Source organism: Streptococcus entericus DSM 14446, assembly GCF_000380025.1.
Classification (GTDB): domain Bacteria; phylum Bacillota; class Bacilli; order Lactobacillales; family Streptococcaceae; genus Streptococcus; species Streptococcus entericus.
In genome coordinates this window covers 1-54,804 of record NZ_KB904159.1, presented here as the reverse complement: position 1 = coordinate 54,804, position 54,804 = coordinate 1, and the positions used below count along the sequence as shown (strand labels likewise).

The following is a 54,804-nucleotide window of genomic DNA, read 5'->3' as shown; positions in this document are numbered from 1 at the left end:
ATTTTCGTCTGGCTCATTTGGTGTGATAACCTGAGCTTTTAACTCATTGCCTTCTTTGGTCACTTCAATAGTAACTGCTACTTTAGTTTCGTCATAAACAATACCTGGAAGGTTTCCTTTAACTTCAGCAAGTTCAAACTCAAANNTGCCTTCTTTGTCAAAGGTAAGCTCTTCAAAGCTTACTGAACCATCAGCAGCATTTTGAGCAGAGTAAACCTTATTGGTCNCTTTATCTGTTAANGTAAATGAAAACTGATTGGCAACTAAGTCTTTACCTTCCAGAGACTTATGAGCTTTCAAGACGATACTTGCAGGTGCTGTTGGTGTGTAGGTGTTTGTGAAAGTTTTATCGCCATCTTCGTAGGAAACCTGAGCTTCCAACTGTCCTTTGCCATTGTCTTTAACTGTTACAGTAACTTTTACAGGGGTTTCATCATAGGTAATTGTTGAATCAGTACCCTTCACTTCTGTGATGGTGTAATTATAAATCCCAGCCTTATCAAATGAGAGTTCTGGAAACTTAATATCCCCAGCGCCATCATTCGTCACTGTCTTGATGACCTCACCATCTTCCTTGGCAAGTTTAAACGAGAATTCATCAGCCAACAAATCTCTATTTTTTAGTGTTTTTTTGGCTTCAATAGTAACTTTTACTGGTTGGGCAGTATAAGTATTTTTAACAGTGTAACCCGTTGCTACATCCCCAGTAATAGTAGACGTGTAGCCTTGCGGAACAACCTCTTCTTTGATGGTATAGACGATTTCTTTACCGTCTTTCATCTTAGGAAGGTCGGTAAAGCTTCCTTTCCAATCAGACGTAGCATCTAACTCGAGAGTCTTGCCTGAAACTTCCTCACCATCAGCTAAGAGTTGAATGACGATTGCTTCAGGGCGCATTGCTTCCTGGTCTCCTTCCCAAATCTTTGTGACTGGGATAGAGATGGTTTCTTGTTTGTTCTTAATTGTGCGAATAGCTCCTGCTTGACCAATCGTTACTTCAAATGGTGCACTATTGATAACATATCCTACAGGTGCGGTAATTTCTTCAACTCTAAATTTCCCTTGTTTAACAAGTGCTTCTGAATAAACTTTAGATTGAGCAAGCCCTTCCTTGCCTTCTTCGTCGCTAGTAGTTACTTCTTCAGCTGTACCATCTGGCGCTGTAATCCTAAAGACAGCACCAGGTAATCGTCTGTTTGTTTCAGAATCTACTTTATAAATAGTTAAGCGATACCCTGTTTGAATTTGAACTTTATAACCTTGAGCAATTTTAGAGTTTCTCTCAGCTAGGATAACTGTACCCACACGATCTGTCGCTGTTGTTAATGGTGTGCCATCTGCTGTTACTTCAACGCTGTTAGCCACATTCGACCCATCGGCTGGTGAGGTCGTATCGTAGATAACACGAAATGCTGCAGGCTTACCATCAACTTGAATATCAGAAGCATTATTAATGGTGATAACATAACTGGTATAAGATGAATTGTACTCTAGAAAATAGTCTTGCCCTTGTACTAGCTTACGCTGTTTTTTCGCATCTAACTGAAGACTATTAGCAAGATAAGTCCCCGCATAAACCTCTAAGGTCTCAGGAATAAACTGCATTGGTGAATGTTCCGTAGATATGGTATCTGTAATACGAATTGTATCATAGGCTTGTTGACGAGTATTCACCCTAACTGACCAAGGGTGAACATAGTCACCGCTAATTCCCAATGTTTCAGAAGTCCATTTTTTAGCCGCAATAACTCCTCCAATCTTAGCAAAATTTTCTTTGCCGATTACACCAGAATAATCCGTTCCCTCTTTAGCTTTGACCCTAATCTTGTGAGTAATTGGCTGTGCTGTTTCTGATGTTTGGTAGGCAATTGTTGTTTCGTTAACAATTTCGTTAGCAACAAAATCAGTAAAGAATAAACCTTTTACTCCTTGGACTTGTGCACCTCCTTTTTTCTTGAGATACTCTTGCAAATTTTTCAGAGTAATTGTGACTGTCCCTCCACGATTCTCACCATTAGAGGTGACTACTGCCGTTCCAATCGCCACTTTTGTAGTAGGATCAACAACATCTTCTGAAGGGACACTTTTAATCGTCATCGGTGCAGGAATCGTCAAGGTAAACTTATCTCCATCAGATAGGTTACCGTCATATTTGCTCAAGTCAAAGTTAACTTCAAAAGCATAAGTAACCCCTTGAACAATATCATAAGTTCCATTAACCTTAGTGATTTCACGTCCATTTAATTTGTCATATAATGTAATAGACGTTACGACGTTTGTCAATTCTTTAGCATCTACTGTCTGGCTAGTAACAAACAGTCCGCTAAACAAGAACATCACAGAGGCAAATGCTAGCATTATCCTTTGCAAAAAGTGATTATGTCTCATAATCTATTTCCTTTCTATCGTCCAAACTTTTGATAAATTCCATAAAACTCGACAGATACTAACTATACGTGCTGTTTTGTTGATTATTATCAAATAATTTGTACAGGTAATGTTATTCTACCCTACTCTCTTGCCTAAAATCAAGTATTATGTACTTTAATCTTATTCTTACTAAAATAACTTTTAGGCTAAATGTCTAACTGTTTAACTTTTCAGTAACACATTTTGTTCCGTCCAAGCAAGATAGACTAGAATCCCTATAGATAACAGGGAGATAAGTAGCCCAGGTATTAAACCAGGTGTATTAAAAGTTAGCTCAATGTCATGCTCACCTGAAGAAATTGGGAACGAGAGCAAGCTATTCCATGCCTGAGTCGTCTCAACAATTTCTCCATCAACTTTAACCTTCCAACCCGGACTATATGGAATACTTGTCATCATGACATCACTAGTATCAGTAACATTGACAGTACCAGTAATACGAGTATTATTAAATGATTCAACAACCATCCCTTGTTCGAGCCTTTTTTTAATAATATCCGCAATAGCCTGATCATCTGCACGTACTAATGAAAAATTAGTAAAATCAAGTTCATCTTCAGTTGATGTTTGAAACTCTAGCACAACCTCTTGATCTTGAGATTGGTGAGCAATGTTCCAGAGCTGTACTTGGTCAAAAGTTTGTGTGTAATTATAAAATTGGCCATTTAACTTAATTGATATTTTTCCCATAGATGACCGCATGGATATTGGTGCTTGAAAGTAATAGGTGTAGTTTGTTTGTGGAACAAACTTAAAGCGTATCGTCCCTGCTTGATCTTTATCAAGTCTACGATAAATTCGCTTACCATTTTCTTCCACTTCTTTTAGGTTATCCAGTTCTATTTGATTAAAAGCTAGATGCTGAAAAATGTCTTTCTTCTCATCACTCATTGAGTTTAAAACAATATTTTGATTAGACACAGGATTGTTTATCCCAAACTTAATATTACGCGTCAGTTGATTAGTGGCAAAGGCGATTGGAAGAACATTTTTATTCTCGTAGATGACGAAGGTTTTATCTTCATGAATAGGTTGGTAGTGACTTAATAAATCTTTTCGAGTTGAATGTTTACTAAAATAATGAGAGCGTGGATTACCAGCAACCTCCTCGCTTGTATAGTCTTTACGGGTGACATAGTAGCGAACACTATAAAAAGCATCCGTTAAAACAGTACCGTTGGCATAGAATGTTGAGGCATTTCCAGCAACCTCACCAAACGAACTAAAAAGATCGATTGTTGATTTTTCTAAACTGGAGCTGAAGTTGCTCAACCCACGATAAGAACCGATTAAAGGGTCGACTTTAGAGTAAAGAAAATCTGTTCCAACCCGATAAAACTTAGCATCTCCATCTTTTTGACTCAAACTATCAATGGTATTCCCTAGGTGGTTTAGCTTGTTGGCTAAGTCACCAAACTTATACGCATCGGTGTAACCTAATGTTGTCTGGGAGAGATAGGCATTATACCCCAATTCTAATAGAGTTAGAGCAACAACCAGCAGTTTTCCTAATCCCTTAAAATCTCCCCTGTAAAATACAAGAATGAATACCCAAGATAGAAACGTTAGCATTATCTGACCTAATAGATAGCCTTTAACTAAAAAGAGAACGATAATATTAGTAATAATAAATATTCCAAGAATAGTTAACCATGATAAACGACTTTGAGCGTGTGACTTTTTTCTGAAATATCTTATAGATAACCAAACACTAAAGCAAGTAACAGCAATATGAAGCCAATTTTTATATTTTATAGCTAATTCTGTCAGCACCTCTGGTTGTGTCACCTTCAAATAAGTATACTGATTATAAACCACATAAGTAACGACCAGTAATGCTATAAATATCCCTTTAACAAATGTTGAACGACTAATTTTTTTTGAGGATTGAAGTGTTTGAAAAGCTAATAAAACTAAGAAAAAAGAAACAATCCAAGAAAAACGATAGAAGAAGCCAGCAGGATTTTGTCCCATATGCCAAATCTTACTTGTAAGTTCATGCACACAGGATAGTAAAAAGAAAGCCGATATGATTGCTGCAGCCCATTTACGGTAAGGGTGAGTTCTACAATGCGTAAAGTATAACAGAAAGCCGATTAATGCAAGCGAACCAACAAACAAGTTAGGAAGACTGGGGCCTGCAGACCAAGACTGGTTATCAAATCCGCCAATAAATAGCTTTGATAGGATATCTAAAGGATTAATTTGGAAAGCAAATGTGAAATTCAATGGTGCATCATAGGCACCTTTACTTTGTAACAAATTAAGAACAACTGGGTAAAGAAGAACTGCAACACTTCCTATTGCCAGTAGAGAATACCCCAGCAGATGAAGAAGCGGAGCGACATAAAGTCTCAAAACCTCTCTCCAATTTTTCGCACCAGCTAGGCGCGGAGCTGTATAATAAAGTGAATATAAGCCGACAAATAAACAAATCATATATCCCATATAAAATTGCGATAGTACGGCTAAAGCAAGAACCAGGACATATTTATAGGTCGATTTTTTATCCAAAAATTCTTCCAGATAAGTAATAATAAGAGGCAGCCAAATCATGGCATCGTAAAAAATCGGATTCATTTGATAGGATACGATCATTCCCGAGAGTGCATATGCTGTTGCAAAAGTTGGAACAAACAAAGCTTGGCTTTCGCTACCTCTGTATCGCTTGATGAGAAGATGAGAGAAAGTCAGACCCATAAAACCGTATCTTAAAAGAATAGTTAGAAAAACTGCCCATCCAAATTGTTTCAAGGGAAATAAAACATACAGCAAATTAAATGGGCTCATCAGGTAATATCCCAACACTCCAATCATCTCACCACCGATAGACTTGCCAAATGAGTAGGTTAGGCTAGCAAAATCACCAGATAAGAGGGTCTCTTTGAGGTAAGCATAAAACCCGATATACTGCTGTCCAAAATCTACAGCCATATGACTTTTTGCGCCGAATGGAAACTGTTGATTAACCATCCACACACCCAACATGACGAAACAGGGAAGAACAAAACTGGTTAGATAGAGAGTTGGTTTCGGATGTTTCTTAAGCCATTCAATTAGACGATTTATTTGAGTTTTTAGCATATACTTTTTCCCCTTCTAAAGCGACATCAATATTCGTTTTTTCGATGATATAGTGCGGTCTTCTCTTTACTTCATAATAAATTTTTCCGATATATTCACCTAAAATACCGATTGAAATCAATTGGACACCTGAAAATAGAATGACGGCTGCAATTGTCGTAAAATAACCGCTAACAGCTGTTTCTGGACTTGAAAGATAGTGTAACAATTCAAATAGTAGATAAAGTAGAGCAAAGCCCGTACTTACTGCACCTAGTTGTAAGCAATAGCGAAGAGGTTTATCATTAAATGAAATTATACCTTGTGCAGCATAATTGAGTGATTTGACAAAACCAAATTTACTTTTTCCTGCCTCACGTATATGATTTTTATATGGAATAACTTTTTCTTTATAGCCCATCCATTCATAAAGACCTTTATTAAAACGGTTATATTCAGGAAGCGAAATAAAAGTTTCAACAGCCCTACGACTGAGTAACTTCAACTCTGATTTTCCATCTGTCAATTGCACATCCATTAAGTGATTTGACAAATGGTAGAAGGCACGCGCAAAGATTGTAGTAAAAGGATTCTCCCCTGCTCTATCTCGTTGGCCACTAACCACATCATATCCTTCCTTATAAGCTGCAACAAATAAAGGAATAAGATACGGAGGATGTTGCAAGTCACCATCCATAACCATGATTGCATCTCCAGTTGCATGCCGAAAACCTGCTAGAATACCACTCTCACGCCCAAAATTTCGACTGAAACTTAGATAATGAACATTTGGATTATCTCTTGCAAAATCCTCCAAAATTGCTAGAGTATTATCTTTACTCCCATCATCAACATAAAGCAGTTCATAAGCTGAAAGTTCTTTAGTTAGCATACTTTCTAACTGTGTCACCATTGCCTGATGCGTTTTATAAATTATGCTCTCTTCGTTGAACAAGGTAATCAAAACAGTCAATTTCATTAGTTAATCTCCTCTCTGAGCGCCATTCCAGCTATTGTTTATTGCACCGCTTACATAAAAATTATATCCTAGGTGAAGTTGAATGTCAAAATAAAGCCTAAATTAGCATGGTAAAACTGTTATTCTCCATATACAATTTATTGTCAAATAAGACTGAAACAGCCTGTGATAAATTTTCCAACTAACGAAAAAAGCAACGGTATCAAAACCGTTGTCTTCAGATTGCGTTCGTTCTTAGACTCTTATCATATTCTAAACCGACCACCAGAAAACAAAGAGCCGTATGTTTACACTCAATTATCGAGTATAATGTCGTAGTGTTCTATAAAGTTGTGTGCCTGTTTGAACTCTTTCATTTTCAAATCGATAAGCCCTTTTTAAGCTCAGAAAAAAGCCAAAGCTAGTTCATCATTGCGTGCCAAACAACGCAAAAGACAACGAGCTTTGACTTTCATCGTGTTGTTAGGATTATTTTAGCAGAAAAAATGTTGGTGTATCAACTTTAATAGCCTTGCTTTGCAGGAATGACGACTCCTCACTTCTTAATAATCAAGTCAATCGCTTGCTGGAGTCGCCTTTCTTGTTCTTCTGGATTATCTGATGGGTGTTCGATACAGGTCATCAACTTCTGGGAAATCGCCAAGCCCATAATCCGATTGATGCTTGATCGCACCGCACTGAGTTGCGTCACAATATCGATACATTCTTGCTCTTCAGCCACCATGTGTTGAATGCCACGCAGCTGACCCTCGGCTCGTTTGAGACGATTGAGAATATTGGTTTTTGGATCCATCTGCTCACCTCCTTATATACATCATACCATGGGAGGGTATATTTTGCAATCCATCAGATTTTTTCCTTGACAGTCTGCTCAACCTTTGATAAAATCAATATATACCCATAGGGGTATTCAAAAAAGAAAGGAGAGAGCTCTTGTTAAACCACCTAAAATCCTTGTTTTTCAAACAAAGAAACAGTATTAGCATATCAGAACTCGAACAACTTTTAGACAGTCATGCCCCCTTACAACTGATCGACGTAAGAACGACCAAAGAATACCGCCAGGGGCATATCAAGCAAGCCATCAATATCCCCCTGACCCAACTCGCATCCGCTACATTCAGGGCTGAACAACCGATTTACCTGATCTGCCAGTCTGGCAGACGGTCGAAAATGGCCCAACAGGAGCTGAACAAGCAAGGCATTACCGCCACCAATATCACCGGTGGCATGTCCAAGTGGACTAGAAAAACAACAGGAGGACACTAACATGAAAATCATTATTATAGGAGGTGTGGCCGGAGGCATGTCTGCCGCCACTCGCCTGCGTCGCCTCATGGAGGACGCTGACATTATCGTCTTTGATAAGGGCCCCTACGTTTCCTTTGCCAACTGCGGACTCCCCTTTCACCTTTCCGGCGAAATAGCAGAGCGGCAGAGTTTGCTCGTCCAAACACCTGAAGCCCTCAAGGCACGCTTTAACCTCGATGTGCGTCCTGAAACAGAAGTGCTAGACATTGATCCGACTAACAAGCTCGTCACTGTTCGCCATCAGGGCAATACCTACACCGAAAACTTTGATAAACTCATCTTATCACCAGGAGCCAATCCTTTTATCCCTGACATTCCCGGTCTTGATGAGGCTGAACAAGTCTTTACGCTGCGAAATATCCCTGATCTAGATCACATCATGTCCCAGCTCAGCCATATTTCCAAAGGAAAAGCCACCGTGATCGGGGCAGGTTTCATCGGTCTAGAAATGGCTGAAAGTCTCACTAACAGGGGGCTAGAGGTCACCCTTATCGAAAAAGCACCTCATGTCTTGCCGCCTTTTGATGAAGAGATGGCAGCCTTTATCAAAGATGAGTTAGAAAACAAGGGTGTAACAGTTATCACAGGACAGACCGCTTCTGCCTTCCTCGATAAGGGCAAGCGTCTCCTGCTCGAAGACGGTCGTGAGTTAATGTCAGACCTCACGATTTTATCGGTTGGCGTTAGTCCTGCATCAGATCTCGCCAAGAGAGCCGGACTCAGTTTGGGGCTTCGGGACGGTATTCTGGTTAACGACGATTACCAAACCAGCCATCCTGATATTTATGCTGTAGGGGATGCTATCATCGTTCAGCAACAAATCACTGGTCAAGATAGCCTGATCGCTCTCGCTAGTCCTGCCAACCGTCAAGGTCGCCAGGTGGCAGATGTCATAGCAGGTCTACCGAGAAAAAACAAGGGTTCTATCGGAACTGCCATTGTCCGCGTTTTTGGGCTAACTGTAGCCTCAACAGGGCTCAAGGAAACGATTGCTCGTCAGCAGTTTGATGACGTTACTGTCGTTCACACAACCGGCAAAGACCACGCTTCCTATTTCCCAGGAGCAACTGACATCACCTTGAAGCTGATTTTTGGACTGAAAACAGGGCGGATTTATGGGGCTCAAGCACTTGGGCAAAAAGGTGTAGATAAACGCATAGATGTCCTAGCCACAGCCATTAAGGCTGGTTTGACCATTTTTGATCTGCCTGAATTGGAACTCACCTACGCTCCCCCATTTGGTTCAGCCAAAGACCCCATCAATATGATTGGCTATGCTGCTATCAATCTGGCAGAAGGGCTCAGTCAGTCTGTACAGTGGCATGAGCTAGAGCAGGAGTTGGCTGCTGGAAAGGTCTTGCTGGATGTCCGCAACCCTAATGAGTTACTCGCTGGGCGATTCCAGAAAGCCATTCATATCCCACTCGATCAGTTGCGGGAGCGACTGGATGAACTAGATAGGACAAGCGAGTACATCGTCAGTTGCCACTCTGGTTTGAGGTCCTATCTGGCAGAGCGACTGCTCAAGCAAAATGGCTTCACTGTTGCTAACCTCGATGGTGCTTATTCACTCTACAAAACCGTTCGCCCTCAGGCGATTATTACCCCTTAGAAAGGCCGACACTATGACAAGTATTTCCATGACAAATTTTCTTACGGCCTCACCGACGTCACTGATTGATGTCAGAGAAAGCCACGAGTACGCAAACGGGCATGTTCCCGGTGCTATCAATCTACCGCTAAGCCAATTGGGTCAAACCTACACGGAGCTTGACAAAACACAGACTCACTATATCATTTGCCAATCAGGGGGACGCTCGGCCCAGGCCGTTCAATTCCTCTTGCAACAAGGCTATCAAGCCATCAACGTTGAGGGCGGAACGGCTGCCTATCCCCTAGGCCTCGACTGATAAAGAAATATCTCCAAGTGTCTTGAGAGCACTTGGAGATGTTTTTTGTTCTAAATATACTGGCAAACCTCCCCATCTTTATAGGCGTTGTCAATTATACCACCACCCAAGCACTCATCGCCATCGTAGAAAACAACAGCTTGACCTGGGGTAATGGCTCGTTGTGGCTCATCAAAGATAACCTCAGCCTGATCTCCCCTCACCTTTACAGTCACTTTACTGTCAGGTTGACGGTAACGGAACTTAGCTGTGCACTCCAAAGTGAATTCTTCTGGCATTTCCTTTGTAAAGTGAACTTGACTAGCTTGTAAACTTGTTGACATTAAACTGTCATGGTAGAAGCCTTGTCCGACATAGAGGATATTCTGTGACAAGTCTTTTCCAACAACAAACCAAGGTTGGTTGTCACCACCATGTTGACCTCCAATACCTAGTCCACCACGTTGACCAATGGTATAATACATCAGTCCTGCATGTTCGCCCATATCACGGCCATCAACTGTCATCATCCGCCCTGGTTGCGCTGGTAGATAATTGCTGAGAAATGACTTGAAGTTTTTCTCGCCGATAAAGCAGATGCCTGTCGAATCTTTCTTTTTAGCGGTCGCAAGGCCTGCCCGCTCTGCGATTGCCCTTACCTCGGACTTCTGCAAATGACCTAGTGGAAACATGGTTTTTTGCAGCTGTTCTTGAGATAGTTGGCTAAGGAAGTAGGTCTGATCCTTGCCATTGTCCGCCCCACGGAGCATACGAACGGTGCCGTCTGCATCACGAGTGACCTGAGCGTAGTGACCAGTCGCCACATAGTCCGCCCCCAAGCTCATGGCATAGTCCAAAAAGGACTTGAACTTGATTTCCTTGTTGCACATGACATCTGGATTGGGCGTGCGACCCGCACGGTACTCGGCTAGGAAATACTCAAAAACGCGGTCCCAGTACTCTTTTTCAAAGTTGACTGAGTAGTAAGGGATGTCCAGCTGGTCAGCCACAGCTGCGACGTCCTTGTAGTCTTCGGTTGCTGTGCAAAAGCCATTTTCATCGGTATCGTCCCAGTTTTTCATGAAAATACCGACGACGTCATAGCCCTGTTCTTTTAACAGCAGGGCGGTCACAGAGGAGTCAACACCCCCGCTCATGCCGACAACGACACGAATTTTTGAATTATCACTCATTGATAATCCTCCCATCAAATAAGATACAAAGCCCGTAAAGAAAACGAGTTGAAAATGCAGGGATTGACGCTGAGGTTGAAAACCTCTAGGAAATCACTGCATTTTCACGACGTTTTTAGGGCGTGTTCAATTATTGTCAACCTCAATAGGCTGTCAACGGTCGATTTGAAGGTCGATGTTGAGCCTCTATTATAGCAGGAAAGCAGACTTTCCACAAGAAAAGAGGGCGATAGCCCTCCAAGAACGATGCTTGAACTGATTCACAATAAACGACAAGCAAGAAATAACTAACAACCAACTATTCAGCCGAAAAGCGATTGATTTGCCTAATTTACTGATAGATTTTTTTGCTAACGACCAGGCTGTATGGCCGCTCGTATTGGGCATCCAGGTAGGCCTGATAGGTGCCTGGGGCAATAAATCCCTTGGGGCTGAGGATATCGGTGCCAGCTTGACCAACGATGCTGTCAGCCAGTAAGACGCAATTGGTACTGAGAACGAAATAAGATTTGAACTTGGAGCCTTTGAATTTAAACAGCTCACCATCGGCCTGGGTCTTAATTTTAGAGGCATAGCTAGTCTCTGTTCCTGACTGGTCAGCCTGGGTTGGATCCCAAGGCAAGAGCAGGTCTTTGATAGCTGCTAATTTTTCCTGAACAGCGGCCTCCTGGTCTGGTGTCAGACTGATGCCGTAACCAAAGAGGGTCTTTTGATCTTCCCGCTGACAGAGCTCAATGTAGCTCTCCCGGTCACAGGAATAAAGCACCCCATCGCCCACCATTCCAAAAAACTTCTCCGAGGTCGGGTCGTAATTGCCGTAGGAAATCACCCGCCCCTGGTAGCAGATGTCCACGTGACCGATGGCAGAAAAAAGCGAGGTTTGGGCGGTATGGACAAAAATCTCTAGCTTGGCTTCTGCCCCCTCCTTGGTCTGGTTATAGGCCTGGGCCAAGCTTTCTTGGTCATGCTCTTGGAGATAGGCATTTACTTTCTGTAGCGTTTTGGCAGGAATCAACGCTGTCAAAACAATGGGCAAGGATACCCTCATCCGTCGTTTGAGGGAATTGACCCGATCCTGGCTGGAGAAAAAGAAACCATCACGCAGGCGGGTCAATCCCAGAGCCATCAGGTACCAGCCCAAGAGAAAGAGCTCAAAGTTGGCCGCGTCATGAAAAGGAGAAATGCTGTATAAACCAAATCCACCAATCCAAAGACCGTCTAACAGGTAGTGAAACCTTGGCCGAATGCCGTTTTGGCGATAGAGAAACCAGGTCACAAGGTGGACAAAGGCGATGAAGAGTAGGTAGATGGCAATAGCTGCCGTCAACAGATAGACGGCTGTATTTTCTATCCAGATGGCATTGGCCAACAAGCTAGACAGCAACAATTTAGCCAGGGTAATGAGCAGGTTTTCACGCAGGTCCTTGCGCCGAAACCAGCGACTGATCAGCTGCCACAGGGCAGTGATAAAAAGATAGGCAAAAAAGAGCTGATAGCCCAACCGCGGGATCTGATGCCCATAGAGGATGAACAAGAGGCCCAGGGTCATGAAGACCAGACCAGATAAGAGGGCCTGCTTGCCAGTATGACCCAAATCAGATAATTTTTTCACGATAAAACTCCTTACTGTAAAATGACATCAAGCGAGTGGTTGCCCCACTCATTTAGACAGGGCAAAAGCGCCAAGGGGCACTTGGCGTTATGTCCTTATTGGGTAACCTGGCGCAAGAAAGCCTTGATCTTGTCAAAGGTTTTAATGGCGTACTCGCTACCAGATTCTTCAAAGCCGTGGCCCAGAGAGCCAGCTTCTTCAACGCTGTAATAGCTGAGCTCATTGGTTACACCAAGTGCCGTCAGTTGTTTTTCAAAGGCAAAGGCTTGCGCATCAAAGGTTGCCGTATTGCCATCCGAGATGAAGGTCGGCGGGAAATCAGCCGTCACATAATCGGTCACGTTTGAGATGGCCAGTTGTGGGGATTTTTTGACATCATTGGTCTCCAGATAAAGCCGACCCATCTGGTAGAAAGCCCAGTCAATAAGAGCAGAGCGGGTTTCTTGGAACTGACCGTTATTAAAGTGACCTCCTTCAAAGATAATCGCCTTGATGGTATCTGGAGCCAAGCTAGCTGTCACGCCCAAATCCTTGGCATAGGCTGGATTGGTCTGGATATTAGCCATGAGACCAACCAAGTTACCACCGGCAGAACCACCCAAGAGAATAACCTCATCCATGTTCAGAAAGTAGTTAATAAACTTAATTAAGTATATCGCAGATGAACTCACTTGTCAAGCATAGGAGTTCGGTGAGTGATAGGCACCCCTTTTTGCTTAGGCCAATAACACTTGCAGGAGGATTTTGGGGTCATCCAGGCAATCGTTTTTCAGCCATTAGGTGAGGAGCTTGGCCATGCCTGCACTGACCAGGCGGTTGCGGTAGTAGCTCACACGGTCCCAGTACTTTTTTTCAAAATTGACCGAGTAGTAAGGAATGCCCAGCTGGTCCGCTACCGCAGCCACATCCTTGTAGTCTTCGGTTGCCGTGCAAAAGCCATTTTCATCGGTATCGTCCCAGTTTTTCATAAAAATACCGACGACGTCATAGCCCTGTTCTTTTAACAGCAGGGCGGTCACGGAAGAGTCAACTCCTCCACTCATGCCGACAACGACACGAATTTTTGAATTATCACTCATTGATAATCCTCCCATCAAATAAGATACAAAGCCCGTAAAGAAAACGAGTTGAAAATGCAGGGATTGACGCTGAGGTTGAAAACCTCTAGGAAATCACTGATTTTCACGACGTTTTTAGGGCGTGTTCAATTACTGTCAACCTCAATAGGCTGTCAACGGTCGATTTGAAGGTCGATGTTGAGCCTTTATTATATCATGAAATGCCTATTTTCTCAGAGAAAAAGCCCTGTTAACAGGACTTTAAAAAAATTTTATTGTCAATTAACTGACAACTTTTGTTGATAGTGTTGTCAATCTATTTGTCAGAGGTGTAAAGCTGAGGGTAATGATCGCACTCAGGATTCTTCGGATGGCAAATGGCTCGACCAAAGTAAATCATGGCCTGATGTGCTGGTAACCAGAGTTCTTGAGGCAGGATGTCCGTAACCCTTTTTTCAATTTCTAAGGGAGTTGCGGTTGCCTTGACAATCTTGTGATGTTTACAGATTCTTGACACATGGGTGTCAACAGCAAAGGCAGGAATACCAAAACCAACTGACAACACAACATTGGCTGTTTTTCGTCCAATTCCAGGTAGACTTTCCAGTTCCTCACGAGTATGGGGAACTTGACCATCAAATCGTTCTAAGAGTTGAACAGAGAGTTCATACATGAACTTGGCCTTGTTTCGATAAAGCCCAAGTCTGGCAATATAAGGGGCAATCTCATCAGGACTGGCGAGAGCAACTTCTTCTGGAGTTGGAAAGCGCTCAAACAAAGCAGGTGTTGCTTTATTAACCGCTGCATCAGTTGTCTGGGCAGACAGCATGACCGCGATGAGTAGCTCGTAATGGTTACGAAAATCCAGACTAGGTTTGGCATCTGGAAAGAGAGCGATAATTTCCTCAATGACATGCCGAGCATTTTTCTTGGATAAGAGGGGCATATTAAATGACCTTTCCATATAAATTATGTTCCTATCATATCAAAAATTACTGAGAAAGTCTTCCGACCTGCCCAAATGTGGTATAATTGAAGCAGTTACAATTCAAGGAGTGCCTTATGAAAACCCTACGTTTCCAGTCAGTTTTTGACATCATCGGACCGGTCATGATTGGACCGTCATCGAGCCACACAGCAGGTGCTGTTCGTATTGGAAAGATTGTTCATTCTATCTTCGGTGACATCCCTGAGGAGGTCACCTTTCATCTCTATAACTCCTTTGCCAAAACCTATAAAGGACACGGGACTGACTTAGCTCTGGTCGCTGGTATTTTAGGCATGGAGACAGATGATCCAGATATCAAAAATTCTCTCGAAATCGCCCACCAAAAAGGTGTTCGTATCTACTGGGACATCATCAAAGACAGCAATGCCTCTCACCCCAATACGGCAAAAATCACGGTGAAAAAGGGTGACAAGTCAATGAGCATCACAGGCATTTCCATCGGTGGTGGCAATATCGAGGTGACCGAATTGAACGGTTTTTCAGTGTCGCTCAAGATGAATACCCCAACCATTATTATCGTTCATCAGGATATTCCTGGAATGATTGCTCAGGTGGCTGAGATATTGTCCCAGCATGACATCAATATCGCTCAGATGACCGTGACCCGTGAGGCAGCAGGAGAGAAGGCCATCATGATTATTGAGGTTGACTCCAGAAACTGTCAAGAAGCTGTCAAGCAGATTGTCAACATACCTCACCTGCATAACGTCAATTTCTTTGATTAAGTTGACAACCTTGTCAAGAAAGGATTCCTATGTTTTACACCATTAAAGAATTAGTTGAACAGGCAGAGCATGATTTTAATGGCTCTGTGGCTCAGCTCATGCTAGCAACTGAGACTGAGCTGACAGGACGGACAGCTGATGAAAGCCGAGCGATTATGACCAGAAACCTAGAAGTCCTCAAGTCTTCGGTGGTCAACGGCTTGACCGAAAGCAAGTCCCTAAGCGGTCTGACAGGCGGAGATGCCGTTCGTATGGACAAGTACATCCAAGCAGGAAAGACCCTGTCTGATAGCACGATTTTATATGCGGTCAGAAATGCTATGGCGGTCAATGAACTCAATGCCAAGATGGGCTTGATTTGTGCAACACCGACAGCTGGGTCAGCAGGTTGCTTGCCTGCAGTGCTCAACGTTGCCATTGACAAATTGCAGCTGACCACTGACCAGCAGTTGGATTTTCTTTTCACCGCAGGGGCTTTTGGTCTGGTCATTGCCAATAACTCTTCCATCTCTGGGGCTGAGGGGGGCTGTCAGGCTGAGGTGGGGTCAGCTTCTGCCATGTCAGCAGCTGCCCTGGTTATGGCTGCCGGCGGCACTGCCTTTCAAGCCAGTCAAGCCGTTGCCTTTGTCATCAAAAACATGCTGGGACTAATCTGCGATCCTGTGGCTGGTCTCGTTGAGGTTCCTTGCGTCAAACGAAATGCCCTCGGGGCTTCCTTTGCCCTCATCGCAGCAGATATGGCGTTGGCTGGTATCTGCTCACAAATTCCTGTGGATGAGGTGGTCGATGCCATGTATCAGGTTGGTAAGGCTATGCCGACTGCCTTCAAAGAAACTGCTGAGGGAGGACTTGCCGCCACACCGACAGGAATATTTTACAGCAAGGAGATTTTTGGGGAATGACAAAGACCATTTATCTGGTTCGGCACGCTGAACCCAACTACAATAACCATGATGATGTCACACGAGAGCTGACCGCAAAAGGTTTACAGGATTGTCAACTGCTGGTTGACTTCTTTAAGCAAAAACCGATAGATAAGATTGTTTCCAGCCCTTACAAGCGGGCTGTGGAGACCATTCAACCCGTGGCTGATCAGCTGAGTCTGCCCATTGAGCTAATGGCTGATTTTCGTGAGCGTAAGATTGACGACGTCTGGATTGAGGACTTCAAAACCTTTACGGCTAACCAGTGGCAGGACTTTGTTTACAAGTATAGCGACAGCGGCGAATCCCTAGCTGAGGTTCAGCACCGAACCATTGCTGCCTTGACGGTTTTGTTGGAAAATAGCCAAGCAGAACAGCTGATTGTCTCGTCGCACGGCACAGCCATCTCAACCATGCTCAATTACTATAACCCTAATTTTGGTCTAGCTGATTTTGAACAGCTTAAGACCTTGATGCCCTTTGTGGTTGAGCTAGTCTTTGACAACTTGACACCTCTGTCAATCACCCTTTACAACCTCTTTACAGGAGAAAACTATGACTACACTGCTCTTTGATTTGGATGGAACCTTAGTTGACTCTAGTCAGGGGATTTTAGCAGCCTTTCGCTACAGCTTTGAGCAGTTAGGTCTGGCTTACCCAGATAGGGAAGAGCTGATGACCTTTATTGGGCCTCCCTTGCAAACGACGTTTGCAACCTACTTTTCATCTCCAGATGACATCGACAAAGCCATTGCAGCCTTTCGAGCTTACTATGATCAAAAGGGTGTTTACGAGACTACCGTTTACACTGGTGTCAAGGAGAGTTTAGCTCATTTAAAACAAGCTGGACATCACCTGTTTGTCACGACCAGCAAGAACCAACCGATGGCAACGCTGATGCTCTCTCACTTAGAGCTCAATCAGTACTTTACTGGCATTTATGGTGCAACTGCAAGCCATCATCATAAATCAGATGTGATTAGAAGTTGTTTACAAGACTATCAACTTCACCCAGAAGACTGCTATATCATTGGTGACACCAGGTACGATATGATTGGTGGACGTGAAACTGGTGTTCACCCCATTGGAGTTACTTGGGGATTTGGTAGCAGACAGGAACTATTAGACAACGGTGCAGAGGCAATGATGGATAAGCCTGATGACCTGCTCAGCTATTTTCATGCATCATAAAAAGGAGCTTTCATAGCTCCTTTTCTTTATCATTTATTGCACACCCCAAGCAGCAAGGCCTTGATTGTTATAGGCGTTAAGGGCAGAGTTGATTTGGTCATCAACGGTTGCCGTTGAGCCCCAGCCAGGCATGGTCTGGAAGAGACCAGATGCACCTGAAGCATTTGCAACGTTTGGATTGCCATTGGACTCACGCGCAATGATGTATTCCCATGTTGCTTGCGGAACACCTGTTGCTGCCGCCATACGAGCTGCTGCCTCCGTTCCCACAGCACCTGCTGTATTTCCATTTGACAGAACTGTTGGATAACTACCTGCTGTATAAGTTGACACGACAGGGGTAAATTGAACAGCCGATTCTGAAACGACTTCAACTGATTCAACGACTGGTTCCTCAGCTATCACCTCAGGTTCAGTAGGCTTTATCTTGATAGAAACCTTAGGCTCAGCTAATTTTAACTGAGGAGGCAAAGTTGTTAAGAACAAGTCTTTTTCTGACTGGCTAGAGGTTACTTTTTGAGTATCCGCCAAGGCAATAGTAGATGGTAATTCTTGACCAAATAATTTTGTTAGCAACAGTCCAAACACCAAAATTGAAAAAGCACTTAGAACTGATAGCAATCTTGTTTTCAGATTTTTATGGTTTAATTGAGACATATACCTTATATCCTTTTTTATTTTAGGTAACAAGACTATTCTACGGTCTATATATTACAAAATGATTAAAAAACAGTGTCTAAATATATCAATAAAGTGAAAAACAGGTAAAATATATTATTTTACCTGTTCTTTTTATCTGTTATTAAACACAAGATGTAGGTGTTCTATTTGTTTTCTTTACAATATCTTGTGTTAAAAACTTTCTTTTGGTCGTTTAATACCAGCCATTAGCCTGCCAAAAGCTAAGGGCAGCCGTCCATGACCCATAACGATTTTTAACATAAGTGTCAGCCACACGCTCTTGATTTTCTGGCGACAGATCCCCATTCAAATAAGACAAGGTCAATTGATAGCGACCATAATACTGGCCGTTCTGAGCAGTGTAACTGCCACCTGACTCTTTAAAGGCGATGGTTTCTTTGGCAGCAGCATCTGCTGCACTAAGTTGAGACACATAAGAGGTTGACGCCTGATCTTGCGCTGTTTCTGAAACAGCTGTGACAGATGAGTTTTCTTGTTTCTCAGCAGCACCTAATTCCAATGACTGACCAACGTAGATGACATCTGCATTGTCTAATTGGTTCAACTTGACCAAATCTGATACCGTTGTCTTATATGTTTGAGCTAGCTGAGACAGGGTATCACCTGCCTTTACGGTGTAAGTCTCTGCCGAAACATGACATCCATAGGTCATCATTGCAAAAGCAAATGCCGCAAACATGCCCTTAATCAGTTGTTTTTTCGTTATTATTAATACTGTCATCATGTAACTCCTTTCTGATGAATACCCCCATCTTAACGAAAGTTTTTTACAACAGGATTGAGTTGCAATGACAAATATAACAAAAAGATCATATTTTCTTGCTCGATGAGTTGATGTTAAGAATTTTTAAGGTAAAAAAGAGCGACAGCAAATAAGATCATCACAAGAATAGCAAGGGTGTCTCGGTGTTGCCAAGATAATTGCCGGTACTTTGTCCGACCATCACCCCCCTGATAGCCTCTGGCTTCCATCGCAAGAGCTAAACTCTCAGCCCGCTTAAAACTTGAAGCAAATAAAGGAATCAAAATTGGAATGACTGATTTGACTTTTTGAATCAGGTTTCCTTCTCCAAAATCCACCCCCCTTGCCCTCTGGGCATTCATGATACGTACAGTATCATCCATCAAGGTTGGAACAAAGCGCAAGCTTAACGACAGCATGAGCCCAATCTCGTGAGCAGGTACTTTCAGTGGTTTCAAGGGTTTTAGCAAGCTCTCAACCGCATCTGACAAGCTCAAGGGAGTTGTCGTAAGAGTCAATAAGGTTGAAAATAGGATAATCAGCAAAAACCGAGAAAAAATCAACAGCGACATCTCCAAGCCCTTATCTGTGATAGTTAAAAACCAAATATTAGCGATCGGCTGACCAGCAGAGGTAAAAAAGAGCTGAAACATAGTTGTAAAGGCAATAAGCCCAAGCATCGGCAGAATGCCTTGGATAAAGTAAGATAGGCTTATCCGAGACAGGAAAACCAAACCAAGGACAAGTGCTAGAGCTAAAACATTTGTGACAAGATTATTTGCCCAAAAAATGATGAGAATAAACATCATCATCGCCAGCAACTTACTTCGAGGGTCAAGACGATGAAGAACAGACTGCCCTGGAACATAGCGCCCTAAAATCAGTTTGTCCATGACCGCATCACCTCCTTAAACTCATCAATGGTGATTGGTAAACGGTCCATCGCTACACCACGCTCCCTTAGGCGCTGAGCAAAGGCCGTTATTTTTGGTAGGCCAAGTTGTTTTTCAGTTAACAGGTCAACCTTTTGAAAAATCTCTTGGGGAGAACCTGACAGGACTAATCGACCTGCCTCTAGAACATAAACCTGCTCCGCGTAGTTAGCGACATCATCCATCAAATGAGTGACTAGAACGATTGTCATTCCTGATGCGTGTAACTGACTAAATAAAGCCATCAAGTCCCTACGTCCCTTAGGATCAAGACCAGCAGTTGGTTCATCTAGAACGAGAACCGTTGGTTCCATTGCTAAAATCCCAGCAATCGCCACTCGACGCATCTGCCCACCAGATAACTCAAAGGGATTTTTTTCAAATAGATCATCCGAAATCCCAACCAGAGCCAACTTTTCCCGAGCAATGCTCTCAGCTTCCTCAGTAGTCTTACCAAAATTTTTCGGACCAAAGGCAACATCTTTTAAAACCGTTTCTTCAAATAATTGACTCTCTGGAAATTGAAAGACCAACCCAACCTGTTGGCGTAACTGCTTGATTGATTTTGGTTTACTCTTGGCTGAAATGGTTACCCCATTAACCTGAACGTCTCCTTTGGTTGGTATATTAAGCCCATTCAGAAGCTGCATCATCGTTGACTTACCGCTACCCGTATGCCCAATAACCGCCGTATAGGACCCATCCAGAATCCCCAAGTCAATATTAAAAAGAGCGCGCCCTTCAAAAGGCGTCCCTTCTTGATAGGTGTAATTTACTCCCCTAAGTGTAATCCCCATAGGTAGTCTTCTAACTCCTTTTCTGATAAATAGCCGAGCTGTTCATCGAGCGCTAACGCCTCAGCCAGCTGACTAGAGAATGGTTTGTCAAGACCTAAGTCAAGCAATTCATCACCTTTGGCAAATAGTTCGCGTGGTGTCGTATCCAGAACCAACTGTCCTTTTTTCATCACCAACACCCGATCACTCAGCGCTACTTCGTCCAAGTCATGGGTAATTGATAGGACCGTTAGATTTGACCGTGTTCGCAACTGCTTCATCAGGGTGATTAAGTCCAGCCGACCTTTTGGGTCTAGCATACTGGTTGCTTCATCCAAGATAATAATTTCAGGTTGCAAAGCAAGTGCTCCAGCGATGGCAACACGTTGCTTTTGTCCTCCTGACAAACGCGCAGGCTCCTTGGTTCGATAAGCAGACATTCCAACCAAGTCAAGAGCCTCCGTCACACGTTTTTCCATTTCCTCATGCGATAAGCCTTGATTTTCCAGACCAAATGCCACGTCATCTTCTACCGTTGACCCAACAAATTGATTGTCAGGATTCTGAAAAACAAAGGCGATTTTTCGACGAATCGCCCATATCGTTTCCTCGGACAAGACCTGACCAGCAACTCTAATTTCTCCCGAATGAGCTTCTAATAACCCATCAATCAATCGAACAGCAGTCGATTTGCCACTGCCGTTATGTCCGATAATGGATACCCACTCACCTTGTTTCACGTGAAACGAGAGGTTAGTTAGCGCATAATCCTCTCGTTGGGCATCATACTTAAAATAAACTTGTTTAAGATCTATCATTTCTGAAAAGTATCCTTGAACAGGAAACTCGCTCCCTTAAAATAATCGTAACCAGAGTAAATCGTAAAGAACAAGGCAACATATAACGTTAACTGACCAATCATCGTCCAATGCCATAGCAGGAAAATGACTGATAGCATTTGAGTAACAGTCTTAATTTTACCAGGCATGGCTGCCGCAAGCACTTCGCCTCCAGTTTCAACCAAGAGTAAGCGCAAACCTGTCACCGCTAGTTCTCGACAAACAATTATAGCAGACACCCAAGCTGGAGCTAAGTCTGCTCCAACTAGCATGATAAAAGCACTCATGACCAGCATTTTATCTGCTAAAGGGTCAGCAAATTTACCAAAATTCGTAACAACTTGCCATTTTCTAGCCAGATAACCATCTAAATAATCGGTCAAGCTTGCCAAAGCAAAAATCACCGCAGCAACACGATGCCAAACCAAACCATTAACCGAACTAAAGATGAGAAAGAGAGGAATCATCACGATTCTCATCACCGTTAGAAGGTTAGGTATATTTTCTTTTTTTAACATGAACCAACCCTACTGAATATTAAAGGTCACAATGCTGTAAGCAGTCGAGGTGAGAGCAGTCTTATCAAGTTCTTGACCGTTAACTTTGATGGTTACCCCTTCAGTAATGCCCATCTCAAGAACAGCTTGAGTTGCACCTTCTGTCAAGGTTGCGGTATAGGTTGGTTGCTCACTGGATAGGGTAACACCTCCTGCAATATCAGAGTTACTCAAAGCGACCCAGCTACGCTCTGCTCCTGATAATGATAACTCAACCTTAATCGGTTTTTGAGCAGTTGTCACCGCAACTGTAATTGCTTCACCGCCACCTGTGACTGCCAATTGAGTTGCTGGAGCAGGAGGAGTTGACTCACTAGGAGTTGTTGATACTTCTGAACTTGATGGTGTTGTTGATACTGATGCTACCGTCTCATTGGCCGTATTCGTTTTAGCAGTCAGAAAGTCTGCTAAATAGTTTTTATACAGCATAAAGCCAGCAAAAATCAAGGTTGCAAGACCCAACAAGGTCAATATTGGACCGAGAAATCTGTTCCCCTTGCCTGAGCTTGATTTTTGAGAATGGCTGTTACGCCCGCTACGGCGAAGCGTTGTTGAGGTCACAGGGGATGGAACATAGTCTGGGTCCTCTGATTTGACCAACTCATCAAAACTAGAGACCTTAAATGGTTCCTCAACCTGTTCAACCTGACTTGCCACCTCCGCTACAGGTTCTTCCGTTGTTTCAAACCCTAGACTTGCAAAGTCTAAATCAACAGCCTCAGCGTAGGTTCTCAAGTACTGCTCTAATTTATCTGCATCAATCAATGAAAATTGATCCAACTCAATAGCCAGTAAATTGTGGGTCGCAATTCCTGTTGAGCGCTCAATGGTTTGGAGAGCTAATCCTTTTTTAGTTCTTGCTTCGCGAAGCAAATCTCCAGTCGTTTTATTCATTTGTCGTCTTCCTTTGTTGTGATTAATTCTATTATAGCAAATTTTTCTAACTTATCCAGCCCCTAGAGAGGAAAAATCGTCACTTCTGCACTATCTGCCGAATGAAAGAAAGTCTCACCGATTAACAAGACGCTCTCAAGAGTCAATTGGTCTAACATATCAGGCACGTCAAGATAGAAAAGCTCCTGTGTAGAATGTTCTAAAAATGAACTTGCCAATTCATCTGGGCGATCCAGTGACATCAGAAATTCACCATAAAGTTCTTTTTTTAGACTGAATAACCGTTCTTCAGAGACATCCTTACTTGATCTCCCTTTTTTGAGTGCCTGTTTGATTTTGGCTGACATAGCAATCGGCTCGTTAGTATCGAGTAAAACCATGACAAATTGGAATCGCTCATCAACTTCTATCACCACATCAAACGAATCATCAATTTTTCCATCATCATACCATTGCTGATAAGTCTTTGATGTCCAACCGATTAGCATATTTAGATATAATTTCAAAGCGGTCTTATAAAAGAGGCTACTGTCCTGAATAGGTTCGTGGCGAAAACCAATGCCCAATTTCGGCATATTGACATCTAATTGCAGTGACTGTTTTTTGACAACAGGTTGATAAGAAATAGCAGAGCGCGACACCGTAATCGGTGTCTGTTGTATCATCTGGCTTGTCAAGTCTGTCAATTTTTTGTAAACGACATTTTCATCCACATCCCCAATAATAACCAGAGTCATCCCTTCTGGTCGATAAAAGGTCTCAAAGGCATTTGACAAATCTGTCAACGTTATTTTGTCTATGCTGTCAACTCTTCCAGCCAAATCAACCGCTAAAGGTGTCTCAGGAAAAAGACCTGCTAACAAACTGCTGTAAAGCCTGTAATCAGGATCATCCTGATACATGTCAATCTCTTGACTAATGATTGCTTGTTCTTTTTTGATAGAATTTTCTGTAAACCTTGGTTGACTTACCAAATCAATCAGTAGCTCCAAATTTTCATTCAGCTGATCAACGCTTGAGAAAAAATAATTAGTGGTTGTAAAGCTTGTAAAAGCATTTGAATCAGAACCAAGTCCTGTAAACTTCTGAGAAAAATCCTGCTTCCCATGATTCTCAAAGACCTGATGCTCTAAAAAATGAGCTAGTCCAGCGCTTGTGGCTATCTTTTGATCATTTACTGTAAACTCAGTGTCAATCCCACCAAATCTAACAGATAACATCCCTATGTTTTCTTTAAAACCCGACTTAGGAATAACGATTAGGCGTAGCCCAGAAGGTAGAATCCCTTGATAAATGATCTCATTTAAGTGTGGAAAGGCTATCTGCTCTAATGCCATTATTGCTCCCCCTCCATAAAATAAACTGCTTGCAATTTTATCTTATTCGCCAAGCGAACAATATCTTGCTTACTCACTGCCTGAACCTCTTGCTGAAATTCTGACAAAGTCTTCGCTTTCTCTCCAAAAACAGACCGATTATAGGCTAACTCAATCAGAGATTTGGCATAATCTTCGGACAAAGTTGCACTATTGACCAGCATTTTCTTGGTTTTCTTCACTAAATCACTGGTAAAACGCCCTGATTTCAAGGCATGGAGTTGTTTGGTCACGAGCTGCATCACACGCTGACGCTGGTCTCGATCAATTCCTGCCTGAATCTTCAAAACAGACTGAAAAGGGTCTAAATGACTCGAAATTGTGTAGGCCAGCCCTGCTTTTTCCCGTAACTCTGTGAATAAAAGAGAGTGCGGAAATAGTCCCAATAAACCATTGGCGACGAGGAGCGAAGCGTAATCTTCTCCGCCATAGACCGAGGGCACATGGTAAGCCAGGTCCAACACAGACTGATTGGCCTGCTTCGTTTCTAATTTTTCTCGTGTAATATTGGTTAGATTTTGTTGGTACTGGTAGTTCAAAGAGACCTGACGAGGAGAAAAAGGCAACTGATGAAGCCCTTGTAAGATTTTATACTCATCAATCTTACCCACTAAAAAAATATCAATACGGTCTTCCCTCAACATGCGCTGAAATTCCTGAAAAGCAGTGTAGGAATTCTCCTTGGCAACCTGTTCAGGTGTTGAATAGCTGGATTGTTTGAGGCTATCATGCGTAAAATAAAGCCGGTCTAGTTCCAAATCGCTATAATAAAAAATATCTTCCTTATCTGCTTCAAGGTAGTTAATCAGATTAGCCTTTTCCATGTCAAAGACACTTGTTTGATACTGCTCGACCGTCCGTAAAGGATTGAACAAAATACTGCGTAAGAGAGCCATCAGTTCATTGACCGTGTCCTCACCACCCAGAGCAAATTCACTGCCCACAGCACTGAGGTCGAGGTCCACCAGATGAACCAAGCCTTTCGTGGTCACTTTAGTGGATAAGCCTGCCCCATAGAGCTCAGCTAATTTTTGACGAAGTAATCGTGGGTTGGGGTAATCAGCAGTCGCTGTTGCTAGCATCTGTGCTACCAGAGCTCGTCTGGCCTTATTCACCTTACTCACATCTGCTGAAAATCGGCAAGTCAGATGGTTGGTCTTAAATTTTTCTGTCTGAATAACGTGTAGATAAACACCGTCAACAATCTGCATAGCTTCCTTTTCCTTAGATGATAGTCCCTTCATTATAACATTTTATTTAAGACATGACCAAAAAAGACGTCGATTAAGACAATTATGCTATAATAGTCTGGTAACATCTGGAGGATACGACTATGGACTACAAACTTTTCACGGATTTCATTACCCTACAAGCTCTACTGAAAGACACAGGTATCATTAAAAGTGGCGGTGCTATCAAGGCATTTTTAGCCGAAAACACCGTTCTGGTTAACGGTGAGGATGAGAAACGACGCGGCAAAAAACTCCGTATCGGTGATAAAATTGATCTTACTGATCTTGAACAGACTATTGTAATTGTCGCACCAACTGCTTTTGAAATAGCAGAGCACGAACTCGATATAGCAGAGAAAAAACGAGTCGCAGAATTGGTTAAAAAAATGAATCAGGCAACTAAAAAGCAACAAGCTCGGCCGAAAAAGTCAGCTCAAAGCAAAAAACGTTACCCTGAAAAAAATAAAGATACTGCTGTTAATCGTACGCAAACTTACCGCAAGGTTGACAACCCTGTCAAGCCAGCAGTGCGATTCCCTGGAGTAGACTAATGTGGCTTGAACGCATTGAGCTAACCAATTACCGCAATTACAAAGAACTATCGACTGATTTCTCTGCTAAACTTAACATCTTTATCGGGCAAAACGCTCAGGGTAAAACAAATGTGATAGAAGCTATCTATTTCTTAGCCTTGACCCGAAGCCATCGAACACGCTTTGATAAAGAACTGATTAACTTCGACGAAAAATCATTTACGATTAGCGGCCTAGTCCACCGCACCAGTGGTAAACTTCCACTTGACATTACCTTGACAGATAAAGGCAGAGTCTGTAAACTAAACCACCTCAAACAAAACAAGCTATCTGATTATATCGGCAAGATGACGGTTGTCCTCTTTGCGCCTGAAGATTTACAACTGATTAAAGGGTCGCCAAATTTAAGGCGTAAGTTTATGGATATTGACCTCGGTCAGATCAAGCCACTCTACTTGTCAGACCTGTCAAACTATAATCATGTCCTTAAACAGCGCAACAGCTACCTCAAGTCAACAGATAAGGTTGACACTGTCTTTTTATCTGTTCTTGATGACCAATTAGCGGATTATGGTAGCCGTGTCATTCAACATAGACTTGACTTCGTTGACCAACTAACTATCGAAGCAGACAAAAACCACTACGCGATTTCAAATCAGCTGGAACATATCAGTTTGGCTTATCAGTCAAGTATCAAATTTACAGACTTGTCAACTTTAAAAGATAATTTTGTCAAGCAACTCGAAAGCAATCATCAACGCGATATTTTCAAACGTAATACCTCTATCGGTCCTCATCGCGATGACCTTACCTTTGCTATCAATGGCATCTCTGCTGACTTTTGTAGTCAAGGACAGCATCGCAGTTTGATTCTATCACTCAAAATGGCAGAAATTGAACTCTTCAAGCAACAGACAGGCGATTACCCGATTTTACTCCTTGACGATGTCATGAGTGAACTGGATAATAAGCGCCAAATGAAACTACTAGAAGGTATCAAAGAGAATGTTCAAACTTTCATCACTACAACCAGCCTTGACCACCTAAAAGGCTTGCCTGAAGATTTGAAAATTTTCCATGTGGAAAACGGCACAATAAAAACGGACTGAACATCGTCCGTTTTTTAATATGACATTGACAAATCTGTCAATCTAGTAAGACTTAACAACACCTAACAAGATGGCACCGACCAAGAAACAAGCAATACCGATGTAGACCCAACGCATTTCCTTAGCAGTCTTTTTCTCACCGAGAAAGATAATACCACCGATAATCCCAATAATAGCCCCTAATTGTGAAAAGCTAAAGGCAATTGCCAAACCAGCTGTGGAAGCCGCAAAAAGCATGAAGATATTGCCCAAGCTCCATTGAAGACCAACCAAGGCATTTTTAAGCACAACAGGTTCAAAAGATAGCTTAAATCTCATAAAGGCAGCAGCTCCTAGTACCATACCGATTGACATTGGAAAAATAGCAGCCAGCGGTTCAAAGTGCATGATATTATTGAACAAAACAGTATAAGCGACATAACCGAAGGTCGAATAAGCCAAGGCGATAAAGCCTTTTTTCATGTCGTAATTGACAGAAGTGTCAACTGACTTGTCAGGGTCAGTTTTACTAGAAAAATAGAACCCAACAACCAAACTAACCAGGGCTATGCTACCGAGAATAAACTGAATTGGCTTTGCCCATTCTCCAAAAACAAAGGCACCAATCAAGCTACCGATAACCAGTTGGCTCCCACCTGACAAGGGGTTAGCCACAGACACTCCCATATACTGCATGGCGGAGAACTGACCGTTCTGACCCATAGCCCAGAGCAAACCACCTAAAATCCCAAAAATCCAGTAGTCAAGAGTCAAGGTAGGCTTGACAATTAGGTAAGTCACTGTGGCAAATAGCAGAGCTCCCAAAGTCACTCCAAAGGTTTGTTGATTAGCATTACCGCCAATCTTGTTGCTCGCTAAACCAAGACTCCCCCAAGCAAACATAGGGACCAAAGCATATAAAATTCCTTGCATAATACTCCTTTACAATGATGTTTACAGTTTTGTCAACTTTATTGACAAAACTGTAAACGATAAAATTAAGATAAAAAAGTAGGACAAGACAAGTCTTTTCCCACTCCTTCGTTTATTTTACAAAAATGTTCGGTTTTTGTCAAGCCTCTTAACGGCTAATCGAATAGTTTGGCGCTTCATTAGTGATGTGAACATCGTGTGGATGGCTCTCAATCAAACCTGCTCCACTCATTTCGACAAATTGAGCCTTATCATGCAAGTCTTGGATAGTTGCAGCACCAGTATAGCCCATACCAGCCTTGATTCCTCCAACCATCTGGAATACGATATCTGCGGCAGCTCCCTTATAGGCCACCCGTCCCTCAATCCCTTCTGGAACAAGTTTATTGGCTTCATTGACAGAACCTTGGAAATAACGGTCACCTGAACCCTTTTTCATAGCGCCAAGGCTTCCCATACCACGGTAAGTCTTAAACTTACGTCCTTGGAAAATCTCTGTTTCTCCTGGGGCTTCATCAGTTCCCGCCAGCATTGAACCAAGCATGACCGCATGACCACCAGCTGCTAAGGCTTTAACGATATCTCCAGAATACTTAATGCCTCCGTCAGCAATGATGGTTTTGCCGTACTCACGCGCCACATCAGCCGCATCGTAAATGGCTGTAATCTGAGGCACACCAACACCTGCGACAACACGAGTGGTACAAATCGAACCCGGACCAATACCAACCTTAACCACATCAACCCCTGCATCATAAAGGGCACGAGCGCCTTCAGCTGTCGCAATATTACCTGCAATCAAGGTCTTATCAGGGAAGGTCGCACGAATTTCAGCAATCTTGCGCAAGACACCTGCTGAATGTCCGTGTGCTGTATCAATGACAATCGCATCCGCTCCTGCCTCAAAAAGTGCAGTCGCTCGCTCAAAGGTATCAGATGTCACACCAACAGCTCCTGCAACCAAGAGACGACCGAACTGATCTTTAGCAGCATTTGGAAACTCGATAACCTTCTCGATATCTTTGATGGTGATGAGACCAGATAAACGACCGTCTCCATCCACTAGGGGGAGCTTTTCGATACGGTGTTCTTGGAGAATCTGCTCGGCTGTTTTCAAGTCAGTTCCAACAGGTGCAGTCACCAAATTCTTGCTGGTCATATGATCTGAAATCGGCTGATTATAGTCAGAAATAAAACGCAAATCTCGATTGGTCAAAATGCCAACCAATTTACGGTTCTCCATGGTTTCAACCACAGGCACACCGCTGATGCGATAACGGCCCATTAACTCATTAGCCTCAGCAATCGTATGGTTTGGTGTCAAGAAAAACGGATCGATAATCACACCATTTTCAGAGCGTTTTACCTTGCGCACTTCCTCAGCTTGAGCCTCGATGGACATGTTTTTATGGACAACACCTAAACCACCCGCACGCGCCATCGCAATGGCCATTGCACTTTCGGTTACAGTATCCATCGCTGCGGTGATAATTGGGATATTCAAGGTCAAATTAGGCGCCAACTGGACACTCATATCTACTTCGTTAGGAAGCACATGACTCTCCGCTGGAATCAGGAGCACATCATCAAAAGTAAACCCTTTTTTTAAAAATTTTGTCTGCCAATTTGACATTAACATAACCTCTTTCTGTGTTTATTGTTACTATCATATCACGCTAAAATCATTTGTCAACCGCTAAGGCAAAGTTTTGATAAATGTTTCGGAATATGCTAACATAAGAGATGAAAAGGAGGGTTTACCATGAAAAAACAGTTGCTTTCTTTAGTAGTTATCCTCATATTAGCCATTCTAAGGCCTTATCTGCTAAAGGTACCTGTCTTAGGTCCTCTCTATGGTTTTCTTGAGTTTTTAGCCATTGCCCTGATTATCGGCTATATCCTCTACCACATCGGGCTGCACATTTACCTTTGGTTTAAGGTGAGAAAGAAGGACTAGAATGACAAAAAAAGATTGGAGAACCTTGCTAACTAAGGTTCTCCCGCTAGCCCTTAGTAGAGCTGTTATCAAGTATTTCAGCTGGTCAGGCTTTGCTGTTTTTGTCCTAACCTACATGACCCCTTTGGCTGATTGTCAACAAGATGAAGCCTTAATCGTTAAGTATTTTTTAGGGCAATAGCAGAGCTTACCCCTCTAATTTAAGCCTGGTTAGGTTAGTAACAGTAAGGTCTCACTGCTTTGCTCTGCTATTGTCCAAAATAAAAAGGAGTTAGGTAAACCTAGCTCCTTTTTTTATCTCAACTTTTCTCACTAAATTCAGCATCTTCGATGTCTCTGTCAAGCTGTTTGGACAATTGAGCAACAAATTCAGGATTAAGCTCCAAGTCATCTTTAACAGCTCCTGCCAAGTGTTCAACAAATGTTTGAGAAAGGTTTTTCCCCATCGGTTTAAATGAGGTATAAGTCAAGCCACCTGATAAGATACCGCCAACAATAGGAATAGCTTTCATAATACCGTTTTGGACAGTAGTTCTCGTCACCCTGACACCAATCACACTCCCAACTTTTTTAATAAGAGGATACCAAGTTGTTCGTGTAATCGCCTGACGAGCGACGTTTTTAACCATTTGCTGACCAACATTTTTAGCTACTTTTGGAATAAGCACATTAACCCCTGCCACACCAAACATGGCACCAAGGTAAACAACAAGTCGTAATTTAGCCTCTTCTGATAGGTTGTTTTGTCCTTCTTCAAACAGATCATCTTGACCATAAAGATAGGCCAGTTGCTGAGCAAGATTGAGGGCAAAACCAAAAAACTGAGTCACATCAGCACCTGCCAAAGGAACTGCTGCAAAAGGATTTGCAGGTAGACCTGCAATAAATGACGCCAAACTGGTTTGGGTAGTCATCTCAGAAATGATTTTATCGGCCTTTTTTTGAAGACTTTCTACCGTATAAACAACCTGAGGTCCTTCTACTAAAATTTGATCCAGATAAGGGCTATCCTTAAATTGTTTTTTAAGAAATTCCTCTCTATCAACACGGACTAAAGGCAACTGGCTGGCTGCCGAAATAGTTTGCAAAGCGATGTCATAGAGTTGATCTTGATTGAGGATTTGAGCCATTTTAATCTCCTAAATTTAATTATCACTTTTATTATNCCCCCCCCCCCCGAATCTTGCTGTCAAGCGGTTTTGAGCAATTTTTTTAAAAATTAAGGCTGGAATTTCTCCAGCCTTAGTCGTCTAAAAATAATTAATTCCCATAGCAGCTTTTACCTCTAATAAGGTTTGAGCCGCTGCTTGACGGGCTTTTTCACTGCCCACTTCCAGCATGCGGTAAACCTCGCCCATATCCTTGGCAAACTCCAAGCGGCGTTCGCGAATGGGCGCCAGCTCACGCTCCATGATGTCAAGGAGGTAGCGTTTGGTCTTGACATCGCCAAGTCCGCCACGCTGGTAGTGCTCTTTCATGGCTGCAATCTCTGCCTTATCCTCCTCACGGCCAAAGACGTCAAGGTAATGGAAGACCATGTTGCCCTCGATCTTGCCTGGGTCTTCGATACGGATATGGTTGGGATCGGTGTACATGGACATGACTTTTTTCTTGACCGTATCAGCATCGTCTGCCAGATAGATACCATTATTGAGGGATTTGGACATTTTAGCATTGCCGTCAAGGCCTGGCAGGCGACCTGCTGCTTCATTGTCAGGATACATGCCTTCTGGCTCGACCAGCACTTCGCAGTTGTAGGTGTGGTTAAAACTACGGACAATCTCACGAGTTTGCTCAATCATCGGCTTTTGGTCGGTACCGACAGGAACAAGATTAGCCTTAAAAGCAGTAATATCTGCGGCTTGGGCAATGGGGTAGACAAAGAAGCCCGTCGGAATGCTCTCTCCAAACCCTTTTTGAGCAATCTCCGTCTTAACAGTTGGATTGCGCTCCAAACGACCAAGAGAGACGAGGTTCATGTAGTACATAGTCAGCTCGGCCAGCTCTGGAATCTGGCTCTGGATAAAAATGGTTGACTTCTCTGGATCAAGACCGGCTGCCAAGTAATCCAGGGCAACGTTCCCAATAGATTCCACGATGGTCTGTGGATCCTTAGCATGGTCTGTCAGCGCCTGCTGGTCGGCTAGAAAGACAAAGAGGTCGTGCTTGCCTTCATTCTGCAACAAGACACGGTTTTTCAGCGAGCCAACATAGTGCCCGATATGCAATTTTCCAGTAGGACGGTCTCCCGTCAAAATAATGGGTTTGGTCATGATGTTCTCCTTTACAGTTAGTTGACAGGGTTGTCAACCTGATTAAAATAGGCTTCTTTGGTCAGTCGGTAATGAATCATGGTGACAATGCGGTTCGGGTCTTTTTTATCTCGTTTGGCATAGGGTTCCTCGTGACTAAACTCCATCCCGATTTTTGCCATAACTCGACCTGAAGCAGGGTTTGCCTGATCATGACGAGCAATCAGGCAGTTCATGCCAAGATCTTCAAAAAACAGTTTAAGAAAGGCTTGAGCCGCCTCTGTCATGTACCCCTGATTCCAAAAGGCTTTGTTCAGTGTGTACCCAAACTCTGCTCGTCCGACAGCTTCAACTAAGTTGTGCATGTCTAAGGTTCCGATAAACTGCCCTGTCTCCTTGAGTTCAATTCCCCAGCGACCAAGTGGGCTGGCTAAATAGATTGACGCAATAATATGTTTGGTTTCATCTAAGGATTGGTTCGGCATGAAAGACCAGCGGACATTGTCAGAATCACAAGCGTAAGCAAACATCTCTTCGGCATCTGCTAGGGTCACTGGACGAAGTAAGAGACGTTCTGTTTCTAAAACCTGATGTTCAGCTAACAATTGATAGATGTTTTTCATCCTAAACTCCCTTCTAACAAAAAATCCCCACGCTAAAAAACTAGCGTGAGGGCGTCTGGGTTGACACGGTACCACCTCTACTTGACAGCATATTGACAACTCTGTCATCTCTATTGACACGATAAGGAGTGCACCCGATGCTTATGGATTTGTATTCTCTGTATGGTTTTCACCCATCAGCCCATTTCACAAGCTCTGCCATTGGCTCACAGCACCGCCAACTCTCTAGAGACAGTCTTCTTATTACTCTATCTGATAGGCTTATTTTAGCTAATTTTATGGTGCTTGTCAAGATAATAAAATCATTCGCACCCTTGACGGTTAACCTCTTATCAGTCATAATAGAATTATCAACGTTTCACGTGAAACTACAGTTAAGGAGAAAAACATGGTAAAAAAAATGAAAGACTATGCCCTAGTAACCATTGGTTGCTTCATTGCTGCTGTTGGTATAAATGGGTTTATGGCTGCAAATAACATCGTTTCTGGTGGTATTGGAGGACTCTCTTTGAGTTTACAAGCCATGTTTGGTTGGGAAGCTGGAACGGTTGCGCTCGCTATCAATATTCCGTTACTTGTGCTCTGCTATTTCTTTTTAGGAAAATCAACCTTTATCTCGACACTCTATGGTTCTTTTATTTTTCCAATTTTTATCAATCTGACTGCTAAAATGCCTAGCTTGACACAAAATCAGCTTTTAGGAGCTGTTTTCGGTGCTATTATCCTTGGAGTTGGTATGGGATTAGTCTTTATGGGCAATTCCTCAACAGGGGGGACCAGTATTCCCATCTGGATATTGCACAAATACACACCCTTATCTCTGGGTGTAGCTATGACAATTGTCGATGGTATTGTTGTTTTAACCGGTCTCATCGCTTTTAAAAATATTGACACTGTCCTCTATTCTATTATTGCCCTACTGATTATAGGTTATGTCGTCAATCTAATGATAGCAGGCTTCCAGTCATCGAAAAATATCATGATTATTTCAGAAAAATCAGCCATAATCAAGGAAAAAGTGGCAGAAGCTGCCAACCGTGGCGTAACTGAAATTCCTATTTTTGGTGGGTATACAGGTCGTGAAAAACGTATGCTGATGATTACTGTTTTAACAGTTGAAGTGCCGACCATTGAACACCTTGCCCAAAAAATTGACCCTGCAGCTTTTATCATTATCATGCCTGCTACTCAGGTCATGGGACGTGGCTTCAGTCTACACAAATCTTTTGAAATTAGTGAGGAAGATGTCCTACCACCAGTTTAAGTAGATGCAATATTGACAGGATGAGAGCGGTAAAAATTATTTATCATCAATTAAACAAGATATAATAATTTGAAGTAATTTTCATCAATTTTGCCGATTTTAGAGTCGCCAATGCCCACTGCTAACTACTTTCAAGGGATATGATCCTTGAAGGTAGTATGTCTTGCGTCCACAACAAGCCGCGCCTAATTTGCTAATTTCATCAGCTGTTATAGCTTGCTCAACTGTTCAAAATTTGCTGACCAATAACCGCTTGGATTTCTCTTTTTGCCATTTAGGAGGTACTTCTAGAATGTCTAACATTTTTGATTTTTTTCTGAAGTTAGCTTTAGCCTTAGCAATTTTTTTGCAAGTTAGAACTGTCAAAAGTCGCATGAAAAGAAACTTTGGCTACCTGGCTCTCTTTATATTTATCCTATTTGCCATCATTACCTTTATTCACTCCCTTCATGCGCCACTTTTTCCGTCTGCTGGTTAAACGAAGCAACCCAAGATTTAGGGTTGTTTTCTTGTCAATAAAGGGATAAAGTCATCTGTTTTAATGGGAACAGCTATGTCATGCCAGTTGACAAGAAGACTTTTGGATAAGAAATGAGCATATCACATTTACACCAAATTGACAGCTGTGTCAACTTTTATTGTTTAAAATTTATCGTTTAGCTCTGCTATTTCCCTTGAAAAAACAGCGACTTTATCGTAAAATAAAGGGGATTATAGAAAAAATGAGGTAATACGTTTGTTAACAGTTTCTGATGTGTCGCTTCGCTTTAGCGACCGAAAACTTTTTGACGATGTCAACATTAAATTCACTGAGGGCAACACCTATGGCCTGATTGGTGCTAATGGTGCCGGTAAGTCAACTTTCTTGAAAATCCTGGCTGGCGATATTGAGCCGACAACTGGTCACGTGTCACTAGGTCCAAACGAGCGTCTATCTGTCCTGCGTCAAAATCACTTTGACTATGAGGACGAGCGTGTCATTGACGTGGTTATCATGGGTAATGATGAGCTTTACAGCATCATGAAAGAAAAAGATGCCATCTACATGAAAGAAGATTTTTCTGAGGAAGATGGTGTCCGTGCGGCTGAGCTAGAGGGTGCTTTTGCCGAGCTTGGGGGTTGGGAAGCAGAGAGCGAAGCATCTCAATTGCTCCAAAACCTCAATATCTCTGAGGACCTCCACTACCAAAATATGAGCGAACTGGCTAACGGAGATAAGGTCAAGGTCCTCCTTGCCAAAGCCCTCTTTGGTAAGCCTGATGTGCTCCTCTTAGACGAGCCGACCAACGGTCTGGACATCCAGTCCATCACTTGGTTGGAGAACTTCTTGATTGATTTTGACAATACCGTTATCGTGGTGTCTCACGACCGTCATTTCCTAAACAAGGTCTGCACCCACATGGCTGACTTGGACTTCGGTAAAATCAAGATTTTCGTTGGTAACTACGACTTCTGGAAAGAATCTTCTGAATTGGCTGCTCGCCTGCAAGCTGACCGCAATGCTAAGGCAGAAGAAAAAATCAAGCAACTCCAAGAATTTGTTGCTCGTTTCTCAGCGAACGCTTCTAAATCTAAACAAGCCACCTCTCGTAAGAAGATGTTGGATAAGATTGAGCTGGAAGAAATTGTCCCGTCCAGCCGTAAATACCCCTTTGTCAACTTCAAGTCTGAACGCGAGATTGGTAACGACCTCTTGACCGTTGAGAACCTGAAAGTAACCATCGACGGTGAGGTTATCTTGGACAATATCAGTTTTATCCTACGTCCGGGCGATAAGACTGCTCTTATCGGGCAAAATGATATTCAAACAACTGCTCTCATCCGTGCCTTGATGGGAGAAATTGATTACGAGGGAACAATCAAGTGGGGCGTGACTACCTCTCGCAGCTACCTGCCAAAAGACAACACCAAAGACTTCGCTGGCAGCGAGTCTATCCTTGACTGGCTCCGCCAATTTGCCAGCAAGGAAGAGGATGATAACACCTTCTTACGTGGTTTCTTAGGCCGAATGCTCTTCTCAGGTGATGAGCCTCTCAAGCCTGTCAACGTCTTGTCAGGGGGCGAAAAAGTACGTGTTATGCTATCCAAACTCATGCTCCTCAAGTCTAATGTTCTCATCCTTGATGACCCAACCAACCACTTGGATTTGGAATCTATTTCGGCTCTCAACGACGGTCTCAAAGCATTCAAAGAATCCATTATCTTTGCCAGCCATGACCATGAGTTTATCCAGACACTCGCTAACCACATCTTGGTCATTTCTAAAAATGGGGTAATCGACCGTATTGACGAGACTTATGATGAATTCCTTGAAAATGCTGAAGTGCAAACCAAGGTTAAGGCTCTTTGGGCACAATAATCTATGGAGAGTTGGGTAACCAGCTCTCTTTCTTAAAAATAATCCATGAAACAAAAATATTTCTTTTTTCTTGCTAGCTTTTTTATCCCCTTGACAATACTGTCAATTAGTTTGTCAATCCAAAATATCTGGTGGGGGAGCGATACCACTATCCTAGCCAGTGACGGTTTTCACCAGTATGCTATTTTTGCAACAACACTGAGAAATATCCTCCACGGTCAAGATAGTCTTTTCTACAGCTTTACAAGTGGTTTAGGGCTTAATTTTTATGCGTTAATGAGCTACTATTTAGGCAGTTTCTTGTCTCCTTTGGTTTACTTTTTTGATGTCAAGTCGATGCCTGATGCGCTCTACTTATTCACACTTGTCAAGGTAGGTTTGATAGGTTTGTCAACTTTTACAAGTCTGTCAACTATTTATAAAAAAGCCAATCATTGGTTACTTATCAGTCTATCAACATCATTTGCCTTGATGAGTTTTATTATGAGTCAAATTGAAATCAACATGTGGCTGGATGTCTTTATCCTAGTTCCTTTGATTATACTTGGTTTGCATCGGTTGATTCATCAGCAAAGTTACTGGTTGTATGTCACTGCTTTAACCACACTCTTTATCCAAAATTACTACTTTGGGTATATGACAGCTATTTTTATCAGTTTATGGTTTTTGGTTCAGTTGACAGATGCTGTCAAGCACCGCCTGCGCTCAATCATTGACTTTATCATTTGTTCTGGTTTATCTGGTTTAATCAGTGCCGTCATGCTCCTTCCAACCTATCTGGATTTGAGAACACATGGTGAAACCTTGACAAAGTTGTCAAACATCTTGACAGAAAAATCTTGGTATCTGGATTTATTTGCTAAAAATTTTGTCGGTAGCTATGATACCACTAAATTCGGATCTATTCCGATGATTTATGTTGGCTTGTTGCCCCTGATTCTCGCTCTGCTATTTTTCACAATAAAATCTATCAAATGGCCCGTTAAACTCGCCTATGCACTGCTTTTGATGACAATTATAGCTAGCTTTTATTTGGAGCCATTGGACTTGTTCTGGCAGGGGATGCATGCGCCAAATATGTTTCTTCATCGCTACTCATGGGTCTTTTCCATTAGCATTATTTATCTAGCTGGGAAAACTTTAGAGCATCTTGAAAAGGTCAAATGGACACACCTTATCACCGTGTTTGCTTTCCTACTGGTTGGTTTTTCAGCAACAGTCTACTTCCGCTCCCACTACCCTTTTTTACACATTGAGCAATTTGGGATAACAGCCTTGTTCCTGTTGGCTTATCTCATTATATTTGTCAGTTTTCACGCTAAACAAATTCCATATAAACTTTACATTGTCTTGACACTTTTCTTTACAGTTTTTGAAATAAGTGTCAACAGTTACTATCAGTTAAACGCTTTAAGCCAAGAATGGCATTTTCCATCACGTGATAGCTATGAGAGACAGTTGTCAGATATTGACAACCTTGTCAAGTCTGTAAAGGATAAGCATGTGACTTTCTTTCGCATGGAAAGGTTGCTACCACAAACAGGTAATGATAGCATGAAGTTTGGTTATAACGGGATCTCTCAATTTTCATCTGTTCGTAACCGTCAATCTAGCCAATTATTGGATAAATTTGGTTTCCGATCTGACGGCACAAATCTCAATCTGCGTTACCAGAACAATACCTTAATTGCTGACAGTCTGTTCAACATCACTTTCAATCTGCATCATAAACCTCTTAATAAATATGGCTTTGAGTTTGAAAACCAAATTGGTGAGATGTTTCTTTATGAAAATCGTAATGCTAGCCAATTAGCTATTCTGACTAAGGAACCATTCACCGATCTTGACATCTCTGTCAATACACTTGACAACCAAACCAAGCTACTCAATCAGTTATCAGGTCTTAATCACACTTATTTTTATAAATTGTCAAGCTTTACAGATAACCTAACAGATGTTGACAAGCAACTTGTCACAACTGTCAAAAAAGACGATGGTTCATCTAGTGCTAATTTTAGCATTGAGGTCACCTCAAATAGTCAAGTTTATCTGAGTTTGCCTCATATCACTTCGTCAAATCCAGATAATAAAGAAACAAAAATTCTTATCAATGGGCAGTTGATGAGTTTTACCCGTGACAATGCTTTTTCATTATTTGATTTAGGGTATTATGCCTCTGCTCAAAACCTTGATATTGAGCTGATTTTTCCTGAGACAACTGACGTCAGCTTCCATAAACCCAATATCTATGCTCTGGATACCTTGGCCTATCAGCAAGCGATTGATCAGGTCAATAGCCGAGCAGTGAATGTGACATCTGCCGGCAATCAAGTCTCGATTACCTATGATAGCCCGGCTGACGCCTCGCTTTTGGTCACCCTACCCTATGATAAGGGATGGACAGCTAAACAAGATGGGCAACCACTTCCTGTCAAATCTGCTAACGGTGGTTTAATCCTACTAGATGCCAAAAAAGGGCATGGAGAAATTGTATTGACCTTTGTCCCAAATGGGCTAAAAGCAGCAACTATACTCTCCAGCATCGGAATAATTTCTTTTGTTTTATTTTATTCTCATCGAAAACGGCAACTCATCAAGCAATCAAATGTCCAAAATTGCCACCATCAAATGTGATGAAACTTGCTATTTATTTTAGAAATGATATAATAGAAATAGAAAAGAGCTGAGCGGGAACTCAGCTCAACGTAGAACCGTTTAAGACGGTGGCTCGTAAATGCTAAAGAATAGCCGTTACTCTTCCAAAGTATTGACGGCTATTTCTTTTTGTCTAAAAAATAGTAACTTTTTTGATTTACTATTTCTACGTTGATATCTATAAAATGATTTTACAATTTACATGAACGTTAATAAGTCTCATTGAAAATGATTTTACTAACTTCCTAACTTTTTGTGTAAAAAATATAAGCATCTCATATTTGAAAAATGAAAAAAAACGTTGATTTTTCAACGTTTCTATGTACTTTATACTCCGCCAACAGGGCTTGAACCTGTGACATCATGATTAACAGTCATGCGCTCTACCAACTGAGCTATGGCGGATAGAACACTCCGTACGGGATTCGAACCCGTGTTACCGCCGTGAAAAGGCGGTGTCTTAACCCCTTGACCAACGGAGCGTGTCGTTTAATACTTTATTAGTTTAGCAGATATTTTTTATTTTGTCTAGTCTACTGCTCAACTTTTTTGAACTTTTTAGCCGTTGACAACTAGAGAAGGTTTTTGGTAAAATGGTTCTGTTGTGGTTCCATAGCTCAGCTGGATAGAGCATTCGCCTTCTAAGCGAACGGTCGCAGGTTCGAATCCTGCTGGAATCAGAGTTAAACAGCTAAGGTTTTCCTTGGCTGTTTTATTTTTCCTGACGAATAACTTTATGAATAACCAACAGAGGAGGAAACAGTAAAAATAAACCGAATTCCTCCAAAAAGGCAGACAGGTAATGGGAAAGGATAATGCCAAGAATAAAGCTGATTAACACAGCACATCTTTGCATACCTTGTTTGATTTTCACCTGATTGCCCGATAAAAAGCCTTCTGACAAAAGATAAGCACCTGCCTTAACATTTCCCGTCATCATGACATTGGCATACTGGATAGATCCGATTCGCTTAAACACTTCAACTTGAAATGATGAAAAAAGGGCTAGCATCGATATAGTGATATCAGTATCGACCACTGGAGCGCTAACAGCTGCGAGAAATAGCAGAGCCATCATCACGCGTATCGCTAACAAATGGTAAGGACAACCAGCTGATAACGCCCAGTCTTTCATCACATAAATCAGCAATTGCCCTATACCAAATATCAAGATAGGCAAACAATAAGACCAGGCCTCAAGCCATTTGAATTCAGCTAAACGAAGACCAAGAAAAATTAAATTTCCTGTCTGAGCACCTGCAAAACGCCCACCTTGAGTGTTGTAAGTATAAGCATTAATAAACCCGCTGATAGCAGCCATGGTAAGGGCTACCCAAAAGGCATCAAACACACGATGTTTCCTCACACTATTCTCCTATTTGTGATAAGGGCTACCTTCAGCAATCATAAAAGCACGGTAAATTTGTTCGATAAGGACTAACCTCATCAGCTGATGTGGCAGTGTCAAGTGACCAAAACTCAAGTTAACATTAGCTCGCTTTTTTATAGCATCAGAAAGCCCTAAACTCCCTCCAATGACAAAGGTCAAGGTGGAATAACCTGCCGTCATCTTTTCCTGAATAAGCTGGCTAAAATCCTCTGACGACAGCTGTTTCCCCTCGATAGCTAGAACAACGACAAAATCACGGTCACCAATCTTACCTAAAATACGTTCTGCTTCTTTCGTCATAATCTGTTGATTTTCAAGAAAGCTAGCGCGGTCAGGTGTTTTTTCGTCAGCAACTTCAATCAAATCAACCTTAGCAAAACGGCCAAGGCGCTTTTTATATTCTGCAATACCATCTTTGAGATAATGCTCTTTTAATTTTCCAACACTAATTAATTTGATGTTCATAATAGTATTATACCACAAAATATTGTTGTTATTCACAAGGTTTTCCACAGACTGTGGAAACTTTATTTTTTAACTGTTTTAAGATATAATTAAGTCAAGGGGATTATATTATCCACAACATCAAAAGGAGAATAAACTATGACATCTAAGTTTTTTAAACGATTAATTATCTTAGTGCTGATGGTTTTATCAGGAATCATCGGCGGGCTATCAACCTACGCCCTAATCGGCTATTTACCTAATCATAACATTATCTCGCAAACAACGACCACCACAAATAGTAGTGAAAGTAAGGTAACCATTAACCAGACAGAAGTCAAAACAGCCACCACTGAAGCGGTAAAAACAATCCAAGATGCTGTTGTTTCTGTCGTTAACTATCAAACACAAGTTAGCCAAGAGGATTTATACAGTCGGATTTTTGGCAATAGCAGTGCCACAACTCAATCTGGAGAATTGGCCGTTTACAGTGAAGGGTCAGGCGCTATCTACAAAAAAGATGGCAAATTTGCCTACGTGGTGACAAACAACCATGTGGTTGAAGGGGCTGAAAAACTCGAAATTATCCTCTCAAACGGCACTCGACTGGAGGGAGAATTGGTCGGAGCTGATACTTATTCCGATTTAGCCGTCATCAAAATCTCATCTGACACCATCCAAACTGTCGCACAGTTTGCGGACTCTTCCACACTTACCTTGGGAGAACCTGCCATCGCTATCGGTAGCCCACTTGGCAGTGAATATGCCAATTCTGTCACAGAAGGCATCATTTCAGGATTGAGCCGAACAGTGACCTCAACCAACAATCAAGGACAGACCGTATCAATCAATGCCATCCAAACAGATGCCGCTATTAACCAAGGTAACTCTGGTGGTCCTCTTGTGAACATCAAAGGACAGATTATCGGGATTAACTCGGTCAAAATCACCTCATCACGCACCAACGTTGCTGTCGAGGGTATGGGCTTTGCCATTCCATCAAATGACGTTGTGTCCATTATCAGCCAACTTGAAACCAACGGTCAGGTCATTCGACCAGTTATCGGGATCACTATGGCAAATCTCACCGACGTCGCTGCCAATCTCTACGGTCAGTTAAATCTTCCAAACGACGTTACAAGTGGCATTGTCGTTGCTAGCGCTCAAGAAGGCATGCCGGCAGAGGGCAAACTTGAACCTTATGATGTCATCACAGCCATCAACGATGAGCCGATTCATTCTATCAGTGACCTTCAGAGCGTTCTTTATAAAAATAAACTCGGTGATACCATTACTGTAACTTTCTATCGAAAAAATGAAAAGAAAACAGTCAACATCACCTTGACAAAAACAACTCAAGATCTCTCTTCAACGCAATAATTGACAAGATTAAAAACTCACTTTACAATAAAGTAAAGTGAGTTTTATCATAGAAAGCAGGTCATATGGCAGAGAAACTGGTCAATCTTCCTATCAATAGCATTTCAAAAAATCCCTATCAGCCACGCTTGAACTTTTCAGAACAAGAATTGGAAGAACTAGCTCAATCCATCAGAGAAAATGGCTTAATTCAGCCCATTATTGTCCGAAAATCACCTCTTGCTGGCTATGAATTGATTGCTGGTGAACGTCGTTTTAGGGCCTGTCAGTTAGCTGGGTTAACGCATATTCAAGCTATTGTGAAAGAGCTAACTGATGAAGAAAGCATGAAGCAAGCTATCATTGAAAATCTTCAGCGCTATGATCTTAATCCCATCGAAGAAGCCCTGTCCTATCAGCAATTGATTGATAAACTAGGTGTTACCCATGACGAGATTGCTAACACATTAGGAAAATCTCGTCCTTATGTCTCAAATAGCCTGAGACTGCTTAACTTAACCGAACAGGCAAAAAAAGCTCTCATCACTAAGCGTATCAGCTCTGGGCATGCTAGACTGCTACTAAGCCTCCCTAAACAAGACCAAAATAATTGGCTTGAGGCGACCATTGCAAAGGATTGGACCGTGCGCCAACTCGAAAGGCAATTAAAAACAAGACCTGTTAAAGCATCAAAAAAATCAGATCGTTTTATCAAAGAACAAGAAATGCTTTTAAAACAACAACTGGGATTAAATTGTCAGTTCACCCTCAATCAAACAGGCAAAGGCCATCTCAAAATTGAATTTTCTTCTTTTGATGATATCGACAATTTTATCAACAGGTTGACGATTGCTGTTGATAAGTAAATCTTAAAACCAGCCCTTTTCCACAAGTCATTCATCTTAAATAACCAGCTTATCAAATGAATTCACAACTTTTCCACATTTTGTGGAAAAGTTCTTTTAACAATGTGGAAGAAAACTAATATACTTGTGGAAAACTTTATTAAAATATGCTAAAATAGAAAAACAAACAACCAAGGAGACACTAATGACTGAACAAGAACATCTCTTTTGGAATAAGATACTAAACTTATCAAAAAAAGAATTCACTGAAAAAACCTTTGAATATTTTATACTTGATTCTAAATTGATAAAGGTTCAGGATAAGACTGCCCAAATTCTTGTCCCAAAAGTCAAGCAAAATTTCTGGCAAACCAATATTGAATCAATTATTTTAACAGCTGGTTTTGAGGTTTATGATGATGAAATTAAGATTAACTACCTCACTGATGAGGACATCACAAACGATGAGTTTAGACAGGTTAGCTTAGCTCAACCAACAGTTGTTGAGGAGGTCTATCACTCACCTCAACAAGCCAATCTCAATCCAAAATACCGCTTTAATAATTTCATCCAAGGAAAAGGCAGTGCTTGGGCTTTTGCGGCTGCTCTAGCTGTTTCCAGTAACCCAGGAACAGTTTATAACCCCCTCTTTATCTGGGGTGGTCCTGGACTTGGAAAAACACACCTTCTGAATGCCATCGGCAATCAGGTATTGGAAGACAACCCGAGAGCAAAGGTGAAATACATCACCACTGAAGATTTTGTCAATGAATTTGTCAACCACATCAAATTATCCAGCATGGAAGAATTGAAAAATCAATTTCGAGAGCTGGATGTCCTTCTCATCGATGACATTCAATCCTTGGCCAAAAAAACAGGGACGCAGGAAGAATTTTTTAATACCTTCAATGCCCTTCACGCTAATAACAAGCAAATTGTGCTGACCAGTGACCGTGCGCCTGACCAGCTAAATGACTTGGAAGAACGTCTTGTGACGCGCTTCAGTTGGGGGTTAACACAGGACATTACACCTCCTGACTACGAAACACGTGTGGCTATCCTCCTTGATAAAATACAAGATTATGCCTTTGATTTCCCAACAGAAGCTATTGAATATCTCGCTAATCAATTTGATTCTAACGTGCGTGAGCTAGAAGGGGCCTTAAAAAATATTAGCCTTGTGGCTAATGCTAAAGGTGCAACAACCATTACCGTAGATTTGATTGCTGAAGCTCTTCGTGCCATTAAGCCGGATAAAATCAAAAAAACAGTCATCGCTATTGGTGATATTCAAGAACAAGTTGGGAAATTCTATGACATTGCTGTTAAAGATATAAAAGGAACTAAACGACAACAAAATATTGTCTTAGCTCGTCAAATTGCCATTTATCTGACCCGTGTCATGACAGACTACAGCTTACCAAAAATCGGAAAAGAATTCGGTGGACGAGACCATTCAACAGTCCTACATTCCTACAATAAAATCAAAGACATGATTGAACAAGATGCCAATCTGGAAATCGAAATCAATACCATCAAAAGTAAACTGACCTAGGCTGTGTAAAACTTTCTTTCTAAGTTACCCTTTTTCCACAAGTTATCCACAGTGCTTTTGCTTAGTTAAATCAATAAATCATCGTCTTTTCCCCATTATCAACAAGACCTACTACTATTACTAATTCTAATACTTATAAAATAAAGGAGATGCCATGCTACAATTTTCCATCAATAAAGCTTTTTTCCTACAAGCCTTAAATGCCACCAAGCGAGCTATTTCAAGTAAAAATGCTATCCCTATTTTGTCTACAATTAAAATTGATGTTAAGAAAGATTATTTGACCCTGACAGGCTCAAATGGTCAAATTTCAATTGAGCATACCATTGCAAATTCTCAAGAAGATGCAGGACTTTTGATTACGACCCCAGGTGCCATCTTACTTGAAGCTAACTTTTTCATCAATGTTGTGTCAAGTCTGCCTGATGTCAGTCTCGAGGTCACTGAAATTGAACAAAAACAAGTGGTTATTCGTAGCGGTAAGTCTGAAATTATTCTAAAAGGTAAGGATGTTGACCTCTACCCTCGTCTGCAAGAAATTTCAACCAGCAACCCTCTCGTTTTTGAAACCAAAGTGTTACGTCAGTTGATTGCAGAAACAGCCTTCGCAGCTAGCACTCAAGAAAGCCGTCCGATTTTGACTGGTGTGCATCTGGTGTTATCTCATCATCAAGAGTTCAAGGCTGTCGCAACAGATTCTCACCGCTTGAGCCAACGTCAAATCAGCTTGGAAAAAGCCAGCGATAACTTTGATGTGGTTGTTCCTAGTCGTTCCTTAAGAGAATTCTCAGCAGTCTTTAATGATGAAGTTGAGACAGTTGAAGTCTTCTTCTCTAGTAGCCAGATGCTTTTTAGAACAGAAACTATTTCTTTTTACACGCGCCTGCTTGAGGGGAATTATCCCGATACCGACCGCCTCTTGACAAAGACTTTCGACACAGAAGTGGTCTTCACCACTAGCAAACTTCGTCAGGCTATGGAGCGTGCTCACCTCATGTCTAATGCGACTCAAAATGGGACAGTAAAACTTGAAATCACAGGTAAGGCTGTCGCTGCCCATGTTAATTCGCCAGAGGTTGGTCAGGTTCACGAGGAACTTGATACCGAGAGTATCTCAGGCAGTGAGTTGACCATCAGTTTCAACCCGACTTATTTGATTGATGCCCTCAAAGCCATCAAGAGTGAACAGGTCACTATTCGCTTTATCTCCCCTGTTCGTCCCTTTACCCTCACTCCTACTGATGATAGTGAGAACTTTATCCAACTCGTGACGCCTGTGCGCACCAATTAAACAAAAGCTCCTCGTGGGCTTTTTTGGTAGATAGATGACAGTATATATTCTTTACAATCCCTCTTCTGGCAATGGCAGAGCTACTCAGCTGGTTGCTACCCTCAAGAAGACCTATCCAGAGCTCTCCTACGCTTTATTTGCCACAGATAAGGCAACTGATGAGAAGAGACATGTCAAGACTATTCTGAGCCAATTTGAGCCGTCTAGGGACCGTTTCCTCATTATCGGTGGAGATGGGACCTTGTCCAAGTCTTTGAGTTACTGGCCAGCTGAGCTTCCCTTTGCCTACTTACCAGCAGGTTCTGGTAATGATTTTGCTCGTTCGCTAGGTGGTCTCACGATGGCACAAGTCATGAGGTCACTGCTCAGCCATGCTCCCAAAGCCATCACTGTCCTAGCCAATGACCAGCAAGTGGTGGTGAACAGCCTAGACGCTGCCTATGCCGCTCAGACTGTGGCTTTATCTGAGCAGTCAGGACTTAAAAAGGGCTTGAACCGTTTTTCTATGGGCAAGTTAGCCTATATCTTGCTAGGGATTAAAGCCCTCTTTGTCACTCGCCCTATGTCTGTCCGTCTGACGGTTATCGGTCAACAAGTTGACCTTGATAATCTCTTTTTCTTCTCTGTGTCTAATAACACCTTTTTCGGTGGTGGGGTGACCATCTGGCCGAGCAGTCATGTGACAAAAAAGGAAATGATCTGTGTCTGGGCAAAGGATAGGGGGATTTTGGGCAATTTACTGACCTTGGTTACCATTCTTTTGAAAGGTCATGAGAAAAGCAAACACCTCTCTCACCTAGTAGGGCAAGAGGTGGAGATAGGATTTGAAAAAACTGAGCCTGTTCAGATTGACGGTGACTTGACAGAGCTGTCAAGTATTGGTTTGGTCTGTCAGACCAGGTGGATTTATAGTTAAAGGAGAATCAGATGTACCAATTAGGATCCCTTGTGGAAATGAAGAAGCCCCACGCCTGCACCATCAAATCAACTGGTAAAAAAGCCAATAGCTGGGAGGTGGTGCGTGTGGGAGCTGACATCAAAATTAAATGCACCAACTGCGAGCACATCGTTATGATGAGCCGCCATGATTTTGAGCGGAAGATGAAGAAAGTGCTACAATTTTAAGTATTCGCCACCTTTTGTTGCGGTCTTCCCTGAGCTGTTTCTAGGCTGCTCGGGGATTTTTTGATAGAATAAAGGTAAAGAAAGCGAGGTAACTCTGATGAATAAATTTCCAGAGCAATTAAAAACACTCCGCACCCAAAAAGGTCTGTCTCAAGAAGACTTAGCGACACAGCTTCACCTGTCTCGTCAGGCGATTTCAAGGTGGGAAAATGGAGAAACAGCACCTGACCTTGACACTCTTATCAAGTTGGCATCAATTTTTGATGTAAGTCTAGATGAGTTGGTGCTAGGTGTTAAGCCAGTCACATCTTATGAAAAATCAGAAGAAGATGAAGAAAATCTTCAGTTATTGAGAGGTAGAGAATTTGTTCTTAATCCGGAAACAGGACAGTATGAAAAAAGAGATGGTATGACCATTCTTATTGATTTAATCTCGACATACTGGTGGCTAATCTTTTTTGTACCACTCATTGTCATGTGGATTAAATTGTTCATAAAGTTATTTTAGCTTGTCACTAGACAAGCTTTTTTCTTGATTTTCTGCTATAATAGTCATGATTGAATTTTTAGATGGAGAAAAGAAATTATGGCTTTAACAGCAGGTATTGTCGGTCTTCCAAATGTCGGCAAATCTACTCTTTTTAACGCAATTACCAAGGCTGGTGCGGAGGCGGCTAACTACCCCTTTGCGACCATTGATCCAAACGTCGGCATGGTGGAGGTGCCTGATGAGCGTCTACAAAAGTTGACCGAGCTGATCACACCGAAAAAAACTGTCCCAACGACCTTCGAGTTCACCGACATTGCAGGTATCGTAAAAGGTGCCTCTCGTGGTGAGGGTCTGGGCAATAAATTCCTAGCCAATATCCGTGAAGTGGACGCTATTGTCCATGTGGTGCGTGCTTTTGATGATGAAAATGTCATGCGCGAGCAAGGCCGTGAAGATGCCTTTGTCGATCCGATTGCAGATATTGAAACCATCAACTTGGAGCTGATTTTAGCTGATCTTGAAAGTGTCAATAAACGCTATGCGCGTGTGGAGAAGATGGCGCGTACCCAAAAAGACAAGGATTCCGTTGCGGAGTTCACCATCTTGCAAAAAATCAAGCCTGTCCTTGAAGATGGGAAGTCAGCTCGGACGGTTGATTTCACTGATGACGAGCAAAAGATTGTCAAGCAGCTCTTCCTCTTGACCACCAAGCCTGTCCTCTATGTGGCCAATGTCGATGAGGACAAGGTCGCAGACCCTGACAATATTGGCTATGTCCAACAAATTCGTGACTTTGCAGCGACGGAAAATGCAGAAGTGGTAGTGATTTCAGCCCGTGCCGAAGAAGAAATTGCTGAGCTGGAAGATGAGGATAAAGCAGAGTTTTTAGAAGCCATCGGCTTGACTGAGTCAGGTGTAGATAAGTTGACCCGTGCTGCTTATCACCTGCTGGGGCTTGGCACCTACTTTACTGCTGGTGAAAAAGAGGTGCGTGCCTGGACCTTCAAGCGGGGCATTAAGGCTCCTCAAGCGGCAGGAATCATCCACTCGGACTTTGAAAAAGGCTTTATCCGTGCGGTGACCATGAGTTATGACGATCTCATGCACTATGGTAGCGAGAAGGCAGTCAAAGAAGCTGGTCGCCTGCGTGAAGAAGGCAAGGAATACATCGTCCAAGATGGTGACATCATGGAGTTTAGATTTAACGTATAGCATTTTTCTTAGAGCTAGTTAGTCTTAAACTATTTTTATAAACCACGCGTTTAATGATTAAGGCTTGCCTACTTATCTCTCAAGAAAAAGATAGACATTTGATGCTTAAATCGGCTGGAACCTTTTTCCAGCCCTTTTAGGCTTTATAGAAGGAGAAAAAATGGTAAAACTCATCGTTGGGTTGGGTAATGTCGGCAGCAAGTATGACCAGACCCGCCACAATGTCGGCTTTATGGCAATTGACAGACTTGTCAAGGACCTTGACGCCACCTTTACAGAAGATAAAACCTTCAAAGCCTACATCGCTTCTAGCTTTATCAATGGCGAGAAGGTTTACTTTGTCAAGCCAACCACTTATATGAATAACAGCGGAATTGCTGTTCGAGCCTTGCTGGCCTTCTACAATATTGATCGTCAAGATTTGATTGTTATCTATGATGACCTTGATATGGAAGTTGGCAAGATTCGCTTTCGCTCAAAAGGCTCAGCAGGTGGGCACAATGGTATCAAGTCAATCATCGCTCATATCGGCAGTCAAGAATTTGACCGTATCAAAATTGGTATCGGCCGTCCAAAACCGAATGTCGCAGTAGTCAATCATGTTTTGACAAGATTTGACCAAGATGACCATATCACCATTCTCAATACCTTGGATAAGGTTGACAGTGCTGTCAACTTCTATTTACAGACCAGGGACTTTGAAAAAACCATGCAGAAGTACAATGGATAAAATGACTTTAATTGACCTGATTGGTCAAAACAAACAATTAACAGAATGGACTGACACTGTCTCGACAAGAAATCGCCAGCTTCTCATGGGCTTATCAGGGTCAAGTAAGAGCTTGGCCATTGCCTTTGCCTATGAACAGACAAGAGGTAAATTGGTTCTGGTGACCTCTAGTCAGAATGACGCTGAAAAAATAGCAGACGAGTTAGCCAGCCTTATTGGTGAGGAGCATGTCTTCACTTTCTTTGCAGATGACATGCCAGCAGCTGAGTTTATCTTTGCCTCAAAAGACCGGACCCAGTCTCGCTTGACGAGTTTGAACTTTTTGTTAAATCCGTCAGCGACAGGTATTTTAGTGACAACTCTGATTGGCACAAGACTTCATTTGCCAAGCCCTCAACAGTATGAGTCAGCTCAATTGTCGCTAACGCTTGGTCAGGAGGTAGACCTTGACACGTTTGTCAAGAAATTATCAACTATGGGTTATACCAAGGTGTCACAAGTCTCCAACCAAGGAGAGTTTGCTAAACGTGGAGATATTTTAGACATTTATGGGTTGACAGATGATCAGGCCTATCGTTTAGAGTTTTTTGGTGATGAGCTGGATGGCATCAGGTGCCTAGACATTGACAGTCAAAAATCCCTAGATAACCTTGAGCAGGTGACTATCAGCCCAGCAGACACCATCCTCTTTGATGATGAGGATCGCTTGAGATTAGTGGAGGCTTTGCAGTTAGCTATCCAGCAGGCTTCTGATGAAGCGATACCCTATCTCAGTGATTTCTTGTCAACGACAGAGGCTGGTTATCGCCATCGTGATCTTGGAAAATGGCTGTCGCTGCTCTACGAACATCCTCATACCTTGCTGGATTACTTGCCGACTGCAACACCCGTTTTCTTTGATGATTTTCAAAAAATCGTTGATCGACATGCTCGCTTTGAATTAGAAGCCGCCAATCTCTTGACAGATGATTTACAACATGGTAAATCTCTGTCAACCTTATCTTACTTTGCCGATAGCTACGCACAGTTGAGAAAATACGAACCTGCTACCTTCTTTTCAACCTTCCATAAGGGCTTGGGCAATATCAAATTCGATCAGTTGTACAATTTTACCCAGTACCCCATGCAGGAATTTTTCAATCAGTTCCCTCTCTTGATTGATGAAATTACGCGTTATCAAAAACAAGGGTCTACGGTTGTCTTGCAAGCAACAACAGAATCCAGCCTAGAAAAGTTAATAAAAAGTTTACAAGATTATCAATTTGATTTACAATACTGTCAATCTGACAAGCTTTTAAAAGGTCAGGTGCAAGCCACTATTGGTCAACTAAACAGCGGCTTCTATTTTGCAGATGAGCGTTTAGTGGTCATCACTGAACGAGAAATTTTTCATAAAAAAATCAAGCGTCGTCCTCGTCGTCAGAACATCTCTAATGCTGAACGAATCAAAGATTACAGTGAGTTGTCAACAGGTGATTATGTGGTGCACCACATTCATGGGGTCGGTCGTTTTTTAGGGATCGAAACCATCAAGGTATCGGGAATTCATCGGGATTATTTAACCATTGAGTATCAACATGCTGACCGAATTTCCATTCCCATTGATCAGATTGACAGCTTGTCCAAGTACGTCGCTAGTGATGGCAAAGTTCCTAAAATCAATAAACTCAATGATGGTCGTTTCCAAAAGGCTAAGCAAAAAGTGTCTAAGCAGGTGGAAGACATTGCTGATGACTTGCTGAAACTGTATGCCGAACGCAGCCAGCTCAAGGGCTTTGCCTTTGCTCCAGATGATGACCAGCAACGGGAGTTTGATGATGATTTTGCTCATGCAGAAACAGATGACCAGTTACGCTCCATCAAGGAAATCAAGGCTGATATGGAAAAAGATAAGCCCATGGATCGGCTTTTGGTCGGTGATGTCGGCTTTGGTAAGACTGAAGTTGCCATGCGAGCAGCCTTTAAGGCTGTTAACAGTGGCAAGCAGGTAGCTGTTCTCGTGCCGACAACTGTCCTTGCCCAACAGCACTATGACAACTTCCGTGAGCGGTTCGACAATTTTGCTGTTAATGTGGATGTTCTGAGTCGGTTCAGAAGTAAGACTGAACAAGTTGACACTCTTGACAAGTTACGTAAAGGGCAAGTTGACATTATTATTGGCACCCATCGTCTCCTATCAAAAGACGTTGACTTCCTAGACTTGGGTCTTTTGGTCATTGATGAAGAGCAGCGCTTTGGTGTCAAGCATAAGGAACGGTTAAAAGAGTTGAAAAGTAAGGTTGATGTGTTGACCTTGACAGCGACACCGATTCCTAGAACCCTTCACATGTCCATGCTGGGTATTCGTGATTTATCGGTGATTGAGACCCCACCAACCAATCGCTACCCTGTTCAAACCTATGTGATGGAGACTAATCCTGGCATGATCCGCGAAGCGATTCTTCGGGAAATGGACAGGGGTGGTCAGGTCTTCTACGTTTACAATCGAGTTGACACGATTGACAAGAAAGTGTCAGACCTCAAAGACCTGGTGCCAGAGGCAAGCATTGGCTTTGTCCATGGTCAGATGACAGAGATACAATTGGAAAATACCCTGATGGACTTTATTGCTGGGACTTATGATGTTTTAGTGGCTACGACTATCATTGAAACTGGCGTTGATATTTCTAACGTTAATACCCTCTTTATCGAGGATGCTGACAAGATGGGGCTGTCAACCTTGTATCAACTTCGAGGTCGGGTTGGTCGTAGCAATCGTATCGCCTACGCCTACCTTATGTACCGACCTGACAAGGTTTTGACAGAGGTTTCCGAGAAGCGTTTGGAGGCGATTAAGGGCTTTACAGAACTAGGATCTGGTTTTAAGATTGCCATGAGGGATTTGTCCATTCGTGGGGCGGGTAATATCCTTGGGGCGTCACAGTCTGGCTTCATTGACTCAGTTGGCTTTGAGCTGTACAGTCAATTGCTTGAGGAAGCCATTGCTAAAAAGCAAGGCAAGTCAACTGCCAGAGAGAGAGGCAATGCTGAGCTCAACCTCCAGATGGATGTCTACTTACCATCTAATTACATCACTGATGAGCGACAAAAAATTGCTATTTATAAGCGGATTCGTGAAATCAATAGCCGAGCAGATTATCAGGACTTACAAGATGAGCTGATTGACCGCTTCGGAGAGTACCCAGACCAGGTGGCCTATCTGATTGAGATTGGTCTGGTAAAGGCTTGTCTGGATGCTGCCTTTGTTGAAAGGGTTGACCGACAGGGTGACCAGCTCAAGGTTGTCTTTGAAAAAGCCTCACTCAAATACTACCTCACCCAAGATTATTTTGAAGCTCTGTCAGTCACGACACTTAAGGCAACCATTGGTGAGCATGATGGCAAAATCGAGATTGTCTTTAACATCAGACAACTCAAGGACCACCAAATTCTCGGTGAATTAGTCGCTTTTGGTGAACGATTGGTGCTGATTCGGGCAAGGAAAGCTGAGAAAACGAACTGATGATAAATCCCTATACCCCATCATTTACTTCATTTGAACTGAATAACACCCAACTAGCACTTCATCGGACATTTTTAGGGCTCTATGCTGATCCCCAGCAAAAACTAACTGTATCTGCCATTTGTCAAGCAACCCCCTTGTCACGGTCTAGTTTCTATGACTATTATGACCATATTGAGCAGCTGAAGGCTGAAGTTGAAGATAGGATAGTGCTTGAGTTGATGCAGGGAACGGGTCCCTTGATTGAGCTAGATGATTTGGCATTTGTTGAAGTGACGATTGATTTTGTGACCAAACACCGTGAGTTTTTTGAAGCTTTCTTGATCAAAAGACCCAACCCAGCCTTTATTGACAAGTGGAAACAAGCTATCAAATACCATTTTTATCCGAAATTGGTCATCAGCCACCCCAAAACAGTTGACATCACCTTGGAAATACTAGCATCTGCTGTTGTGTCAACCTTGACTTATCTCCTAAAAAAGCCGACCACGCCTCTCAGTATTGAGGAACTTGGTCAGCTAATTTTTAAGGTGATTGATTAAATTGTTTTGATAGGTTTACCTGTTTGCTGATAGAGCCATTTAAAGATAAAAGCAGGCAGAATAAAGCCAAGGGAAACGAGGAAACCATGCAGTAAGTGAGTGTAAGGTTCTGGTAAGCTAGCGACCATTTTCATCGGCGATAACCAAGGGGATATATTGCACATAAGAAGACCCATAAAGAGGATCTGAGGCCAGATGGTTTCGCCTCTTTTTTTACTGGTTTGATAGGCGTAAATCAATAAGATAAGAGAAAAGATAACTTCAAGATGCCAGGCGTATTCACCCATCACTCTCCATAATCCCCAACCAAATTTGAGTGAAGAGCCAGGATAGAGCGCTAAATCAGCATTATGGACAGGAACATCCAGTAGCCAGTGAGAAAAAGCTACTAAAGTAGTTGACAGGCCAGTAGTATTATCTTTTCGATAGAAAAAATAGGCTAAACCACCTGCGACTAAGGACCAAACGATTCCCATTAAGAGCGAGTGATCCCAATCAATTTGGGTTAAATCAAAGTATAGGTAAGGTTTTGTTTCCAAATTAGGATCTACCTTTGAGATACCTAACATGATGTTAATCCCATTAACAATATCAATGGCTCCTGTTGCCAAAAAAATTGGCATAACAGGCAATTCAGGCTTTTTAGCCTTAACAGCAGTTGCTAGAGCATAGTGTCCAAAATACATCGTGTATCCTCATTTCGTTTTGATGGACTTAGTTTAATCTTTTTAGAGGAGATTGTGTAGGACACTTTTTAAAAAAGTGTCAGGACATCAATATCGAAGTAAACTTGACAAACCTGGGAGTTTTTTTATAGCAAACTTGGATGACTCAAAAAAGAAATGGGATTACTACAGCAAGAGTTGGCATAGAAAATCGATCCTCACTCCCCCTCAAGATGTTTGATTAATTTTTTCACTTTTCTAATGATATTCTTTTTCCCTTTAAAAGCATTTCCGGAAGCGAGTTTTTGGACAAGATTCCACTCTTCGTGAGTAAGTAATTTTTTGATCCTATCGAGACTATCTTTAAAGCAGACGAACTCGTCAAGCAACATTTCAGGATTAGGAATAAGGTGAGCGACCTCGCTAATATCTTCGTAAGCGAGTTTATTCAACTGCCTCTTTTTAGACTCCTGTTTTCTTAATTCATCATTCACAAGATTAGAGAACTTAGTTTTAAAGTAGACTCTAAGTTTTTCCTGATTATCGCATAAGTCAGG

52 protein-coding genes, 3 tRNA genes and 1 pseudogene are annotated in these 54,804 nt (G+C 42.2%); 27 read left to right on the top strand and 29 right to left on the bottom strand.

Annotated elements, in window-relative coordinates:
- The 4 genes from A3GW_RS10755 to A3GW_RS0103615 all read right to left on the bottom strand — a co-directional run.
- On the bottom strand, window positions 1-1,605 hold a 1,605-nt coding region (locus A3GW_RS10755), incomplete at its 3' end, for a Spy0128 family protein (RefSeq protein ID WP_473965402.1).
- 987 nt (window positions 1,606-2,592) lie between these two features.
- On the bottom strand, window positions 2,593-5,514 hold the full coding sequence (gene pgfM1, locus A3GW_RS0103625; protein WP_018367960.1) for a glycosyltransferase PgfM1: 2,922 nt from the start codon (window positions 5,512-5,514) through the stop codon (window positions 2,593-2,595).
- Window positions 5,483-6,472, bottom strand: coding sequence for a glycosyltransferase PgfS (gene pgfS, locus A3GW_RS0103620; protein ID WP_018367959.1), 990 nt, complete (start codon window positions 6,470-6,472; stop codon window positions 5,483-5,485). Before pgfS ends, pgfM1 begins: the two co-directional genes overlap by 32 nt.
- A 535-nt stretch (window positions 6,473-7,007) precedes the next feature.
- Window positions 7,008-7,265 (bottom strand): metal-sensitive transcriptional regulator, encoded by a 258-nt coding sequence (locus A3GW_RS0103615; RefSeq protein WP_018367958.1) that lies wholly within the window; start codon window positions 7,263-7,265, stop codon window positions 7,008-7,010.
- A gap of 140 nt (window positions 7,266-7,405) precedes the next feature.
- On the opposite strand from A3GW_RS0103615, the gene A3GW_RS0103610 reads away from it, so the two are divergent.
- The 3 genes from A3GW_RS0103610 to A3GW_RS0103600 are packed head-to-tail and all read left to right on the top strand — an operon-like array spanning window position 7,406 to window position 9,693.
- Window positions 7,406-7,741, top strand: a complete 336-nt coding sequence (locus A3GW_RS0103610; RefSeq protein ID WP_018367957.1) for a rhodanese-like domain-containing protein — start codon at window positions 7,406-7,408, stop codon at window positions 7,739-7,741.
- Window position 7,742: 1 nt separating this feature from the next.
- Window positions 7,743-9,395, top strand: coding sequence for an FAD-dependent oxidoreductase (locus A3GW_RS0103605; protein WP_018367956.1), 1,653 nt, complete (start codon window positions 7,743-7,745; stop codon window positions 9,393-9,395).
- A 13-nt stretch (window positions 9,396-9,408) separates the two neighbouring features.
- Entirely contained in the window at window positions 9,409-9,693 is a 285-nt protein-coding gene (locus A3GW_RS0103600; RefSeq protein WP_018367955.1) for a rhodanese-like domain-containing protein, read from the top strand.
- Between the two features lie 50 nt (window positions 9,694-9,743).
- On the opposite strand, the gene mnmA is transcribed toward A3GW_RS0103600, so the two are convergent.
- The 5 genes and pseudogenes from mnmA to nth all read right to left on the bottom strand — a co-directional run bounded on the left by mnmA (window position 9,744) and on the right by nth (window position 14,481).
- Entirely contained in the window at window positions 9,744-10,865 is a 1,122-nt protein-coding gene (mnmA, locus tag A3GW_RS0103595) for a tRNA 2-thiouridine(34) synthase MnmA (RefSeq protein ID WP_018367954.1), read from the bottom strand.
- A gap of 331 nt (window positions 10,866-11,196) precedes the next feature.
- On the bottom strand, window positions 11,197-12,477 hold the full coding sequence (locus A3GW_RS0103590; protein WP_018367953.1) for a hypothetical protein: 1,281 nt from the start codon (window positions 12,475-12,477) through the stop codon (window positions 11,197-11,199).
- A 95-nt stretch (window positions 12,478-12,572) separates the two neighbouring features.
- The gene (locus tag A3GW_RS0103585) at window positions 12,573-13,148 is read right to left on the bottom strand and encodes an alpha/beta hydrolase fold domain-containing protein (protein WP_018367952.1); all 576 of its coding nucleotides are present in this window, start codon (window positions 13,146-13,148) and stop codon (window positions 12,573-12,575) included.
- A 150-nt stretch (window positions 13,149-13,298) separates the two neighbouring features.
- Window positions 13,299-13,556, bottom strand: a pseudogene (locus tag A3GW_RS0103580) (tRNA 2-thiouridine(34) synthase MnmA); the annotation flags it as partial.
- Between the two features lie 295 nt (window positions 13,557-13,851).
- Complete coding sequence (gene nth / locus A3GW_RS0103575; RefSeq protein ID WP_018367950.1) at window positions 13,852-14,481, bottom strand: endonuclease III; 630 nt, start codon at window positions 14,479-14,481, stop codon at window positions 13,852-13,854.
- 116 nt (window positions 14,482-14,597) lie between these two features.
- Here nth and sdaAB point away from each other — a divergent pair, with 116 nt between their 5' ends.
- From sdaAB to A3GW_RS0103555, 4 genes are read left to right on the top strand one after another with little or no spacing between them, the layout of a single operon-like run.
- Window positions 14,598-15,269 carry an L-serine ammonia-lyase, iron-sulfur-dependent subunit beta gene (sdaAB, locus tag A3GW_RS0103570; RefSeq protein ID WP_018367949.1) on the top strand — a complete coding sequence of 224 codons (672 nt, stop codon included), beginning with the start codon at window positions 14,598-14,600 and terminating at the stop codon, window positions 15,267-15,269.
- A 29-nt stretch (window positions 15,270-15,298) separates the two neighbouring features.
- Window positions 15,299-16,171: an L-serine ammonia-lyase, iron-sulfur-dependent, subunit alpha gene (gene sdaAA, locus A3GW_RS0103565; protein ID WP_018367948.1), complete on the top strand. Its 873-nt coding sequence runs from the start codon at window positions 15,299-15,301 to the stop codon at window positions 16,169-16,171.
- Complete coding sequence (locus tag A3GW_RS0103560) at window positions 16,168-16,767, top strand: histidine phosphatase family protein (RefSeq protein WP_018367947.1); 600 nt, start codon at window positions 16,168-16,170, stop codon at window positions 16,765-16,767. Before sdaAA ends, A3GW_RS0103560 begins: the two co-directional genes overlap by 4 nt.
- Complete coding sequence (locus tag A3GW_RS0103555) at window positions 16,748-17,383, top strand: HAD hydrolase-like protein (protein ID WP_018367946.1); 636 nt, start codon at window positions 16,748-16,750, stop codon at window positions 17,381-17,383. The genes A3GW_RS0103560 and A3GW_RS0103555 overlap by 20 nt, the downstream gene beginning before the upstream one ends.
- A 33-nt stretch (window positions 17,384-17,416) precedes the next feature.
- Here A3GW_RS0103555 and A3GW_RS11400 read toward each other — a convergent pair whose 3' ends face one another.
- From A3GW_RS11400 to yfmF, 9 genes are all read right to left on the bottom strand, one after another.
- A complete protein-coding gene (locus tag A3GW_RS11400) occupies window positions 17,417-17,962 on the bottom strand; it encodes a transglycosylase SLT domain-containing protein (protein WP_169333178.1) in 546 nt (181 codons plus the stop codon).
- Window positions 17,963-18,257: 295 nt separating this feature from the next.
- On the bottom strand, window positions 18,258-18,764 hold the full coding sequence (gene apf / locus A3GW_RS0103545) for an aggregation-promoting factor (RefSeq protein WP_233275308.1): 507 nt from the start codon (window positions 18,762-18,764) through the stop codon (window positions 18,258-18,260).
- Between the two features lie 158 nt (window positions 18,765-18,922).
- Window positions 18,923-19,720 (bottom strand): energy-coupling factor transporter transmembrane component T family protein, encoded by a 798-nt coding sequence (locus A3GW_RS0103540; RefSeq protein ID WP_018367943.1) that lies wholly within the window; start codon window positions 19,718-19,720, stop codon window positions 18,923-18,925.
- Window positions 19,708-20,556: an energy-coupling factor transporter ATPase gene (locus tag A3GW_RS0103535; RefSeq protein ID WP_018367942.1), complete on the bottom strand. Its 849-nt coding sequence runs from the start codon at window positions 20,554-20,556 to the stop codon at window positions 19,708-19,710. The genes A3GW_RS0103540 and A3GW_RS0103535 overlap by 13 nt, the downstream gene beginning before the upstream one ends.
- The gene (locus A3GW_RS0103530; RefSeq protein WP_018367941.1) at window positions 20,532-21,353 is read right to left on the bottom strand and encodes an energy-coupling factor transporter ATPase; all 822 of its coding nucleotides are present in this window, start codon (window positions 21,351-21,353) and stop codon (window positions 20,532-20,534) included. Before A3GW_RS0103530 ends, A3GW_RS0103535 begins: the two co-directional genes overlap by 25 nt.
- Window positions 21,350-21,892 (bottom strand): CDP-diacylglycerol--glycerol-3-phosphate 3-phosphatidyltransferase, encoded by a 543-nt coding sequence (gene pgsA, locus A3GW_RS0103525; RefSeq protein WP_026216572.1) that lies wholly within the window; start codon window positions 21,890-21,892, stop codon window positions 21,350-21,352. The genes A3GW_RS0103530 and pgsA overlap by 4 nt, the downstream gene beginning before the upstream one ends.
- A gap of 9 nt (window positions 21,893-21,901) precedes the next feature.
- The gene (locus A3GW_RS0103520) at window positions 21,902-22,825 is read right to left on the bottom strand and encodes a helix-turn-helix domain-containing protein (RefSeq protein ID WP_018367939.1); all 924 of its coding nucleotides are present in this window, start codon (window positions 22,823-22,825) and stop codon (window positions 21,902-21,904) included.
- 62 nt (window positions 22,826-22,887) lie between these two features.
- A complete protein-coding gene (yfmH, locus tag A3GW_RS0103515; RefSeq protein WP_018367938.1) occupies window positions 22,888-24,162 on the bottom strand; it encodes an EF-P 5-aminopentanol modification-associated protein YfmH in 1,275 nt (424 codons plus the stop codon).
- Window positions 24,162-25,412, bottom strand: a complete 1,251-nt coding sequence (gene yfmF, locus A3GW_RS0103510; protein WP_018367937.1) for an EF-P 5-aminopentanol modification-associated protein YfmF — start codon at window positions 25,410-25,412, stop codon at window positions 24,162-24,164. The genes yfmH and yfmF overlap by 1 nt, the downstream gene beginning before the upstream one ends.
- A gap of 122 nt (window positions 25,413-25,534) precedes the next feature.
- On the opposite strand from yfmF, the gene yaaA reads away from it, so the two are divergent.
- Together yaaA and recF are read left to right on the top strand one after the other, a co-directional pair.
- Window positions 25,535-25,984 (top strand): S4 domain-containing protein YaaA, encoded by a 450-nt coding sequence (gene yaaA / locus A3GW_RS0103505; RefSeq protein ID WP_018367936.1) that lies wholly within the window; start codon window positions 25,535-25,537, stop codon window positions 25,982-25,984.
- Complete coding sequence (recF, locus tag A3GW_RS0103500) at window positions 25,984-27,075, top strand: DNA replication/repair protein RecF (protein WP_018367935.1); 1,092 nt, start codon at window positions 25,984-25,986, stop codon at window positions 27,073-27,075. The genes yaaA and recF overlap by 1 nt, the downstream gene beginning before the upstream one ends.
- Window positions 27,076-27,117: 42 nt before the next feature.
- Here the strand turns inward: recF and A3GW_RS0103495 are convergent, their stop codons facing one another.
- A complete protein-coding gene (locus A3GW_RS0103495; RefSeq protein ID WP_018367934.1) occupies window positions 27,118-27,987 on the bottom strand; it encodes a GRP family sugar transporter in 870 nt (289 codons plus the stop codon).
- Between the two features lie 148 nt (window positions 27,988-28,135).
- Window positions 28,136-29,620 (bottom strand): IMP dehydrogenase, encoded by a 1,485-nt coding sequence (guaB, locus tag A3GW_RS0103490; protein WP_018367933.1) that lies wholly within the window; start codon window positions 29,618-29,620, stop codon window positions 28,136-28,138.
- A 129-nt stretch (window positions 29,621-29,749) separates the two neighbouring features.
- Between guaB and A3GW_RS0103485 the strand changes: the two genes are divergently transcribed.
- Both A3GW_RS0103485 and A3GW_RS0103480 read left to right on the top strand, forming a co-directional pair.
- Window positions 29,750-29,944, top strand: coding sequence for a hypothetical protein (locus A3GW_RS0103485; RefSeq protein ID WP_018367932.1), 195 nt, complete (start codon window positions 29,750-29,752; stop codon window positions 29,942-29,944).
- 1 nt (window position 29,945) lies between these two features.
- Window positions 29,946-30,125 carry a hypothetical protein gene (locus A3GW_RS0103480; protein ID WP_018367931.1) on the top strand — a complete coding sequence of 60 codons (180 nt, stop codon included), beginning with the start codon at window positions 29,946-29,948 and terminating at the stop codon, window positions 30,123-30,125.
- A gap of 118 nt (window positions 30,126-30,243) precedes the next feature.
- Here the strand turns inward: A3GW_RS0103480 and A3GW_RS0103475 are convergent, their stop codons facing one another.
- The 3 genes from A3GW_RS0103475 to A3GW_RS0103465 all read right to left on the bottom strand — a co-directional run bounded on the left by A3GW_RS0103475 (window position 30,244) and on the right by A3GW_RS0103465 (window position 32,819).
- Window positions 30,244-31,074, bottom strand: a complete 831-nt coding sequence (locus A3GW_RS0103475) for a hypothetical protein (protein WP_018367930.1) — start codon at window positions 31,072-31,074, stop codon at window positions 30,244-30,246.
- A gap of 120 nt (window positions 31,075-31,194) precedes the next feature.
- Window positions 31,195-32,217, bottom strand: a complete 1,023-nt coding sequence (gene trpS, locus A3GW_RS0103470; RefSeq protein ID WP_018367929.1) for a tryptophan--tRNA ligase — start codon at window positions 32,215-32,217, stop codon at window positions 31,195-31,197.
- A gap of 17 nt (window positions 32,218-32,234) precedes the next feature.
- Entirely contained in the window at window positions 32,235-32,819 is a 585-nt protein-coding gene (locus A3GW_RS0103465; RefSeq protein WP_018367928.1) for a GNAT family N-acetyltransferase, read from the bottom strand.
- A gap of 388 nt (window positions 32,820-33,207) precedes the next feature.
- Between A3GW_RS0103465 and A3GW_RS0103455 the strand changes: the two genes are divergently transcribed.
- From A3GW_RS0103455 to A3GW_RS0103440, 4 genes are all read left to right on the top strand, one after another.
- Complete coding sequence (locus A3GW_RS0103455; protein ID WP_018367926.1) at window positions 33,208-34,083, top strand: YitT family protein; 876 nt, start codon at window positions 33,208-33,210, stop codon at window positions 34,081-34,083.
- 163 nt (window positions 34,084-34,246) lie between these two features.
- Window positions 34,247-34,561, top strand: coding sequence for a hypothetical protein (locus A3GW_RS11650; protein ID WP_149036261.1), 315 nt, complete (start codon window positions 34,247-34,249; stop codon window positions 34,559-34,561).
- Window positions 34,562-34,819: 258 nt separating this feature from the next.
- Window positions 34,820-36,442 carry an ABC-F family ATP-binding cassette domain-containing protein gene (locus A3GW_RS0103445; protein WP_018367924.1) on the top strand — a complete coding sequence of 541 codons (1,623 nt, stop codon included), beginning with the start codon at window positions 34,820-34,822 and terminating at the stop codon, window positions 36,440-36,442.
- A 45-nt stretch (window positions 36,443-36,487) separates the two neighbouring features.
- Window positions 36,488-39,076, top strand: a complete 2,589-nt coding sequence (locus tag A3GW_RS0103440) for a YfhO family protein (RefSeq protein ID WP_018367923.1) — start codon at window positions 36,488-36,490, stop codon at window positions 39,074-39,076.
- A gap of 353 nt (window positions 39,077-39,429) precedes the next feature.
- Here A3GW_RS0103440 and A3GW_RS0103435 read toward each other — a convergent pair.
- Window positions 39,430-39,502, bottom strand: a tRNA-Asn gene (locus A3GW_RS0103435).
- A gap of 5 nt (window positions 39,503-39,507) precedes the next feature.
- A tRNA-Glu gene (locus A3GW_RS0103430) sits at window positions 39,508-39,579 on the bottom strand.
- A gap of 124 nt (window positions 39,580-39,703) precedes the next feature.
- Between A3GW_RS0103430 and A3GW_RS0103425 the strand changes: the two genes are divergently transcribed.
- A tRNA-Arg gene (locus A3GW_RS0103425) sits at window positions 39,704-39,777 on the top strand.
- Window positions 39,778-39,809: 32 nt separating this feature from the next.
- Here A3GW_RS0103425 and A3GW_RS10750 read toward each other — a convergent pair.
- Window positions 39,810-40,463 (bottom strand): YoaK family protein, encoded by a 654-nt coding sequence (locus A3GW_RS10750; protein ID WP_149036260.1) that lies wholly within the window; start codon window positions 40,461-40,463, stop codon window positions 39,810-39,812.
- 9 nt (window positions 40,464-40,472) lie between these two features.
- Entirely contained in the window at window positions 40,473-40,952 is a 480-nt protein-coding gene (rlmH, locus tag A3GW_RS0103415; protein WP_026216570.1) for a 23S rRNA (pseudouridine(1915)-N(3))-methyltransferase RlmH, read from the bottom strand.
- Window positions 40,953-41,090: 138 nt separating this feature from the next.
- Here rlmH and A3GW_RS0103410 point away from each other — a divergent pair, with 138 nt between their 5' ends.
- The 11 genes from A3GW_RS0103410 to A3GW_RS0103360 all read left to right on the top strand — a co-directional run bounded on the left by A3GW_RS0103410 (window position 41,091) and on the right by A3GW_RS0103360 (window position 53,582).
- Window positions 41,091-42,311 carry a S1C family serine protease gene (locus A3GW_RS0103410; protein WP_018367920.1) on the top strand — a complete coding sequence of 407 codons (1,221 nt, stop codon included), beginning with the start codon at window positions 41,091-41,093 and terminating at the stop codon, window positions 42,309-42,311.
- Window positions 42,312-42,376: 65 nt separating this feature from the next.
- Window positions 42,377-43,156: a ParB/RepB/Spo0J family partition protein gene (locus A3GW_RS0103405; RefSeq protein ID WP_018367919.1), complete on the top strand. Its 780-nt coding sequence runs from the start codon at window positions 42,377-42,379 to the stop codon at window positions 43,154-43,156.
- A 184-nt stretch (window positions 43,157-43,340) separates the two neighbouring features.
- Window positions 43,341-44,690 carry a chromosomal replication initiator protein DnaA gene (dnaA, locus tag A3GW_RS0103400; protein ID WP_018367918.1) on the top strand — a complete coding sequence of 450 codons (1,350 nt, stop codon included), beginning with the start codon at window positions 43,341-43,343 and terminating at the stop codon, window positions 44,688-44,690.
- Between the two features lie 154 nt (window positions 44,691-44,844).
- The gene (gene dnaN, locus A3GW_RS0103395) at window positions 44,845-45,981 is read left to right on the top strand and encodes a DNA polymerase III subunit beta (RefSeq protein WP_018367917.1); all 1,137 of its coding nucleotides are present in this window, start codon (window positions 44,845-44,847) and stop codon (window positions 45,979-45,981) included.
- Window positions 45,982-46,015: 34 nt separating this feature from the next.
- Complete coding sequence (locus A3GW_RS0103390; RefSeq protein WP_018367916.1) at window positions 46,016-46,897, top strand: diacylglycerol/lipid kinase family protein; 882 nt, start codon at window positions 46,016-46,018, stop codon at window positions 46,895-46,897.
- A gap of 11 nt (window positions 46,898-46,908) precedes the next feature.
- The gene (locus tag A3GW_RS0103385) at window positions 46,909-47,106 is read left to right on the top strand and encodes a DUF951 domain-containing protein (protein ID WP_018367915.1); all 198 of its coding nucleotides are present in this window, start codon (window positions 46,909-46,911) and stop codon (window positions 47,104-47,106) included.
- A gap of 97 nt (window positions 47,107-47,203) precedes the next feature.
- On the top strand, window positions 47,204-47,614 hold the full coding sequence (locus A3GW_RS0103380) for a helix-turn-helix domain-containing protein (protein WP_018367914.1): 411 nt from the start codon (window positions 47,204-47,206) through the stop codon (window positions 47,612-47,614).
- Between the two features lie 78 nt (window positions 47,615-47,692).
- The gene (ychF, locus tag A3GW_RS0103375; protein ID WP_018367913.1) at window positions 47,693-48,808 is read left to right on the top strand and encodes a redox-regulated ATPase YchF; all 1,116 of its coding nucleotides are present in this window, start codon (window positions 47,693-47,695) and stop codon (window positions 48,806-48,808) included.
- Window positions 48,809-48,968: 160 nt separating this feature from the next.
- On the top strand, window positions 48,969-49,538 hold the full coding sequence (pth, locus tag A3GW_RS0103370) for an aminoacyl-tRNA hydrolase (protein WP_018367912.1): 570 nt from the start codon (window positions 48,969-48,971) through the stop codon (window positions 49,536-49,538).
- Window positions 49,531-53,040, top strand: coding sequence for a transcription-repair coupling factor (gene mfd / locus A3GW_RS0103365; RefSeq protein WP_018367911.1), 3,510 nt, complete (start codon window positions 49,531-49,533; stop codon window positions 53,038-53,040). Before pth ends, mfd begins: the two co-directional genes overlap by 8 nt.
- Window positions 53,040-53,582: a TetR/AcrR family transcriptional regulator gene (locus A3GW_RS0103360; RefSeq protein WP_018367910.1), complete on the top strand. Its 543-nt coding sequence runs from the start codon at window positions 53,040-53,042 to the stop codon at window positions 53,580-53,582. The genes mfd and A3GW_RS0103360 overlap by 1 nt, the downstream gene beginning before the upstream one ends.
- Here the strand turns inward: A3GW_RS0103360 and A3GW_RS0103355 are convergent.
- Both A3GW_RS0103355 and A3GW_RS0103350 read right to left on the bottom strand, forming a co-directional pair.
- Window positions 53,579-54,268 carry a metal-dependent hydrolase gene (locus A3GW_RS0103355; protein WP_018367909.1) on the bottom strand — a complete coding sequence of 230 codons (690 nt, stop codon included), beginning with the start codon at window positions 54,266-54,268 and terminating at the stop codon, window positions 53,579-53,581. The genes A3GW_RS0103360 and A3GW_RS0103355 overlap by 4 nt on opposite strands.
- A gap of 197 nt (window positions 54,269-54,465) precedes the next feature.
- On the bottom strand, window positions 54,466-54,804 hold a 339-nt coding region (locus A3GW_RS0103350; RefSeq protein ID WP_018367908.1), incomplete at its 5' end, for a hypothetical protein.

Bases quoted from the DNA above. Each gene is read 5' to 3' on its own strand.
- pgfM1 (WP_018367960.1), bottom strand. From the start codon at position 5,514: ATGCTAAAAACTCAAATAAATCGTCTAATTGAATGGCTTAAGAAACAT.
- pgfS (WP_018367959.1), bottom strand. From the start codon at position 6,472: ATGAAATTGACTGTTTTGATTACCTTGTTCAACGAAGAGAGCATAATT.
- A3GW_RS0103615 (WP_018367958.1), bottom strand. From the start codon at position 7,265: ATGGATCCAAAAACCAATATTCTCAATCGTCTCAAACGAGCCGAGGGT.
- A3GW_RS0103605 (WP_018367956.1), top strand. From the start codon at position 7,743: ATGAAAATCATTATTATAGGAGGTGTGGCCGGAGGCATGTCTGCCGCC.
- A3GW_RS0103600 (WP_018367955.1), top strand. From the start codon at position 9,409: ATGACAAGTATTTCCATGACAAATTTTCTTACGGCCTCACCGACGTCA.
- mnmA (WP_018367954.1), bottom strand. From the start codon at position 10,865: ATGAGTGATAATTCAAAAATTCGTGTCGTTGTCGGCATGAGCGGGGGT.
- nth (WP_018367950.1), bottom strand. From the start codon at position 14,481: ATGCCCCTCTTATCCAAGAAAAATGCTCGGCATGTCATTGAGGAAATT.
- sdaAB (WP_018367949.1), top strand. From the start codon at position 14,598: ATGAAAACCCTACGTTTCCAGTCAGTTTTTGACATCATCGGACCGGTC.
- sdaAA (WP_018367948.1), top strand. From the start codon at position 15,299: ATGTTTTACACCATTAAAGAATTAGTTGAACAGGCAGAGCATGATTTT.
- A3GW_RS0103560 (WP_018367947.1), top strand. From the start codon at position 16,168: ATGACAAAGACCATTTATCTGGTTCGGCACGCTGAACCCAACTACAAT.
- A3GW_RS0103555 (WP_018367946.1), top strand. From the start codon at position 16,748: ATGACTACACTGCTCTTTGATTTGGATGGAACCTTAGTTGACTCTAGT.
- apf (WP_233275308.1), bottom strand. From the start codon at position 18,764: ATGTTTGCGGCATTTGCTTTTGCAATGATGACCTATGGATGTCATGTT.
- A3GW_RS0103540 (WP_018367943.1), bottom strand. From the start codon at position 19,720: ATGGACAAACTGATTTTAGGGCGCTATGTTCCAGGGCAGTCTGTTCTT.
- A3GW_RS0103535 (WP_018367942.1), bottom strand. From the start codon at position 20,556: ATGGGGATTACACTTAGGGGAGTAAATTACACCTATCAAGAAGGGACG.
- A3GW_RS0103530 (WP_018367941.1), bottom strand. From the start codon at position 21,353: ATGATAGATCTTAAACAAGTTTATTTTAAGTATGATGCCCAACGAGAG.
- pgsA (WP_026216572.1), bottom strand. From the start codon at position 21,892: ATGTTAAAAAAAGAAAATATACCTAACCTTCTAACGGTGATGAGAATC.
- A3GW_RS0103520 (WP_018367939.1), bottom strand. From the start codon at position 22,825: ATGAATAAAACGACTGGAGATTTGCTTCGCGAAGCAAGAACTAAAAAA.
- yfmH (WP_018367938.1), bottom strand. From the start codon at position 24,162: ATGGCATTAGAGCAGATAGCCTTTCCACACTTAAATGAGATCATTTAT.
- yfmF (WP_018367937.1), bottom strand. From the start codon at position 25,412: ATGCAGATTGTTGACGGTGTTTATCTACACGTTATTCAGACAGAAAAA.
- yaaA (WP_018367936.1), top strand. From the start codon at position 25,535: ATGGACTACAAACTTTTCACGGATTTCATTACCCTACAAGCTCTACTG.
- recF (WP_018367935.1), top strand. From the start codon at position 25,984: ATGTGGCTTGAACGCATTGAGCTAACCAATTACCGCAATTACAAAGAA.
- A3GW_RS0103495 (WP_018367934.1), bottom strand. From the start codon at position 27,987: ATGCAAGGAATTTTATATGCTTTGGTCCCTATGTTTGCTTGGGGGAGT.
- guaB (WP_018367933.1), bottom strand. From the start codon at position 29,620: ATGTCAAATTGGCAGACAAAATTTTTAAAAAAAGGGTTTACTTTTGAT.
- A3GW_RS0103485 (WP_018367932.1), top strand. From the start codon at position 29,750: ATGAAAAAACAGTTGCTTTCTTTAGTAGTTATCCTCATATTAGCCATT.
- A3GW_RS0103480 (WP_018367931.1), top strand. From the start codon at position 29,946: ATGACAAAAAAAGATTGGAGAACCTTGCTAACTAAGGTTCTCCCGCTA.
- A3GW_RS0103475 (WP_018367930.1), bottom strand. From the start codon at position 31,074: ATGGCTCAAATCCTCAATCAAGATCAACTCTATGACATCGCTTTGCAA.
- trpS (WP_018367929.1), bottom strand. From the start codon at position 32,217: ATGACCAAACCCATTATTTTGACGGGAGACCGTCCTACTGGAAAATTG.
- A3GW_RS0103465 (WP_018367928.1), bottom strand. From the start codon at position 32,819: ATGAAAAACATCTATCAATTGTTAGCTGAACATCAGGTTTTAGAAACA.
- A3GW_RS0103455 (WP_018367926.1), top strand. From the start codon at position 33,208: ATGGTAAAAAAAATGAAAGACTATGCCCTAGTAACCATTGGTTGCTTC.
- A3GW_RS0103440 (WP_018367923.1), top strand. From the start codon at position 36,488: ATGAAACAAAAATATTTCTTTTTTCTTGCTAGCTTTTTTATCCCCTTG.
- rlmH (WP_026216570.1), bottom strand. From the start codon at position 40,952: ATGAACATCAAATTAATTAGTGTTGGAAAATTAAAAGAGCATTATCTC.
- A3GW_RS0103410 (WP_018367920.1), top strand. From the start codon at position 41,091: ATGACATCTAAGTTTTTTAAACGATTAATTATCTTAGTGCTGATGGTT.
- A3GW_RS0103405 (WP_018367919.1), top strand. From the start codon at position 42,377: ATGGCAGAGAAACTGGTCAATCTTCCTATCAATAGCATTTCAAAAAAT.
- dnaA (WP_018367918.1), top strand. From the start codon at position 43,341: ATGACTGAACAAGAACATCTCTTTTGGAATAAGATACTAAACTTATCA.
- dnaN (WP_018367917.1), top strand. From the start codon at position 44,845: ATGCTACAATTTTCCATCAATAAAGCTTTTTTCCTACAAGCCTTAAAT.
- A3GW_RS0103390 (WP_018367916.1), top strand. From the start codon at position 46,016: ATGACAGTATATATTCTTTACAATCCCTCTTCTGGCAATGGCAGAGCT.
- A3GW_RS0103385 (WP_018367915.1), top strand. From the start codon at position 46,909: ATGTACCAATTAGGATCCCTTGTGGAAATGAAGAAGCCCCACGCCTGC.
- A3GW_RS0103380 (WP_018367914.1), top strand. From the start codon at position 47,204: ATGAATAAATTTCCAGAGCAATTAAAAACACTCCGCACCCAAAAAGGT.
- ychF (WP_018367913.1), top strand. From the start codon at position 47,693: ATGGCTTTAACAGCAGGTATTGTCGGTCTTCCAAATGTCGGCAAATCT.
- pth (WP_018367912.1), top strand. From the start codon at position 48,969: ATGGTAAAACTCATCGTTGGGTTGGGTAATGTCGGCAGCAAGTATGAC.
- mfd (WP_018367911.1), top strand. From the start codon at position 49,531: ATGGATAAAATGACTTTAATTGACCTGATTGGTCAAAACAAACAATTA.
- A3GW_RS0103360 (WP_018367910.1), top strand. From the start codon at position 53,040: ATGATAAATCCCTATACCCCATCATTTACTTCATTTGAACTGAATAAC.
- A3GW_RS0103355 (WP_018367909.1), bottom strand. From the start codon at position 54,268: ATGTATTTTGGACACTATGCTCTAGCAACTGCTGTTAAGGCTAAAAAG.